Annotated in this window: 60 protein-coding genes and 4 pseudogenes (1 of these 64 running past the window's edge); 55 read left to right on the top strand and 9 right to left on the bottom strand. The window is 42.0% G+C overall.

Going from position 1 to position 54779, the window contains the following annotated elements; translation table 11 throughout:
- Positions 1-71 precede the first annotated feature (71 nt).
- Positions 72-512: pseudogene (locus ACIY19_RS05270) on the top strand (aminoglycoside phosphotransferase family protein); the annotation flags it as partial.
- Positions 513-635: 123 nt separating this feature from the next.
- Here ACIY19_RS05270 and ACIY19_RS05275 read toward each other — a convergent pair.
- Together ACIY19_RS05275 and ACIY19_RS05280 are read right to left on the bottom strand one after the other, a co-directional pair.
- A pseudogene (locus tag ACIY19_RS05275) lies at positions 636-920 on the bottom strand (transposase); the annotation flags it as partial.
- Positions 918-983, bottom strand: a pseudogene (locus ACIY19_RS05280) (XRE family transcriptional regulator); the annotation flags it as partial. The pseudogenes ACIY19_RS05280 and ACIY19_RS05275, both read right to left, overlap by 3 nt.
- A 144-nt stretch (positions 984-1127) precedes the next feature.
- Between ACIY19_RS05280 and ACIY19_RS05285 the strand changes: the two are divergent.
- The 3 genes from ACIY19_RS05285 (at position 1128) to ACIY19_RS05295 (ending at position 2137) form a co-directional block, all read left to right on the top strand.
- Positions 1128-1259 carry a hypothetical protein gene (locus tag ACIY19_RS05285; protein WP_004249786.1) on the top strand — a complete coding sequence of 44 codons (132 nt, stop codon included), beginning with the start codon at positions 1128-1130 and terminating at the stop codon, positions 1257-1259.
- 228 nt (positions 1260-1487) lie between these two features.
- A complete protein-coding gene (locus tag ACIY19_RS05290) occupies positions 1488-1910 on the top strand; it encodes an RNA polymerase sigma factor (RefSeq protein WP_000804879.1) in 423 nt (140 codons plus the stop codon).
- Positions 1907-2137 (top strand): helix-turn-helix domain-containing protein, encoded by a 231-nt coding sequence (locus ACIY19_RS05295; protein WP_000845143.1) that lies wholly within the window; start codon positions 1907-1909, stop codon positions 2135-2137. The genes ACIY19_RS05290 and ACIY19_RS05295 overlap by 4 nt, the downstream gene beginning before the upstream one ends.
- A 221-nt stretch (positions 2138-2358) precedes the next feature.
- Here the strand turns inward: ACIY19_RS05295 and ACIY19_RS05300 are convergent, their stop codons facing one another.
- Positions 2359-2610, bottom strand: coding sequence for a hypothetical protein (locus ACIY19_RS05300; protein WP_001845478.1), 252 nt, complete (start codon positions 2608-2610; stop codon positions 2359-2361).
- On the opposite strand from ACIY19_RS05300, the gene ACIY19_RS05305 reads away from it, so the two are divergent.
- The 10 genes from ACIY19_RS05305 (at position 2594) to ACIY19_RS05350 (ending at position 11568) form a co-directional block, all read left to right on the top strand.
- The gene (locus tag ACIY19_RS05305; RefSeq protein ID WP_000814511.1) at positions 2594-2797 is read left to right on the top strand and encodes an excisionase; all 204 of its coding nucleotides are present in this window, start codon (positions 2594-2596) and stop codon (positions 2795-2797) included. The genes ACIY19_RS05300 and ACIY19_RS05305 overlap by 17 nt on opposite strands.
- A gap of 81 nt (positions 2798-2878) precedes the next feature.
- Entirely contained in the window at positions 2879-4096 is a 1218-nt protein-coding gene (locus ACIY19_RS05310) for a tyrosine-type recombinase/integrase (RefSeq protein WP_409002872.1), read from the top strand.
- Positions 4097-4538: 442 nt separating this feature from the next.
- Positions 4539-4793, top strand: coding sequence for a hypothetical protein (locus ACIY19_RS05315; protein ID WP_409002873.1), 255 nt, complete (start codon positions 4539-4541; stop codon positions 4791-4793).
- A 163-nt stretch (positions 4794-4956) separates the two neighbouring features.
- Positions 4957-5649 (top strand): phosphoglycerate mutase, encoded by a 693-nt coding sequence (locus tag ACIY19_RS05320; protein ID WP_000240130.1) that lies wholly within the window; start codon positions 4957-4959, stop codon positions 5647-5649.
- 292 nt (positions 5650-5941) lie between these two features.
- Positions 5942-6211, top strand: a complete 270-nt coding sequence (gene rpsO, locus ACIY19_RS05325; protein WP_001018251.1) for a 30S ribosomal protein S15 — start codon at positions 5942-5944, stop codon at positions 6209-6211.
- Positions 6212-7216: 1005 nt separating this feature from the next.
- Positions 7217-7828 carry a CadD family cadmium resistance transporter gene (locus ACIY19_RS05330; RefSeq protein WP_045592399.1) on the top strand — a complete coding sequence of 204 codons (612 nt, stop codon included), beginning with the start codon at positions 7217-7219 and terminating at the stop codon, positions 7826-7828.
- 233 nt (positions 7829-8061) lie between these two features.
- Positions 8062-9108, top strand: coding sequence for an iron ABC transporter permease (locus ACIY19_RS05335; protein ID WP_045592397.1), 1047 nt, complete (start codon positions 8062-8064; stop codon positions 9106-9108).
- A 1-nt stretch (position 9109) separates the two neighbouring features.
- Complete coding sequence (locus tag ACIY19_RS05340; protein ID WP_045592395.1) at positions 9110-9865, top strand: ABC transporter ATP-binding protein; 756 nt, start codon at positions 9110-9112, stop codon at positions 9863-9865.
- A 19-nt stretch (positions 9866-9884) separates the two neighbouring features.
- Complete coding sequence (locus ACIY19_RS05345; protein WP_125441269.1) at positions 9885-10895, top strand: ABC transporter substrate-binding protein; 1011 nt, start codon at positions 9885-9887, stop codon at positions 10893-10895.
- Positions 10876-11568, top strand: a complete 693-nt coding sequence (locus ACIY19_RS05350) for an alpha/beta hydrolase-fold protein (protein ID WP_247924308.1) — start codon at positions 10876-10878, stop codon at positions 11566-11568. Before ACIY19_RS05345 ends, ACIY19_RS05350 begins: the two co-directional genes overlap by 20 nt.
- 42 nt (positions 11569-11610) lie before the next feature.
- On the opposite strand, the gene ACIY19_RS05355 is transcribed toward ACIY19_RS05350, so the two are convergent.
- Positions 11611-12360 carry a 1-acyl-sn-glycerol-3-phosphate acyltransferase gene (locus ACIY19_RS05355; protein ID WP_000500169.1) on the bottom strand — a complete coding sequence of 250 codons (750 nt, stop codon included), beginning with the start codon at positions 12358-12360 and terminating at the stop codon, positions 11611-11613.
- 132 nt (positions 12361-12492) lie between these two features.
- On the opposite strand from ACIY19_RS05355, the gene ACIY19_RS05360 reads away from it, so the two are divergent.
- From ACIY19_RS05360 to ACIY19_RS05385, 6 genes and pseudogenes are all read left to right on the top strand, one after another.
- Positions 12493-14829, top strand: coding sequence for a cation-translocating P-type ATPase (locus ACIY19_RS05360; RefSeq protein WP_409002874.1), 2337 nt, complete (start codon positions 12493-12495; stop codon positions 14827-14829).
- 207 nt (positions 14830-15036) lie between these two features.
- The gene (locus tag ACIY19_RS05365; RefSeq protein ID WP_316717068.1) at positions 15037-15714 is read left to right on the top strand and encodes a tRNA (adenine(22)-N(1))-methyltransferase TrmK; all 678 of its coding nucleotides are present in this window, start codon (positions 15037-15039) and stop codon (positions 15712-15714) included.
- Positions 15701-16498 carry a Nif3-like dinuclear metal center hexameric protein gene (locus ACIY19_RS05370; RefSeq protein ID WP_316717067.1) on the top strand — a complete coding sequence of 266 codons (798 nt, stop codon included), beginning with the start codon at positions 15701-15703 and terminating at the stop codon, positions 16496-16498. The genes ACIY19_RS05365 and ACIY19_RS05370 overlap by 14 nt, the downstream gene beginning before the upstream one ends.
- Before the next feature lie 16 nt (positions 16499-16514).
- Positions 16515-17618 (top strand): NAD(P)/FAD-dependent oxidoreductase, encoded by a 1104-nt coding sequence (locus ACIY19_RS05375; RefSeq protein WP_409002875.1) that lies wholly within the window; start codon positions 16515-16517, stop codon positions 17616-17618.
- Positions 17619-17826: 208 nt separating this feature from the next.
- Entirely contained in the window at positions 17827-18846 is a 1020-nt protein-coding gene (gene galE / locus ACIY19_RS05380) for a UDP-glucose 4-epimerase GalE (RefSeq protein WP_001156532.1), read from the top strand.
- Positions 18830-19814: pseudogene (locus ACIY19_RS05385) on the top strand (glycosyltransferase family 2 protein). The gene galE and the pseudogene ACIY19_RS05385 overlap by 17 nt, the downstream one beginning before the upstream one ends.
- Positions 19815-19889: 75 nt before the next feature.
- Here the strand turns inward: ACIY19_RS05385 and ACIY19_RS05390 are convergent.
- Entirely contained in the window at positions 19890-20093 is a 204-nt protein-coding gene (locus ACIY19_RS05390) for a ferredoxin (RefSeq protein ID WP_002874767.1), read from the bottom strand.
- Between the two features lie 45 nt (positions 20094-20138).
- Between ACIY19_RS05390 and ACIY19_RS05395 the strand changes: the two genes are divergently transcribed.
- The 9 genes from ACIY19_RS05395 to whiA all read left to right on the top strand — a co-directional run bounded on the left by ACIY19_RS05395 (position 20139) and on the right by whiA (position 27201).
- Entirely contained in the window at positions 20139-20648 is a 510-nt protein-coding gene (locus ACIY19_RS05395) for an SAG1386/EF1546 family surface-associated protein (RefSeq protein ID WP_409002876.1), read from the top strand.
- Between the two features lie 9 nt (positions 20649-20657).
- Entirely contained in the window at positions 20658-21332 is a 675-nt protein-coding gene (gene cmk, locus ACIY19_RS05400; protein WP_000849409.1) for a (d)CMP kinase, read from the top strand.
- 118 nt (positions 21333-21450) lie between these two features.
- Positions 21451-21957 (top strand): dihydrofolate reductase, encoded by a 507-nt coding sequence (locus ACIY19_RS05405; protein WP_409002877.1) that lies wholly within the window; start codon positions 21451-21453, stop codon positions 21955-21957.
- Between the two features lie 201 nt (positions 21958-22158).
- Complete coding sequence (gene clpX / locus ACIY19_RS05410) at positions 22159-23391, top strand: ATP-dependent Clp protease ATP-binding subunit ClpX (protein ID WP_409002878.1); 1233 nt, start codon at positions 22159-22161, stop codon at positions 23389-23391.
- 8 nt (positions 23392-23399) lie between these two features.
- Positions 23400-23987 carry a ribosome biogenesis GTP-binding protein YihA/YsxC gene (yihA, locus tag ACIY19_RS05415; protein ID WP_000405203.1) on the top strand — a complete coding sequence of 196 codons (588 nt, stop codon included), beginning with the start codon at positions 23400-23402 and terminating at the stop codon, positions 23985-23987.
- A gap of 9 nt (positions 23988-23996) precedes the next feature.
- On the top strand, positions 23997-24377 hold the full coding sequence (locus tag ACIY19_RS05420) for a RidA family protein (protein WP_001140420.1): 381 nt from the start codon (positions 23997-23999) through the stop codon (positions 24375-24377).
- 51 nt (positions 24378-24428) lie between these two features.
- Positions 24429-25319, top strand: coding sequence for an RNase adapter RapZ (gene rapZ, locus ACIY19_RS05425; RefSeq protein ID WP_000163039.1), 891 nt, complete (start codon positions 24429-24431; stop codon positions 25317-25319).
- Positions 25316-26293, top strand: a complete 978-nt coding sequence (locus ACIY19_RS05430; RefSeq protein WP_001231060.1) for a YvcK family protein — start codon at positions 25316-25318, stop codon at positions 26291-26293. Before rapZ ends, ACIY19_RS05430 begins: the two co-directional genes overlap by 4 nt.
- Positions 26290-27201: a DNA-binding protein WhiA gene (gene whiA, locus ACIY19_RS05435; protein WP_268702709.1), complete on the top strand. Its 912-nt coding sequence runs from the start codon at positions 26290-26292 to the stop codon at positions 27199-27201. The genes ACIY19_RS05430 and whiA overlap by 4 nt, the downstream gene beginning before the upstream one ends.
- Before the next feature lie 32 nt (positions 27202-27233).
- On the opposite strand, the gene ACIY19_RS05440 is transcribed toward whiA, so the two are convergent.
- Complete coding sequence (locus ACIY19_RS05440) at positions 27234-28202, bottom strand: NAD(P)/FAD-dependent oxidoreductase (protein WP_409002879.1); 969 nt, start codon at positions 28200-28202, stop codon at positions 27234-27236.
- A gap of 136 nt (positions 28203-28338) precedes the next feature.
- On the opposite strand from ACIY19_RS05440, the gene cdaA reads away from it, so the two are divergent.
- The 9 genes from cdaA (at position 28339) to ACIY19_RS05485 (ending at position 37126) form a co-directional block, all read left to right on the top strand.
- Positions 28339-29196, top strand: coding sequence for a diadenylate cyclase CdaA (gene cdaA, locus ACIY19_RS05445; protein WP_409002880.1), 858 nt, complete (start codon positions 28339-28341; stop codon positions 29194-29196).
- Positions 29183-29968: a YbbR-like domain-containing protein gene (locus ACIY19_RS05450; RefSeq protein ID WP_409002881.1), complete on the top strand. Its 786-nt coding sequence runs from the start codon at positions 29183-29185 to the stop codon at positions 29966-29968. Before cdaA ends, ACIY19_RS05450 begins: the two co-directional genes overlap by 14 nt.
- Positions 29969-29998: 30 nt before the next feature.
- Positions 29999-31351 (top strand): phosphoglucosamine mutase, encoded by a 1353-nt coding sequence (gene glmM / locus ACIY19_RS05455; protein ID WP_409002882.1) that lies wholly within the window; start codon positions 29999-30001, stop codon positions 31349-31351.
- A gap of 73 nt (positions 31352-31424) precedes the next feature.
- A complete protein-coding gene (locus tag ACIY19_RS05460; protein ID WP_001050092.1) occupies positions 31425-31799 on the top strand; it encodes a DUF1149 family protein in 375 nt (124 codons plus the stop codon).
- A gap of 2 nt (positions 31800-31801) precedes the next feature.
- On the top strand, positions 31802-32650 hold the full coding sequence (locus ACIY19_RS05465) for a DegV family protein (protein WP_409002883.1): 849 nt from the start codon (positions 31802-31804) through the stop codon (positions 32648-32650).
- A gap of 39 nt (positions 32651-32689) precedes the next feature.
- Positions 32690-33457: a 4-hydroxy-tetrahydrodipicolinate reductase gene (gene dapB / locus ACIY19_RS05470; RefSeq protein WP_409002884.1), complete on the top strand. Its 768-nt coding sequence runs from the start codon at positions 32690-32692 to the stop codon at positions 33455-33457.
- Entirely contained in the window at positions 33454-34653 is a 1200-nt protein-coding gene (locus ACIY19_RS05475) for a CCA tRNA nucleotidyltransferase (RefSeq protein ID WP_409002885.1), read from the top strand. Before dapB ends, ACIY19_RS05475 begins: the two co-directional genes overlap by 4 nt.
- Positions 34650-36518, top strand: coding sequence for an ABC-F family ATP-binding cassette domain-containing protein (locus ACIY19_RS05480; protein ID WP_409002886.1), 1869 nt, complete (start codon positions 34650-34652; stop codon positions 36516-36518). Before ACIY19_RS05475 ends, ACIY19_RS05480 begins: the two co-directional genes overlap by 4 nt.
- Positions 36515-37126, top strand: a complete 612-nt coding sequence (locus ACIY19_RS05485; protein ID WP_409002887.1) for a hypothetical protein — start codon at positions 36515-36517, stop codon at positions 37124-37126. Before ACIY19_RS05480 ends, ACIY19_RS05485 begins: the two co-directional genes overlap by 4 nt.
- Positions 37127-37177: 51 nt before the next feature.
- On the opposite strand, the gene ACIY19_RS05490 is transcribed toward ACIY19_RS05485, so the two are convergent.
- Positions 37178-38371, bottom strand: coding sequence for a cation diffusion facilitator family transporter (locus ACIY19_RS05490; protein ID WP_409002888.1), 1194 nt, complete (start codon positions 38369-38371; stop codon positions 37178-37180).
- Positions 38372-38677: 306 nt separating this feature from the next.
- Between ACIY19_RS05490 and ACIY19_RS05495 the strand changes: the two genes are divergently transcribed.
- The 5 genes from ACIY19_RS05495 to yaaA all read left to right on the top strand — a co-directional run bounded on the left by ACIY19_RS05495 (position 38678) and on the right by yaaA (position 44523).
- Positions 38678-41374 (top strand): cation-translocating P-type ATPase, encoded by a 2697-nt coding sequence (locus tag ACIY19_RS05495; RefSeq protein ID WP_409002889.1) that lies wholly within the window; start codon positions 38678-38680, stop codon positions 41372-41374.
- A 104-nt stretch (positions 41375-41478) separates the two neighbouring features.
- Positions 41479-41889, top strand: coding sequence for a peptide deformylase (locus ACIY19_RS05500; protein WP_409002890.1), 411 nt, complete (start codon positions 41479-41481; stop codon positions 41887-41889).
- Positions 41890-41900: 11 nt separating this feature from the next.
- On the top strand, positions 41901-43496 hold the full coding sequence (locus ACIY19_RS05505; protein WP_409002891.1) for a hypothetical protein: 1596 nt from the start codon (positions 41901-41903) through the stop codon (positions 43494-43496).
- Between the two features lie 96 nt (positions 43497-43592).
- Complete coding sequence (locus ACIY19_RS05510; protein WP_142358010.1) at positions 43593-43697, top strand: DUF3953 domain-containing protein; 105 nt, start codon at positions 43593-43595, stop codon at positions 43695-43697.
- A gap of 97 nt (positions 43698-43794) precedes the next feature.
- Positions 43795-44523, top strand: coding sequence for a peroxide stress protein YaaA (yaaA, locus tag ACIY19_RS05515; protein ID WP_409002892.1), 729 nt, complete (start codon positions 43795-43797; stop codon positions 44521-44523).
- 31 nt (positions 44524-44554) lie between these two features.
- On the opposite strand, the gene ACIY19_RS05520 is transcribed toward yaaA, so the two are convergent.
- Together ACIY19_RS05520 and ACIY19_RS05525 are read right to left on the bottom strand one after the other, a co-directional pair.
- Complete coding sequence (locus tag ACIY19_RS05520) at positions 44555-45103, bottom strand: NADPH-dependent FMN reductase (protein WP_409002893.1); 549 nt, start codon at positions 45101-45103, stop codon at positions 44555-44557.
- 91 nt (positions 45104-45194) lie between these two features.
- Positions 45195-45641, bottom strand: coding sequence for a MarR family winged helix-turn-helix transcriptional regulator (locus ACIY19_RS05525; RefSeq protein ID WP_000816325.1), 447 nt, complete (start codon positions 45639-45641; stop codon positions 45195-45197).
- Positions 45642-45759: 118 nt separating this feature from the next.
- Here ACIY19_RS05525 and ACIY19_RS05530 point away from each other — a divergent pair, with 118 nt between their 5' ends.
- From ACIY19_RS05530 to ACIY19_RS05585, 12 genes are all read left to right on the top strand, one after another.
- A complete protein-coding gene (locus ACIY19_RS05530; protein WP_409002894.1) occupies positions 45760-46236 on the top strand; it encodes a DUF5590 domain-containing protein in 477 nt (158 codons plus the stop codon).
- A gap of 9 nt (positions 46237-46245) precedes the next feature.
- Positions 46246-47424 (top strand): pyridoxal phosphate-dependent aminotransferase, encoded by a 1179-nt coding sequence (locus tag ACIY19_RS05535; RefSeq protein ID WP_409002895.1) that lies wholly within the window; start codon positions 46246-46248, stop codon positions 47422-47424.
- 152 nt (positions 47425-47576) lie between these two features.
- Positions 47577-48920, top strand: a complete 1344-nt coding sequence (gene asnS, locus ACIY19_RS05540; RefSeq protein WP_070696298.1) for an asparagine--tRNA ligase — start codon at positions 47577-47579, stop codon at positions 48918-48920.
- A 148-nt stretch (positions 48921-49068) separates the two neighbouring features.
- Positions 49069-49359, top strand: coding sequence for a 30S ribosomal protein S6 (rpsF, locus tag ACIY19_RS05545; RefSeq protein WP_001151782.1), 291 nt, complete (start codon positions 49069-49071; stop codon positions 49357-49359).
- Positions 49360-49370: 11 nt separating this feature from the next.
- Entirely contained in the window at positions 49371-49841 is a 471-nt protein-coding gene (ssbA, locus tag ACIY19_RS05550) for a single-stranded DNA-binding protein SsbA (protein ID WP_409002896.1), read from the top strand.
- A 31-nt stretch (positions 49842-49872) separates the two neighbouring features.
- Complete coding sequence (rpsR, locus tag ACIY19_RS05555; protein WP_000068664.1) at positions 49873-50112, top strand: 30S ribosomal protein S18; 240 nt, start codon at positions 49873-49875, stop codon at positions 50110-50112.
- A gap of 230 nt (positions 50113-50342) precedes the next feature.
- Positions 50343-50852, top strand: coding sequence for a GNAT family N-acetyltransferase (locus tag ACIY19_RS05560; RefSeq protein ID WP_409002898.1), 510 nt, complete (start codon positions 50343-50345; stop codon positions 50850-50852).
- Between the two features lie 81 nt (positions 50853-50933).
- Positions 50934-52334 carry a bifunctional Cof-type HAD-IIB family hydrolase/peptidylprolyl isomerase gene (locus tag ACIY19_RS05565; RefSeq protein WP_409002899.1) on the top strand — a complete coding sequence of 467 codons (1401 nt, stop codon included), beginning with the start codon at positions 50934-50936 and terminating at the stop codon, positions 52332-52334.
- Position 52335: 1 nt separating this feature from the next.
- Entirely contained in the window at positions 52336-52695 is a 360-nt protein-coding gene (locus ACIY19_RS05570; RefSeq protein ID WP_000689620.1) for a S1 RNA-binding domain-containing protein, read from the top strand.
- Between the two features lie 53 nt (positions 52696-52748).
- Entirely contained in the window at positions 52749-53498 is a 750-nt protein-coding gene (locus ACIY19_RS05575) for a tRNA1(Val) (adenine(37)-N6)-methyltransferase (protein WP_000657018.1), read from the top strand.
- Positions 53488-53772 carry a GIY-YIG nuclease family protein gene (locus ACIY19_RS05580; RefSeq protein ID WP_000349631.1) on the top strand — a complete coding sequence of 95 codons (285 nt, stop codon included), beginning with the start codon at positions 53488-53490 and terminating at the stop codon, positions 53770-53772. Before ACIY19_RS05575 ends, ACIY19_RS05580 begins: the two co-directional genes overlap by 11 nt.
- Positions 53773-53857: 85 nt before the next feature.
- Positions 53858-54779, top strand: partial view of a manganese-dependent inorganic pyrophosphatase gene (locus ACIY19_RS05585; protein WP_409002900.1) — the 5' portion only. Its footprint extends 14 nt past the window's final position; only the first 922 of its 936 coding nucleotides appear in the window; the start codon lies at positions 53858-53860; its stop codon lies beyond the right edge, outside the window.

The following is a 54779-nucleotide window of genomic DNA, read 5'->3' on the forward strand; positions in this document are numbered from 1 at the left end:
AGAAAATACATCAATTTTGATAAGTAGAAATGGTAAAAACATTGTATAGCATTTTACACAGGAGTCTGGACTTGACTCGTGAAACTATTTATAATGATTTAACTGATATAGAAAAAGATTATATAGAAAGTTTTATGGAAAGACTAAATGCAACAACAGTTTTTGAGGGTAAAAAGTGTTTATGCCATAATGATTTTAGTTGTAATCATCTATTGTTAGATGGCAATAATAGATTAACTGGAATAATTGATTTTGGAGATTCTGGAATTATAGATGAATATTGTGATTTTATATACTTACTTGAAGATAGTGAAGAAGAAATAGGAACAAATTTTGGAGAAGATATATTAAGAATGTATGGAAATATAGATATTGAGAAAGCAAAAGAATATCAAGATATAGTTGAAGAATATTATCCTATTGAAACTATTGTTTATGGAATTAAAAATATTAAACAGGAATTTATCGAAAATGGTAGAAAAGAAATTTATAAAAGGACTTATAAAGATTGATTATATAATATATGAAAAGCTATTATAAAAGACATTAGTATTAAATAGTTTAAAAAAATGAAAAATAGAAGTGAGTCAAGTCCAGACTCCTGTGTAAAATGCTATACAATGTTTTTACCATTTCTACTTATCAAAATTGATGTATTTTCTTGAAGAATAAATCCATTCATCATGTAGGTCCATAAGAACGGCTCCAATTAAGCGATTGGCTGATGTTTGATTGGGGAAGATGCGAATAATCTTTTCTCTTCTGCGTACTTCTTGATTCAGTCGTTCAATTAGATTGGTACTCTTTAGTCGATTGTGGGAATTTCCTTGTACGGTATATTGAAAGGCGTCTTCGAATCCATCATCCAATGATGCGCAAGCTTTTGAATATTTTGGTTGATCGATATAATCATGAATCAATCGAGCTTCTTTAATGGCTAAACCAAAGGCTCTAAAATCATATTTATCTTCTTTTTTACGCATAGTAGACCACCTCTATACATTTTATTGTTCCTACTGAATTAGAAACAGGTATAGAAAAACATGTTATATAGTTTATAGGTTCATATTTAATAAAAAGCACTACTAAACGCCAATAAAAAAAACCGTTATATGGTAGTGCTATTTATGCTGTTAAAATATTGTATCTTACTTCCAAATGGCGGTTTGTTGGAGGTCAAAGTCGCCATGAAGTATATCACATACAATCAAGTTCCCCACATTGAGTATTTATCAAAAAAAGTCGTCTATCTGCAATAGATAAGTACGTCCACCAATGTGGTTTTATAAATCATATAGATAGAAAAATAAAAGCATGTAAACAGAGAAATCAATCTGTTTGTGTGCTTTTTTGGTTATTCAGAACTTTTTTACAAAGTTTATTCATCAGTAATGCAACAAATCCCCCTTTCACATTGGGACTAAGAGTGAAAGGAGATAAAAGAGCAAGGCTCACTTCCTTTCCTAGACAGAAAGGGGGTGAGAAACATGAAACCATCTTCTTTTCAAGAAACCATAGAAAATCAGTTTGACTATATCTGCAAACAAGTTATTGAAGATGAACGAAAAGATTACTTCAAACATCTAGACAGACTATCAGCAAAAGAAGTCTCGTTTTCTGATATAGATAACTACCTTGTCAACTCTTTTTCTACTGTTGATACGTACGTCACTGATTTCCAACTATTTAAATTATTTGGATTAAGAATCAATGTTGAAAGTGATTTATTAAGTGAAGCCCTGCGTCATCTTTCAGAGAAAAAACGGAACATTATTTTACTTCATTACTTTATGGATATGAGTGATGTGGAGATTGCGGAGTTACTAAATTTGAATCGTTCGACTGTTTATCGTCATCGAATAAGTGGACTAGCCATGATTAAAGAATTCATGAAGGAGTGTAAAGAATGAAAACAGCCTATCCAAGGGTCCCCTTCCCCCTCATTGTAAAGGCGACAGATGGCGACGTGGAAGCAATTAATCAGATTGTTAAACATTATCGAGGGTATACCTCAAAACGTTCATTACGTCGCATGACAGACGAATATGGAAATTCTCATATGGTTATTGATGAAACCCTACGTGGCAGAATGGAAACGAAACTCATCTCTAAGATTTTATCGTTCGAAATTAAATAGTCCCATTTTTTCGTGGAAGCGTGCTAAACCATTCCACGCTTCCCGAACAGGGAGGTTTGTTATTCCACCAAAGCATATTGAGCTTTCAATGTGTTTTGATAGGCTAACGAGCCATTGTTCTTTGAAAACTGAATAAAAGTAATCGAATACGTTTCGATAAGAAAAGAGCCAACGGAACTAACCGCCATGACCTATCTTATAAAGATAGCGAGCGATTCATGTTAGTGATCCGAGAAGCAATCTTTAGCAGGATTGCCTGCAACGACATTCTTATCGTGATAATGATACTCCCATACAGTCAATAGTCCGAGCGTGATAAAACCGTCGCAGGCAATGAGTATGGCTACATGAGAACCATGCAGGGGTGGAACTCCCGTGAGCTTTGCTAAAGCTGTTCGATTGCTGGTAAAACAACTTTTATGAAATCCAAATAAGTGATTTGGAAAGGAGGATTTTATGAAGCAGACTGACATTCCTATTTGGGAACGTTATACCCTAACCATTGAAGAAGCGTCAAAATATTTTCGTATTGGCGAAAACAAGCTACGACGCTTGGCAGAGGAAAATAAAAATGCAAATTGGCTGATTATGAATGGCAATCGTATTCAGATTAAACGAAAACAATTTGAAAAAATTATAGATACATTGGACGCAATCTAGCGTCGCCAAAGGGTCTTGTATATGATAAAATAGTATTAAGTCGTATCAAGGCTCTTTCCATAAAGGAAAGGAGCAAATGCCATGTCAGAAAAAAGACGTGACAATAAAGGTCGAATCTTAAAGACTGGAGAGAGCCAACGAAAAGACGGAAGATACTTATACAAATATATAGATTCATTTGGAGAACCGCAATTTGTTTACTCGTGGAAACTTGTGGCTACAGACCTAGTACCAGCAGGAAAGCGTGATTGTATCTCACTTAGAGAGAAAATCGCAGAGTTACAGAAAGACATTCATGATGGTATTGATGTTGTAGGAAAGAAAATGACACTCTGCCAGCTTTACGCAAAACAGAACGCTCAAAGACCAAAGGTTAGAAAAAATACTGAAACTGGACGCAAATATCTTATGGATATTTTGAAGAAAGACAAGTTAGGTGCAAGAAGTATTGACAGTATTAAGCCATCAGACGCTAAAGAATGGGCTATTAGAATGAGTGAAAATGGTTATGCTTATCAAACCATCAATAACTACAAACGTTCTTTAAAGGCTTCATTCTATATTGCTATACAAGATGATTGTGTTCGGAAGAATCCATTTGACTTTCAACTGAAAGCAGTTCTTGATGATGATACTGTCCCTAAGACCGTACTAACAGAAGAACAGGAAGAAAAACTGTTAGCCTTTGCAAAAGCTGATAAAACCTACAGCAAAAATTATGATGAAATTCTGATACTCTTAAAAACAGGTCTTCGTATTTCAGAGTTTGGTGGTTTGACACTTCCAGATTTAGATTTTGAGAATCGTCTTGTCAATATAGACCATCAGCTATTGAGAGATACTGAAATTGGGTACTACATTGAAACACCAAAGACCAAAAGTGGCGAACGTCAAGTTCCTATGGTTGAAGAAGCCTATCAAGCATTTAAGCGAGTGTTAGCGAATCGAAAGAATGATAAGCGTGTTGAGATTGATGGATATAGTGATTTCCTCTTTCTTAATAGAAAGAACTATCCAAAAGTGGCAAGTGATTACAACGGCATGATGAAAGGTCTTGTTAAGAAATACAATAAGTATAACGAGGATAAATTGCCACACATCACTCCACATAGTTTGCGACATACATTCTGTACCAACTATGCAAATGCAGGAATGAATCCAAAGGCATTACAGTACATTATGGGACATGCTAATATAGCCATGACGCTGAACTATTACGCACATGCAACATTCGATTCTGCAATGGCAGAAATGAAACGCTTGAATAAAGAGAAGCAACAGGAGCGTCTTGTTGCTTAGTAGTACAAATGAATTTACTACTTATTTACCACTTCTGACAGCTAAGACATGAGGAAATATGCAAAGAAACGTGAAGTATCTTCCTACAGTAAAAATACTCGAAAGCACATAGAATAAGGCTTTACGAGCATTTAAGAAAATATAAAAAGATAATTAGAAATTTATACTTTGTTTATAAGAAAACATGATGTAATACAACTTGAAAAAATAAAAAGAGAATATTATGAAATAATCTTTCATTGCATCGTATTTAAAAGCTTCCATTACTTTAGAGGGAGTCTTTATAAAAACTTCTAACCCTAATACTATTTTAAAAGTTATTCCACTGGGTTCTCAAAATAAAACCATTCCTGTTGATCATGTTGCAAGTGTAGATAGTTCATTTCGTCTTGATTTCAAATCATTTGCTTGGGGTATCATTTTCGCTCTTATCGGCCTTTCAATGATGCAAAATTCATTTATCGGGGGATTGATATTAGTGGCTTATGGTGTATTAACAGTGCTAAGTGCTTTTCAAACTCTACTAGTTTTGCATCTTACTTCTGGTGGAACACATGTTGTCAGTGTGGTAGTATTTGAAAAAGCTAATCTTGAAAATTGCAAAGAAACAATTGAAGGTCTAATTCATAATCGTTACAATGATACTAATGTAACTAAGAATACTGATCGTTTAATTGATGCTTTAAATAACAAATAATTGCAATCGTTTCTTGATTGAATATCGCGAATTAATAATAACTAGATGAGAGGACACTGTTCTCTCTTTTTAGTTGATTTTAACTAGCTTTTTTGTGAAAAATTGTGTAAAATAGAATAGATAAACGAGGGAAACCTCGAAAAATAAAAGGAGAATCCATCTAATGGTAAAATTGGTTTTTGCTCGCCACGGTGAGTCTGAATGGAACAAAGCTAACCTTTTCACTGGTTGGGCTGATGTTGATTTGTCTGAAAAAGGTACACAACAAGCGATTGACGCTGGTAAATTGATCAAAGAAGCTGGTATCGAATTTGACCAAGCTTACACTTCAGTATTGAAACGTGCGATCAAAACAACAAACTTGGCTCTTGAAGCTTCTGACCAATTGTGGGTTCCAGTTGAAAAATCATGGCGCTTGAACGAACGTCACTACGGTGGTTTGACTGGTAAAAACAAAGCTGAAGCTGCTGAGCAATTTGGTGATGAGCAAGTTCACATCTGGCGTCGTTCATACGATGTATTGCCTCCAAACATGGATCGTGATGATGAGCATTCAGCTCACACTGACCGTCGTTACGCTTCACTTGACGACTCAGTTATCCCAGATGCTGAAAACTTGAAAGTGACTTTGGAACGTGCCCTTCCATTCTGGGAAGACAAAATCGCTCCAGCTCTTAAAGATGGTAAAAACGTATTCGTAGGAGCTCACGGTAACTCAATCCGTGCCCTTGTAAAACACATCAAACGCTTGTCAGATGACGAAATCATGGACGTGGAAATCCCTAACTTCCCACCATTGGTATTCGAATTTGACGAAAAATTGAACGTAGTTTCTGAATACTACCTTGGAAAATAATCTATAAACAGAAAGCCTAGGGTTCCTAGGCTTTTTTGTTTTTTGCTTCTAGTTCTCAACTAGTTGAAAAAGCCTTATAATGATAGTAAAGAGTGACTTGATTGTAAGAAAGGTAGATATGCTCGAAGCTCTGAAATCAGTAGAGTAATTCATGGTTTTAAACAGTAAATCAGTTGACAAAGTCCCTGCTTCTTGGTAGAATAAGAACTGTCGTAAAGACAAATAACTTCTTCTTGGTTACAGGCATGCCAACCTGTCACTCGGATGAAGCCAAATAAAAAGGAGAAACATCATGGCAATCTCAAAAGAGAAAAAAAATGAAATCATCGCACAATATGCACGTCACGAAGGTGATACAGGTTCAGTAGAGGTTCAAGTTGCTGTCCTTACTTGGGAAATCAACCACCTTAACGAACACATCAAACAACACAAAAAAGACCACGCTACTTACCGTGGATTGATGAAGAAAATCGGTCGCCGTCGTAACTTGCTTGCATACTTGCGTAAAAACGACGTTAACCGTTACCGTGAGTTGATCAACTCTCTAGGACTTCGTCGCTAATTCAAGATACAAAGGCCGTCAAAAACACAAAGCAAAAATAGGAAAATTGACGAAGAAACTTCAGTTTCTAGGAGATTTTATCTTTTTTGCCAAGTGCTTAGGCCGTGTTCAATTGAGCATATCTTGATAATAAAGCTACTCTAAATTGGGTAGCTTTGTTGCGTTGTCACCTTACCTCGATATACTCAAGTATAATCTTCGGTTACGGTTCCTAGCACTGTAAGGTAAAATAAACCAGATCATCTCCCTTCGGGGAGATTTTTTGTTTCACTAACATTTTTGTACAATCTTCGGCTTGCCGCTTAGTCTATAAACGTTTTATCCAGCAAGAATCATGATGCTAAGGGCGTTAAAAATCAGTATGAAAATAGGGAAAGGACACAGTGTTCGATGAACACAAGGAGTTTTATCTTTTTCACTAGGATTTTAGCCCAAGCTCAAATCAGCTCTCTGATATTCAGAGGGCTTTTTTATTGAGTTTTATCGGTCACAATTTTGGAGACTACAAAAACTTCGTAATTGATAAAGATAAATTTGCACGTGTTTTATCGGTCACAATTTTGGAGACTACAAAAACTAAACGCAATTTCCAATTAATCATGTTTATGTTTTATCGGTCACAATTTTGGAGACTACAAAAACCTGCGGCTCCGTCTCTTCAACTTAACCTCGGTTTTATCGGTCACAATTTTGGAGACTACAAAAACCTCAAATAGTATCAGCTAATGACACCATGAAGGTGCGCAGTTACTCGGCTTTTCAAGCCGAGTAACTGTCTGCAAGCCCCCTCGGAGAGCCCACACTTTACGAAGTAAAGTATAGTATGTTATACTTTACATGGAAGTAGTCACCGAATTCCAGTTAGAAATTACTTTGTAACTACGTTTTGAGGAGGAGTAAAATGCTTTCCTACGTTCGACATTACCCACTAGCGATAGCTAAATTAATGTGTCTGTGCTCTCCTAAAATCTGCTGATTTATTACTAACTAATACAGGAGGTTTTTATGGGACAGACAATCATATCTGCTATTGGTGTTTATATTTCCACCAGTATCGATTATTTAATTATTTTAATTATTTTATTTGCACAGCTATCACAGAAAAAACAGAAATGGCATATTTATGCGGGGCAATATCTAGGAACAGGCTTACTTGTAGGGGCGAGTTTAGTTGCTGCTTATGTCGTTAATTTCATGCCTGAAGAATGGATGGTTGGATTGCTTGGTTTAATCCCTATCTATTTAGGGATTCGCTTTGCAATTGTTGGAGAAGGTGAGGAAGAAGAGGAAGAAATTATTGAAAGATTAGAACAAAGCAAGGCAAATCAACTGTTTTGGACAGTTACATTGCTGACAATTGCGTCTGGCGGAGATAATTTAGGTATCTATATACCTTATTTTGCTTCGTTAGATTGGTCACAGACCCTCGTGGCGTTGCTTGTGTTTGTAATCGGCATAATTATCTTTTGCGAGATTAGTCGGATGTTATCCTCTATTCCGTTAATATTCGAGACAATTGAAAAATACGAGCGAATCATTGTGCCCATAGTATTCATTCTACTTGGACTATACATCATGTATGAAAATGGCACGATAGAGACTTTTCTGATCGTGTAGATTTTTTTGTTTCACTAGGATTTTAGCCCGGGCTCAAATCAGCTCTCTAATTTTAGAGGGCTTTTTATGTTGTCACTTTACCTCGATATACCCAAGTATAATCTTCGGTTACGATTATTAGCACTGTAAGACCAACTATATTTATTTTTCTCATCTTGTTCCATTGTTGAAAATATGGTATACTTTTTATGAGAATTTTCTAAATTTTTAAGATTCTATCAAAGGAGGTTTGCATGCTTTCCAAATTTTCTGGAAGCCGACGGGACCTGCAATTTGTGTTACTTTTAGGTATTTTGCTAGCTACTTTAGGGATTTCGCTCTTTCTAGCAGTTTCAATGGGATCCGTTGCGATTGATCTAGGAGATACCTATCGGATTATTTTGAGCAGGTTGGGTTTTCCTCTTGAGATAGGAGAGGTTTCCAAGTCCACTCTTGCCATTGTATGGAACATGAGATTCCCCCGAGTATTGTTAGGTCTGATAGTAGGGGCTGGTCTTTCTATGTGTGGTAGCGTGATGCAGTCTACAGTGAACAATCCCATCGCAGAGCCCTATGTCTTAGGAATTTCTGCGGGTGCAACTCTAGGGGCAACTTTGAGCATCATTCTTGGTTTAAAATTGGTGATTAGCCTTGGAGCTTTCCTTGGAGCTATTTTGGCAACAATCGCTGTCCTTATCATTGCCTCTATGCAGGGAAGGATGACGACTTCTAGTCTGATCTTATCAGGAACGGTGGTCAATGCTCTCTTTCTGGCATTTTCCAACTTTATTATCTCAGTTGGCGCTAATGCGGACAGTGTGATGACCATTAAGTTTTGGACTATGGGCTCGCTTGCAGGGACTACTTGGTCTGACTTAGTCCTGCCAACTATAGTAGTAGGATTAGCCTTTCTATTTTTCGCTACTCAGTATCGTGTTTTTAATGCGATGATGATGGGAGATGAGGCTGCTTTAACTTTGGGAATTCCCTTACGCTTCTATTGGTATCTTTACGTGACCGTGGTGGCTGTGCTGACGGCTGTCTTGGTGGCTACTTGTGGGATTATTGGATTTGTTGGACTGATTACTCCTCACTTAGCTCGAGGGTTAGTAGGAACGAATTACAAGAGGCTTTTTCCTGTTGCGACCTTGCTGGGTGCCCTCTTTGTCATCTGGGCAGATGTACTCTCCCGTATCATCATTCCAAACGCTGAGTTGCCGATTGGTATTTTCACAGCCTTAGTAGGTGCTCCCTTCTTTATCTACATTGTTGGAGGTAGGCGAAGGGAGGTGAGGGCCTGATATGGACTTGATTTGTCAGGATGTCCACTTTGGACTGGGAGAGAAAAAAATCCTCAAAGGAGTTTCTCTTAAGGTTGAGGGGCATCAATTTCACACGATACTAGGACCAAATGGAAGTGGGAAAACCAGCCTGCTTAAACTCCTCTATCGTCAGGAAAAGGCGGAAAAAGGTTTGATAAGCCTAGATGGAAAGCCACTGGAGCATAGGTCACTCAAAGAAACAGCCAAGCAAATGGCAGTTGTTACCCAGTTTAATCAATTGCAGTTTGATTGTACAGTTGAGGAAATCGTCTTGCTGGGAAGAACTCCCCACCTCTCTTTTTTACAGAAGGAAAAGGAAAGAGATTATGCCCTCGTTCAAGATGCTCTCGTCAAGGTGGATATGCTCGAGAAGAAAACTCGTCTCTATTCGTCTCTGTCAGGTGGAGAAAAGCAGCGAGTCTTATTAGCCCGCGCCTTGGCGCAAGAACCGACTCTCTTGCTTCTGGACGAACCAACCAATCACCTGGATATCAAGTATCAACTAGACTTGTTGGCCATTGTGAAGAATCTCAAGGTCAATGTTTTAGCTGTTCTGCATGATATTCAACTTGCTTGTCGCTATTCGGATTATCTCTATCTGATGAAAGAGGGAGAAATCCTTTACCAAGGGACTCCAAAGGAGACCATCACCCCTGAGTCATTGCAAACTGTATACGGAGTTCAAAGTCAGGTTACTTGGACCGAGGATCAGCAAGCGATGATTCACTATTTATAAGAAAGAAAAGGAAAACAAAATGAAAAAAACACTAAGCATTTTACTCGTAACAGTAGCTACCCTAACTATGGCAGCTTGTGGTAACACTACTACAGAAAAAACTACCACACAGTCTAGCACAGAAACAAGTCAAAAGGCCAGCACAGAGACGACTTATCCACTAACGGTCAAAACCTATGACGTTAAAGGGAATGAAGTCGAACAAGTTTTTGACAAGGCACCTGAAAAAGTTATCACCAACAATCTTTCAACCACTGAAATCTTATTGGAGTTAGGCTTGAAGGATAAAATTGCTGGCATGCTCAACCCGGACAATGCTGTGACGGACAAATACAAGGACGCGATTGCGACGATTCCTCAAATTGGCGATAAAAAAACAGTCTCACAAGAAACAGTCCTTTCTTATGAGCCAGACGCTGTGATGGGTCGAAACATGATGTTTTCTGAAAAATCCTTGGGAACAGTTAGCACTTGGAATGAAAACAAAATCCCAGTCTATACGCAAAAAGCTTCTCTCTCAACGATTCAGCAAGATTTGGGAAATATTGTAGAAGACGTTAAAAATCTTGGAATGATTTTCAATGTTCAGGACAAGGCTAATGAATACGCAGCCCAATTACAAGCTAAAATTGACGCTGTTAAGAAAGCAAACCCAGCAAGCCAAGGTGAAAAGAAAAAGGCTTTGATTATGGTTGCTTATAACGACGAAACCTTCGGCGCTTACAAGTCTGCTTTGCAAGAGAGCCTTCTAAATCAACTTGGTTATACTAACGTTGCAACGGGAACATCAGGCTTGACCTTGGAAAATCTCGTGTCAATGGATCCGGAGTTGATTATCTATGTAACTAGTGACCGCAACAAAAAATTGGATGCCAACGCAGTAGAGTTGATGAAGGCAAATGAAGTTTTGGAAAATGTTCCTGCTATTAAGAATCAAAAAATCATGACCATTTCTTACGATGAGTTGATGGACTATGGTCCAGCAGTGATTGATTCCCTTGAGAAAATCAATGACTTTATCAATAAATAATGAGTTTGATTGGGAAGGGATCCAAGTCAAAGTCAGTCTTCCTTCGACCTATGACCCTAATCAAACCTATCCAGCTATTCTCTTGAATGATGGAAACTTGGATTTTCTATCTTCCCTTTCAGAATCTGTAATTTTAGTTGGTTTGACCTCTAAAAATCGCCTAGACGATTACACTCCATGGAAGGCAGCTGCTCTGAGAGATGGGGCTCCAGATTTTGGCGGTCAGGCAAATACCTATCATGGTCATTTATTTGGAGATCTTTTAGACAAGTTGCAGTCACTTTATCGTCTGGACAAAAATCGCCTTGCTTATGGAGGTTACTCACTAGGTGGTCTGGCAGCAGTATACAGTCTTTTCAGCTTTGACAAGGTCTCCTGTATCTTCTCTATCTGCGGTTCCTTTTGGTTTCCTGATTTTACGACTTATTGCAAGGATGAAAGGGTGAAAAATTTGGACTGTTTGCTGTATTTACAGAATGGTCAAACAGAAGGAGCCCATCATACCAATCGCTTGGCTCAAGCTCCAGCCTATGCTGAGCAGATCCATACCAGCCTTCAGCAACGCTATCCAACTGGTCAATTTGTCTTTGATCCTTATGGGCATCATGAGCAAGTTGCTGAGCGATTTCTAGCCTTTTCCAACTGGTTGTCCCAAAAATGGAAAATCGAATAAAAGAAATATCCCTTGGCAAAAGCCAAGGGATAATTGTATTTTTTAACCAAGAGCCTCTCTCTTCTTATCTGGATTCCAGATAAAGCTTGCAATGAAGGTAAAGATAATCGTTAGGATACCAACAACCACAGCAAGGATGAGGGCTGGGATGCGGACAAACCACCAGAGTGGGTTTGGTTTTTTATCATTGTGCCATTGCTTGGTTTCTTCGTCTAAACGTTGGAATTCAGCTTGGATGCGGTCTGCAACCATTTCAATCCCTTCATCATTCATTTTCTTGATATCTGAGATATCGATAGGATTTCCAAAGTTCATATCTACACGTTCACGGCTGACTAAGCCTTTCAAGGTCATAGGACCTGTGTAGGTAACCGGCATGATACGGACTTTGGCCATCTTGGCAATCAGGGCTACGCCACCCTTGACATCGTTTGAGTGGCGACTACCACTGGGAAACATGATAAGGGAACGGTCACTTTTTTTGAGGACATTGATAGGGTATTTGATAGCAGAAGCGCTAGGATTTTCCCGGTCGATAGGAAAGGCCCCACACATACGGATCCACCAGCCAAATATGCGGTTGTTAAATAGCTCTTTTTTGGCCATAAAGATGAACTGTTTTGGTTTGGTCGCAAAGGCCATGTATACTGGATCCCACCAGGTACGATGAGGTGCGACCAAGATATAGTTTTCATCTTTACTAGGGATTTTATCAGTATTGTGGTAGTGAGCATTGCCATTGATGGACCACAAGATCAGCATGACTAGTCCACGCAAATAAGTATAAAACATGAGAACTCCTTCGATTGTATTGCTTTTATTATTATACCTTATCAAAAGACTACTGGCAAACTTTTTCAGTTATCAGCCAACAGTTTTAGATGGGATTAGAATTCTTTTAAAAAAAATGATATGATAGAATTTATGGATAAAAATAAGATTATGGGATTAACCCAAAGAGAAGTCAAGGAAAGACAGGCTCAAGGTTTGGTCAATGACTTTACCGCTTCAGCCAGTACCAGTACTTGGCAAATCATCAAACGAAATGTTTTTACACTTTTTAACGCATTAAACTTTGTTATTGCCCTAGCGCTTGCCTTTGTACAGGCTTGGAGCAATCTGGTTTTCTTTGCCGTTATCTGCTTTAACGCTTTTTCTGGGATTGTGACTGAGCTACGGGCCAAACATATGGTGGACAAGCTCAATCTCATGACCAAGGAAAAGGTCAAAACCATCCGTGAGGGTCAAGAAGTCGCTCTCAATCCAGAAGAGTTGGTTCTAGGAGATGTCATTCGTTTGTCTGCTGGGGAGCAGATTCCTAGTGATACTCTGGTTCTGGAAGGATTTGCGGAAGTCAATGAAGCCATGTTGACGGGTGAGAGTGATTTGGTGCAAAAAGAAGTGGATGCCTTGCTTTTATCAGGGAGTTTCCTAGCCAGTGGCGCAGTTTTGGCTCAAGTTCACCATGTCGGGGCAGACAACTATGCTTCCAAACTCATGCTGGAAGCTAAGACAGTGAAACCGATCAACTCCCGTATCATGAAATCGCTAGACAAGCTAGCTGGTTTTACTGGGAAGATTATCATTCCCTTTGGTCTAGCTCTCCTGCTAGAGGCCTTTATTTTAAAAGGCTTGCCCCTCAAGTCATCCGTTGTAAATTCGTCAACAGCCCTTTTGGGTATGCTGCCCAAGGGAATCGCCCTTTTGACCATAACTTCGCTCTTGACTGCGGTGATCAAGCTGGGCTTGAAAAAGGTCTTGGTGCAGGAGATGTACTCTGTCGAGACCTTGGCGCGCGTGGATATGCTCTGTCTGGACAAGACGGGGACCATCACCCAAGGAAAGATGCAAGTGGAGGCTTTTCTTCCTCTGACGGAAACTTATGGTGAAGAGGCTATTGCCAGCATTCTGACCAGTTATATGGCCCATAGTGAGGATAAAAATCCAACAGCCCAGGCTATTCGCAAGCGTTTCCAAGGACAGGTTGCCTATCCTATGCTTTCGAATCTTCCTTTCTCAAGCGACCGCAAGTGGGGGGCTATGGAGTTAGAAGGGCTAGGAACGGTTTTCTTAGGTGCGCCTGAGATGTTGCTGGACTCTGAAGTCCCTGAAGCTAGAGAGGCCTTGGAGCGAGGTTCTCGTGTCTTGGTCTTGGCTCTCAGTCACGAAAAACTAGCCCACTACAAGCCACAAAAACCATCTGATATTCAAGCCTTGGCACTGCTGGAGATCTTGGACCCGATTCGAGAAGGAGCCGCTGAGACGCTGGACTATCTCCGTTCTCAGGAAGTGGGCCTCAAGATTATCTCTGGTGACAATCCAGTCACTGTTTCCAGCATTGCCCAGAAGGCTGGATTTGCAGACTATGACAGCTATGTAGATTGCTCGAAAATTACGGATGAGGAATTGATTGCCATGGCTGAAGAGACAGCTATTTTCGGACGTGTTTCCCCTCATCAAAAGAAACTCATCATCCAAACGCTGAAAAAAGCGGGTCATACAACGGCTATGACAGGGGACGGAGTCAATGATATTCTGGCCCTTCGTGAGGCGGATTGTTCTATCGTGATGGCTGAGGGAGATCCTGCGACGCGTCAGATTGCCAATCTGGTTCTCTTGAACTCAGACTTTAATGATGTTCCTGAGATTCTCTTTGAAGGTCGTCGTGTGGTCAATAACATTGCCCATATTGCACCGATTTTCTTGATAAAGACCATCTATTCCTTCTTGCTCGCAGTCATCTGTATCGCCAGTGCTCTTCTGGGACGGTCTGAATGGATCTTGATTTTCCCTTTCATTCCGATTCAGATTACCATGGTCGACCAGTTCGTGGAAGGTTTCCCGCCATTCGTTCTGACCTTTGAGCGAAATATCAAACCTGTTGAGCCAAATTTCCTCAGAAGATCCATGCTTCGTGCCCTACCAAGTGCCCTTATGGTCGTCTTCAGTGTTCTTTTTGTCAAAATCTTTGGGGCTAGCCAAGGTTGGTCAGAGTTAGAAATCTCAACCCTACTCTATTATCTCCTTGGGTCTATCGGTTTCTTATCCGTATTTAGAGCCTGCATGCCATTTACCCTCTGGCGTGTCCTCTTGATTGTTTGGTCAGTAGGAGGCTTCCTAGCTACAGCTCTCTTCCCAATGATTCAAAAGTTGCTTGAAATTTCGACACTTACAGGACAAACATTCCCTGTTTACCTTGTCATGATGGCTGTCTTTACTGTGATATTTATCTTAACCAGTCGTTATCAAGCTAGAAAATAAAGAAAGACTGCAATCTGTGGATTGCGGTCTTTTTAGGTGCAAGATTGCTAGCTGATACTCAATGAAAATCAAAGAGCAAACTAGGAAACTAGCCGCAGGCTGTACTTGAGTACGGCAAGGCGACGTTGACGCGGTTTGAATTTGATTTTTGAAGAGTATGAAATGTGGTATAATAAGAGGTAACAGAGTTTTGGAAAGTGAGAGAAGATGATTTCAAAGAGATTAGAATTGGTGGCGTCCTTTGTACCACAGGGAGCTATTTTACTAGATGTGGGAAGTGACCATGCTTATCTACCTATTGACTTGGTTGAAAGAGGAAAAATCAAAAGTGCCATTGCAGGTGAGGTTGTGGAAGGCCCCTATCAGTCTGCGGTTAAAAATGTTGAGGCTCACGGTCTAAAGGAGAAAATCCAAGTCCGTTTAGCCAATGGCTTGGCAGCCTTTGAAGAGACTGACCAAGTGTCAGTCATCACCATTGCTGGCATGGGAGGTCGTTTGATTGCTACCATATTGGAAGAAGGCTTGGACAAGTTAGTTAATGTAGAGCGTTTGATTCTCCAGCCAAATAATCGTGAAGACGACTTGCGCATCTGGTTACAAGAGCACGGATTTCAGATTGTAGCTGAAAGCATCTTAGAAGAAGCTGGCAAGTTTTACGAGATTTTGGTGGTGGAAGCGGGACAAATGAAGTTATCAGCCAGTGACCTTCGCTTTGGTCCTTTCTTGTCCAAAGAGATCAGTCCAGTCTTTGTTCAAAAATGGCAAAAAGAAGCTACTAAGCTAGAGTTTGCTCTTAGTCAAATCCCAGAAAAAAATCTGGAGGAACGTCAAGTTCTAGCTCATAAGATTCAAGCCATCAAGGAGGTGCTCCATGTTAGCAAGTGAAGTGATTAAACGTTATGAAGCCTTTTGTCCGCAAGAATTTTCTATGGAGGGAGACAGTCGTGGTCTGCAAATCGGGACTCTAGACAAGGATATCCAAAGGATCATGGTTGCCCTTGATATTCGTGAAGACACGGTGGCAGAGGCTATTGAAAAGGGTGTGGATTTGATTATCGCCAAGCACGCGCCGATTTTTCGTCCCATCAAAGACTTGGTTGCTAGCCGTCCGCAAAATCAGATTTACATTGATCTCATCAAGCATGACATCGCAGTTTATGTCAGCCATACTAATATTGATATCGTTGATAATGGCCTCAATGACTGGTTCTGCCAGATGCTAGGTATCAAGGAGACGACTTATCTTCAGGAAACAGGCCCAGAACGTGGGATTGGGCGTATTGGTGACATTCAACCACAGACTTTTGGAGCATTTGCTCAGCATGTCAAGCAAGTCTTTGGTCTTGATAGTCTTCGCATGGTGCATTATCAAGAGAGTGATTTGCTGAAAGAAATTTCAAGAGTAGCCATCTGTGGTGGTAGTGGTCAGTCTTTCTATCCTGATGCTTTGGAAAAAGGAGCTGATGTCTATATCACTGGGGATATCTATTACCATACTGCCCAAGACATGCTGTCTGATGGCTTGTTGGGGCTGGACCCGGGACATTATATCGAAGTGCTTTTTGTGGAAAAAATCGCTGACCTCCTTAATCAATGGAAGGCAGAAAATAGCTGGACTATTGATATCTTGCCTAGTCAGGCATCGACTAATCCTTTCCACCATATCTAGTTAGAAGGTGAAGACAATGAAAAGAGTAGCCATAATCGGAGCAGGGATTGTGGGGGCAACAGCTGCCTACTACCTCTCGAAAGAAAGTGACCTAGAGGTGACCGTTTTTGACCATGGAAAGGGGCAAGCAACCAAGGCTGCAGCGGGAATTATCAGTCCTTGGTTTTCAAAACGCCGTAATAAAGCCTGGTATAAGATGGCGCGCTTGGGAGCTGACTTTTACGTGGATTTGTTGGCTGATTTAGAAAAGTCAGGACAGGAAATCGACTTTTACCAGCGTTCGGGAGTTTTTCTCTTGAAAAAGGATGAATCTAAGTTAGAAGAACTCTATGAACTAGCACTCCAGCGTAGGGAAGAATCTCCCTTGATAGGTCAATTAGCCATTTTAGACCAAGCGTCTGCAAATGAATTATTCCCTGGCTTGCAGGGATTCGACCGCTTGCTCTATGCTTCTGGCGGAGCGAGAGTAGATGGCCAACTCTTGGTGACTCGTCTGCTAGAAGCCAGTCAAGTCAAGCTGGTCAAAGAAAAAGTGAGTCTGACACCTTTAGCAACTGGCTATCAGATTGGCGAAGAGGTGTTTGATCAGCTTATTCTAGCGACGGGAGCTTGGTTGGGGGACATTTTGGAACCTTTAGGATATGAGGTAGATGTTCGTCCCCAAAAGGGGCAACTCCGAGATTATCAGCTCTCCGAAGACCTAGCATCTTACCCTGTTGTCATGCCAGAGGGGGAGTGGGATTTGATCCCTTTTGCAGGTGGGAAATTGTCCTTAGGCGCTACTCATGAAAATGATATGGGATTTGACTTGACGGTGGATGAAACCTTGCTTCAACAAATGGAGGAGGCAGCCTTACCTCACTATCGAGCATTGGCAGAAGCGAAATCATCAGGTGAGCGTGTAGGAATTCGCGCCTATACCAGTGATTTCTCCCCTTTCTTTGGACAGGTGCCAGGCTTAGCGGGTGTTTATGTGGCTAGTGGTCTAGGTTCATCAGGTCTCACAACGGGTCCGATCATCGGGTATCATCTAGCTCAACTGGTCCAAGACAAGGAGTTGACCTTGGCCCCAGTAAACTATCCAATTGCAAACTATGTCAAACGAGTAAAAAGCGAATAATACTCAATGAAAATCAAAGAACAAACTAGGAAGCTAGCCGAAGGCTGTACTTGAGTACGGTAAGGCGACGCTGACGTGGTTTGAATTTGATTTTCGAAGAGTATAAGCATTTTACTAAAATTTTAGCAGGTGGTTTAGGATGTCAAATGACATTCCCTATCAAAAATGATAAAATAAGAAAAAATAATCCGAGAATCGAGGAAGAAAGATGCAAGAAAAGATTTTGGTAACTGGTGGTGCTGGATTTATCGGAACCCACACTGTTATTGAGTTGATCCAAGCAGGTCATCAAGTCGTTGTGGTGGATAATCTTGTCAATAGCAATCGTAAAAGTTTAGAAGTTGTTGAAAGAATCACAGGAGTCGAGATTCCTTTTTATGAGGCAGATATCCGTGACACAGATACCCTCAGAGATATTTTCAAGCAGGAAGAGCCGACTGGTGTCATTCACTTTGCTGGTTTGAAGGCTGTTGGCGAATCAACACGCATCCCTCTTGCCTACTATGACAACAATATCGCTGGAACTGTCAGCCTTCTAAAAGCCATGGAAGAAAATAACTGTAAGAACATCATCTTCAGTTCTTCTGCGACAGTTTACGGAGACCCTCATACAGTTCCAATCTTAGAAGATTTTCCGCTTTCAGTGACCAACCCGTACGGTCGTACCAAGCTCATGCTAGAGGAAATTTTGACCGATATCTACAAGGCAGACTCAGAATGGAACGTGGTATTACTTCGTTACTTTAACCCAATCGGAGCGCATGAAAGTGGAGACTTGGGAGAAAATCCTAACGGAATTCCAAACAATCTCTTGCCTTATGTTTCACAAGTAGCAGTTGGCAAACTAGAGCAAGTGCAAGTATTTGGAGATGATTACGATACAGAAGATGGAACTGGTGTTCGTGACTATATCCATGTTGTAGACCTAGCCAAAGGTCACGTTGCAGCTTTGAAAAAACTTCAAAAAGGTTCAGGTCTAAACATTTATAACCTTGGGACTGGTAAAGGTTACTCAGTTCTTGAAATTATCCAAAATATGGAAAAAGCAGTGGGACGTCCTATTCCTTACCGCATCGTAGAACGCCGCCCAGGTGATATCGCTGCCTGCTACTCAGACCCAGCAAAAGCCAAAGCAGAGCTCGGATGGGAAGCAGAACTCGACATCACCCAAATGTGTGAAGACGCGTGGCGTTGGCAAAGCAAGCATCCAAATGGATTTGAAGACTAAGATGATGATTTCAATCATTGTCCCATGTCTAAACGAAGAGGAAGTACTTCCTCTTTTTTATCAGTCTGTGGAAGCTCTGCTTCCTGACTTGGGAGCAGAAGTCGAATATGTCTTTGTAGACGATGGCTCAAACGATGGAACCTTGGAGCTTTTGAAGGCCTATCGGGAGCAAAATCCTGCGGTCCGTTATGTCTCATTCTCACGAAATTTTGGGAAAGAGGCAGCCTTATACGCAGGCTTGCAGCATGCAACTGGAGACTTGGTGGTCGTGATGGATGCAGACCTTCAGGATCCTCCTAGTATGCTACTTGAGATGAAAGCCTTACTAGACCAAAATGCAGACATAGACTGTGTTGGGACACGGAGAACTAGTCGGGAGGGAGAACCCTTTTTCCGTAGTCTCTGTGCGAACCTCTTTTACCGCCTCATGCAAAAAATCAGCCCAGTAGCCTTGCCCTCAGGTGTCCGTGATTTTCGCATGATGAGAAGGTCTGTGGTAGATGCTATTTTAACACTGACCGAATCCAATCGTTTTTCTAAGGGACTCTTTGCCTGGGTGGGTTTTAAAACGCACTATCTTGATTATCCAAACGTTGAACGACAGGCTGGCAAGACCAGTTGGAGTTTTAGACAACTCTTTTTCTACTCGATTGAAGGAATTCTTAACTTTTCAGATTTTCCCTTGAGTATAGCCTTTGTAGCGGGACTCCTATCTTGTTTTATTTCTTTTATGATGACTGTTTTTGTGGTGTTTCGGACCCTTATCTTGGGAAATCCGACATCTGGCTGGACCTCTCTGATGGCTGTCATTCTCTTTCTTGGAGGGATTCAACTCCTGACCATTGGAATTCTAGGCAAGTATATCAGTAAGATTTATCTAGAGACCAAAAAAAGACCACTCTATCTCGTCAAAGAAAAAAGTGACCTTTCTATTATTGAAGGAAAAAAATAACCAAAAAAGACTATAATTTTACCTAGAAATATGCTAAACTAGTAAGTGTGGGAAAAATGAGAAAAAATCAATAACATTCATTCCCTGCTTCCTACGATGGATCTTTTAGGAGTGCACGTGTAGGACAATTTTTGATGGCCTCCAGAACATCGCTGGTCTCAGCGATTTCTCTTTGCAATTCAACTGGATCATCGTAAAATCGAACGATTCCATTATCATGGTAATCAAAGAGTTCAGAATAGGTTTGGCAAAGCCCGCAGGCGATGCACCGTTCGGGTATAAGTGTGACTTTCATATTTATATTGTAATAAGAAAATGTAAAAAAAACAAGGAGTAAGGTATGGAAAAAGAACCATGGCAAGAAGATATTTACGAAAACAATGAGGAAGAAACAAGATCAGAGCGTCGACACCGGAAACAAAAAGGGAAAGGCGTTGTTGCGAATCGTGTCTTAACGGTTCTAGCTAGCTTCTTCTTTGTAATTGTTGTAGCGATGGTAGTTGTATTGATTTACCTATCAACCGGTGGAAGCAATCGTACATCATCTTTGAAGGACTTCTATGATGCATCGTCTCCTTCTACAAGTTCAAGTTCTAAAGTGGAAGAATCATCATCTTCAAGTAGCAAGGTAGAGGAAACAACTTCTTCTGAATCAACACCTTCACAGAGCAGTTCGGAAGAACATACTACAGAGGGTGAAGGAACACTTACAGTACAGCCTGGAGAGGGAGAAGCAGCTCTTGCTCAACGTGCAGGGATTTCCATTGCCCAGCTAGAAGCCCTAAATCCTTCTCACATGTCATCTGGATCTTGGTTTGCCAACCCAGGTGATGTGATTAAGACAAGATAGGAGTCGGTCATGAAGACAATTCAAATTGCTATCGATGGTCCAGCTTCGAGTGGTAAGAGTACGGTCGCAAAGATTGTCGCTAAAGATTTTGGTTACACTTATCTCGATACAGGTGCTATGTACCGTGCTGCGACTTATATAGCGCTCAAGCACCAGTTGGATGCAGGAAATGTAGACCAACTTCTTGAGCTTCTTAACCAACACCCCATTAGTTTTGGTCGTTCAGAAACAGGTGAGCAACTTGTTTTTGTAGGGGATGTTGAGATTACGCATCCGATTCGTGAAAATGAAGTGACCAACAAGGTTTCAAGCATTGCTGCCATTCCTGAAGTGCGTGAGAAACTGGTTTCGCTCCAGCAAGAGATTGCTCAGCAAGGTGGTATCGTCATGGATGGGCGTGATATCGGGACAGTTGTTTTACCACAAGCTGAACTCAAGATTTTCCTAGTGGCTTCTGTTGAAGAAAGAGCAGAGCGTCGTTACAAGGAAAATATTGCCAAAGGCATTGAGACAGATTTGGAAACGTTGAAAGAAGAGATTGCTGCGCGTGACTACAAGGACAGTCATCGTGAAACCTCACCTCTCAAACAGGCTGAGGATGCAGTTTACCTTGACACAACTGGACTAAGTATCCAAGAAGTGGTTGAAAAAATCGAATCAGAAGCAAAAAAATATATGTCCTAAGGGCGAGAGGAGCAGGCTGAATGAAGCCTGCTCCTTTTCTCTCTTTTGCGCGCGTTTCAAAACAGCCTTTTTGGGAGAATTTTGATAAAATAGTAGTATCAATAAAAAGGACGGAAGCATGACAAAGAAAATCATAGCCATTTGGGCCCAAGATGAAAAAGGTGTGATTGGGAAGGAAGATCGTCTCCCTTGGCATTTGCCAGCAGAGTTAAAACATTTTAAAGAAACAACCTTGAATCATGCCATTTTAATGGGCCGTGTAACCTTTGATGGAATGGGACGTCGTCTGCTTCCAAAACGGCAAACCCTGATTTTAACGCGAAATAGCGAAGAAGTCATAGATGGGGCGCTCGTATTTCAAGATGTGGAGTCTGTTTTAGCGTGGTATCAGAGTCAGGAAAAAAATCTCTATATCCTTGGTGGCAAGCAGATTTTTCAGGCTTTTGAGCCTTATTTAGATGAAATCATCGTGACGCAGATTCATGCTCAGGTGGAGGGAGATACCTATTTTCCTGAGGAGTTTGACTTGTCTCGTTTTGAGACAGTAGCAAGCAAATCTTACACCCGAGATGAGAAAAACGACTATGATTTTACCATCGAATACCGAGATAGAAAGGAAGTCTAATGGAGCGCAGTATATTTGGATTTTTTACAGCTTTTTTGTGTGTGATCTGTATTTTGACTGGAGCACAGGCTTTTCGTAAGAAGCGCTATGGACTGTCTGCCTTACTCTGGTTAAATGCTTTTACCAATCTGGTAAACAGTGTCCACGCTTTTTATATGACCTTATTTTAGATAGAATGATAAATTAGAATGGAAGGAAATCATGCCTACAAATAGGAAAAATGATATGATGGTTTATTGCTCATTTTGTGGCAAAAGCCAAGAAGAAGTAAAGAAAATAATCGCTGGGAACAACGCCTTTATCTGTAATGAATGTGTGGAGTTGGCCCAGGAAATCATTCGGGAGGAGTTGGCCCAGGAAGTTTTGGCAGACTTGTCTGAAGTACCAAAACCAATCGAACTCCTCAATATCCTAAATCACTATGTGATTGGTCAAGATCGTGCCAAACGTGCCTTGGCAGTGGCTGTATACAATCACTACAAACGCATTAATTTCCACGATACGCGTGAAGAGTCTGAAGATGTGGATTTGCAGAAGTCAAATATCTTGATGATTGGCCCAACTGGTTCTGGGAAAACCTTCTTGGCTCAGACTTTGGCTAAGAGCTTGAATGTGCCTTTTGCTATTGCAGATGCGACAGCTCTGACTGAGGCTGGGTATGTGGGTGAGGACGTGGAAAATATCCTCCTCAAACTCTTGCAGGCCGCTGACTTTAACATCGAACGTGCAGAGCGTGGAATTATCTACGTGGATGAAATTGACAAGATTGCCAAGAAGAGCGAGAACGTGTCTATCACACGTGACGTTTCGGGTGAAGGAGTGCAACAAGCCCTTCTCAAGATTATCGAGGGAACTGTCGCTAGCGTGCCACCTCAAGGAGGACGCAAACATCCACAACAAGAGATGATTCAGGTGGATACCAAGAACATCCTCTTCATCGTGGGTGGTGCCTTTGATGGCATCGAAGAAATCGTTAAACAACGTTTAGGTGAAAAAGTTATCGGTTTCGGCCAAAATAACAAGGCAATTGACGAAAACAGCTCCTACATGCAAGAAATCATCGCAGAAGACATTCAAAAATTTGGGATTATCCCTGAGTTGATTGGGCGCTTGCCTGTCTTTGCTGCTCTTGAGCAATTGACGGTCGATGATTTGGTTCGCATCTTGAAGGAGCCAAGAAATGCCTTGGTCAAACAATACCAAACCTTGCTTTCTTATGATGATGTTGAGTTGGAATTTGACGATGAAGCCCTTCAAGAAATTGCCAATAAGGCTATCGAACGCAAAACTGGTGCGCGTGGTCTTCGCTCAATCATTGAAGAAACCATGCTAGATGTTATGTTTGAAGTACCGAGTCAGGAAAATGTGAAATTGGTCCGCATCACAAAAGAAGCTGTCGATGGAACGGAAAAACCCATCCTAGAAACAGCCTAGAGGTGACTATGGAAATCAATACACACAATGCTGAAATCCTGCTCAGTGCGGCAAACAAGTCCCACTATCCGCAGGATGAACTGCCAGAGATTGCCCTTGCAGGGCGTTCAAATGTCGGCAAGTCTAGCTTTATCAACACCATGTTGAACCGCAAAAATCTTGCTCGTACATCAGGAAAACCTGGGAAGACCCAGTTACTCAACTTCTTCAACATTGATGACAAGATGCGTTTTGTGGATGTACCAGGTTATGGCTATGCCCGCGTTTCTAAAAAGGAACGTGAAAAATGGGGGCGCATGATTGAGGAGTATTTGACCACTCGGGAAAATCTCCGTGCTGTGGTCAGTCTGGTGGATCTCCGTCACGACCCGTCAGCAGATGATGTGCAGATGTACGAATTTCTCAAGTATTATGAGATTCCGGTTATCATCGTTGCGACTAAGGCAGATAAGATTCCTCGTGGTAAGTGGAACAAGCATGAATCAGCAATCAAAAAGAAATTAAACTTTGACCCAAGTGACGACTTCATCCTCTTTTCATCTGTTAGCAAGGCAGGGATGGATCAGGCTTGGGACGCAATATTAGAAAAATTGTGAGGGAAAGAAATGGCAAAAACAATTCATACAGACAAAGCTCCAAAAGCAATCGGACCTTATGTTCAAGGGAAAATCGTTGGCAATCTTTTGTTTGCTAGCGGTCAAGTTCCCCTATCTCCTGAAACTGGAGAAATTGTAGGAGAAACGATCCAAGAACAGACCGAACAAGTCTTGAAAAATATCGGTGCTATTTTGGCAGAAGCGGGAACAGACTTTGACCATGTTGTCAAAACAACTTGCTTCTTGAGCGATATGAATGACTTTGTTCCTTTTAACGAGGTTTACCAGACTGCCTTTAAAGAGGAATTTCCAGCTCGTTCAGCTGTAGAGGTTGCACGTCTTCCTCGTGATGTAAAAGTCGAAATTGAAGTGATCGCAGAGATTGGATAAGCTAGTTGAAGTTTGGCTCTGCCAAACTTTTTTTGATATAAGGAGAGATAGATGACAAAGAAACAACTTCACCTGGTAATTGTGACAGGGATGAGTGGCGCAGGGAAAACGGTAGCCATTCAGTCCTTCGAGGATTTGGGATATTTCACTATTGACAATATGCCACCAGCCCTCTTGCCAAAGTTTTTGCAGTTGGTAGAGACCAAGGATGATGACCATAAGTTAGCCCTAGTAGTCGATATGCGGAGCCGTTCCTTCTTTTCAGAGATTCAGGCAGTTTTGGATGAATTGGAAAACCAAGATGATTTGGATTTCAAAATTCTCTTTTTAGACGCCGCAGATAAGGAATTGGTGGCACGCTATAAGGAAACTAGAAGAAGTCACCCTCTAGCTGCTGATGGTCGGATTTTAGATGGCATCAAGCTGGAACGTGAACTCTTAGCACCTTTGAAAAATATGAGTCAAAATGTGGTGGATACGACAGAACTCACTCCGCGTGAACTGCGTAAAACCATTGCTGAGCAATTTTCAGACCAAGAACAAGCCCAGTCTTTCCGTATCGAGGTCATGTCTTTTGGATTCAAGTATGGTATCCCAATCGATGCAGACTTGGTCTTTGATGTCCGTTTCTTGCCAAATCCATACTACCTTCCGGAACTCCGCAATCAGACAGGTGAGGATCAAGCAGTTTATGACTATGTGATGAATCATGAAGAGTCTGAAAGTTTCTATCAGCACTTACTCGCCTTGATTGAACCCATTTTGCCAAGTTACAAAAAAGAAGGCAAGTCTGTTTTAACCATTGCAGTAGGATGTACAGGTGGACAACACCGTAGTGTGGCCTTTGCCAAGCGCATAGCTGAGGACCTTGCTAAAAATTGGCCTGTCAATGAAAGCCATCGTGATAAAGACAGAAGAAAGGAAACGGTAAACCGTTCATGAGAAAACCAAAGATAACGGTAATTGGTGGAGGAACAGGTATCCCCGTCATTTTGAAAAGCTTGCGAGAAAAGGATGTTGATATCGCAGCCATCGTAACGGTAGCTGATGATGGTGGCTCTTCTGGTGAACTAAGAAAGAATATCCAACAGCTGACACCACCAGGCGATCTTCGCAATGTTCTGGTAGCCATGTCGGATATGCCTAAGTTTTATGAGAAGGTTTTTCAGTACCGTTTCTCAGAAGAGGCTGGAGCTTTTGCGGGTCATCCTCTAGGAAATATCATTATAGCAGGGCTTTCTGAAATGCAAGGGTCCACTTATAATGCCATGCAGCTGCTAAGTCTCTTTTTCCACACAACAGGAAAAATTTACCCATCGAGCGATCAGCCTCTGACACTGCATGCAGTCTTTAAAGACGGTTCTGAGGTGGCAGGTGAGAGCCACATTGCAGACCATCCAGGTATGATCGACCATGTCTATGTGACCAATACCTTGGATGATGAAACACCCCAAGCCAGCCGTCGAGTAGTCAATACCATTCTCGAGAGTGACATGATCGTCTTGGGGCCTGGTTCCCTCTTTACATCGATTTTGCCGAATATTGTTATTGAGGAGATTGGACAGGCTCTCTTGGAGACTAAGGCTGAGATCGCCTATGTCTGCAATATCATGACCCAGCGTGGGGAAACAGAGTACTTTTCAGACAGTGACCACGTGGAAGTCCTCCATCGACACTTAGGTCGGCCTTTTATCGATACGGTCTTGGTCAATATCGAAAAGGTTCCTAGAGAATACATGGATACCAACCGTTTTGATGAGTATTTGGTTCAGGTAGAGCATGATTTTGCTGGTCTTTGCAAGCAGGTTCCTCGTGTGATTTCATCCAACTTCCTTCGTTTGGAAAATGGAGGAGCCTTCCATGATGGCGATTTGATTGTAGACGAATTGATGCGCATTATACAGGTGAGAAAATGAGTTTTACAGTTGCAGTAAAAGAAGAAATTCTTGGCCAGCACCATCTCAGCCGTCATGAATTGTCTGCCATCATCAAGATGTCTGGCAGTATCGGTCTCTCTACTTCAGGCCTGACCTTGTCCGTCGTGACCGAAAATGCCAAGTTAGCTCGTCATCTTTATGAGTCTTTTCTCCATTTTTATGACATCAAGTCAGAAATTCATCACCATCAGAGAAGCAATCTTCGCAAGAATCGTGTCTACACGGTCTATACCGATGAGAGGGTGCAGGAGCTTTTGGCTGATTTGCGGCTTGCGGATTCCTTCTTTGGTTTGGAGACGGGTATTGATCCCGATATCTTAGCAGATGAAGAAGCTGGTCGTGCTTACTTATGTGGGGCCTTTCTGGCAAATGGTAGCATCCGAGATCCGGAGTCTGGTAAGTATCAGTTGGAGATTAGTTCCGTTTATCTGGACCATGCCCAAGGATTGGCCTCTCTCCTCCAGCAGTTTTTGCTGGACGCTAAGGTTATTGAGCGAAAGAAAGGTGCAGTTACCTATCTCCAGCGGGCAGAAGACATTATGGATTTCTTGATTGTGATTGGGGCCATGCAGGCGCGTGATAATTTTGAGCGCGTCAAGATTTTGCGTGAAACTCGTAACGATCTCAATCGGGCTAATAATGTCGAGACAGCTAATATCGCTCGAACGGTTTCTGCTAGTATGAAGACCATTAATAATATCAGTAAAATCAAAGATAGAATGGGTTTGGAAAATTTACCCGTGGATTTGCAGGAGGTAGCGCAGTTGCGGATTCAGCATCCAGACTACTCTATCCAGCAGTTGGCAGATAGCCTGAGCAATCCCCTAACCAAAAGTGGTGTCAACCACAGACTGAGAAAAATAAACAAGATTGCAGATGAATTATAAAACCACGGATTAGTTAATCCGTGGTTCTTTTTTTATAAACTGGTTGAGTGTTTGGGTTGTACTTTTTGCTCAGGGTCGATGTAGTTGATAGCATTGTTGACGGCAGTTGGTGCTTCACCCAGTCCTGTCGCAATCAAGTCAATCTTTCCTTCATAGTAGCAGCAGTCTCCGATAGCGTAAATACCAGCTTGGCTGGATTCTTGCTTACTATTGACGATAATCTTGTGTCGGTTGAGCTCCAGACCCCAGTTTTTAAGATTTCCGACAGAAGACTTGAAGCCGTAGTTGACAAAGAGGTGGTCTAAGTCAATTGTTTCGGCTTCATCAGATTTGACTTTTGTGATTTCCAGTTTATCAAGTGTTTTTCCATCTCCAAGGAGTTGGCTAGGAACGAATGGTGTCTTGATAGTCACAGATGATTCTTGCAGGGCTTGGACACTGTGTTCCAAAGCGCGGAAGTTATCTCGACGGTGAACGAGAGTAGTTGGGGCAATTTTTTCAAAAGCCAATGCCCAGTCAACTGCTGAGTCCCCTCCACCAAGGATGGTCACTTTCTTACCAGCGTATTGCTGGATGTTGGAAACGTGGTAGTGGATATTTTCATAGTCTTCAACGTTCTCCAATTCGAGCGGACGTGGTTTAAAGGCACCGCCCCCCATAGCAATGATGACGGTTTTAGTCAGATGACTTCCCTTGTTGGTTGTAATGCTAAATCCTTCATCTTGTTTCTCGATCTCAAGAACCGTTTCGTTGAGGTGAACAGGTGTGTCAAAGCCATTTAGCTGCTCAAGCAAACGATTGGTCAATTCCTCTCCGGTTAGATTTGGGAAACCTGGCACATCAAGGATTTGCTTTTCAGGATAGAGGATGGCAGGCTGACCACCGAGTTGGGGAAGAGAGTCGATGATTTGGACTTTGGCTTGGCGTAGGTGGGCGTAAAAGGCAGCAAAGAGGCCGACAGGACCGCCCCCTACAATGGTAATATCATAGAGTTGAGACATGATTTCTCCTTCGTTTTTTCTAGTCAGTTTATTGTATCATAATTTTGCTTAATTTAAAATGAAGTAGGATGGGGAAAAAATGAGCAGAAAATGGTATAATGATGAGTAAAGTGTTTTGACAGGGAGGAGGCCAAGGATGAATTTTCAACAATTATCCAATTTACAATACTGGACGAGTTTGTTTTCAAGTCCTTGGAGTATAGTCACCAATCTGATTGATATTCTCATTGTGACTTATATTTTATATCATTTTACTAAAGCTATTGCAGGCACCAAGATTATGATATTGGTCCGTGGGGTCTTAGTTTTTATTCTAGCCCAGATTCTTTCCAATATGATTGGTTTAACGACTATTTCCTGGTTGATCAATCAGATCATCACCTACGGGGTGATTGCAGCGGTGGTTATCTTTTCACCAGAGATTCGGACTGGTTTGGAGCGATTGGGCCGGGCTACTGATTTCTTCTCCAATGCCCCTATTAGTGCGGAAGAGCAGATGGTTCGTTCATTTGTGAAATCAGTTGAATACATGAGTCCTCGTAAGATTGGGGCGCTTGTAGTGGTTCAGCGAGTAAGAACCTTGCAGGAATACATCTCGACAGGGATCCCTTTAGATGCTAAAATTTCGGCTGAATTGCTTATCAATATTTTCATTCCCAATACTCCCTTGCATGATGGTGCTGTCATTATCAAGGAAGATCGGATTGCCGTAACTTCGGCCTACCTACCCCTGACTGAAAATACAGGGATTTCCAAAGAGTTTGGGACACGTCACAGGGCGGCGATTGGTTTGTCAGAAGTATCGGATGCTCTTACCTTTGTGGTTTCTGAGGAAACAGGTGGGATCTCAATCACCTATAATGGAGTCTTTAAACATGATTTGACCTTGGAAGAGTTTGAAGCTGAATTGAGAAGAATCTTACTTCCAGCATCAGAGGAAAAACACGGTCTGAAAGAGCGTTTGTTAGGAGGATTGAAATATGAGAAAAAATAGTCTTTATATTATCTCTTCCTTCTTTTTCGCCTGCATCCTCTTTATCTATGCGACTTCAACAAACTATCAGAATAGCAACAGTGCCAGACAGGCGCGGACGGAAACCTATACCAATACGGTCCTTAATGTCCCAATCGATATTCAGTATGACAGTGATCAGTATTTTATCAGTGGTTTTACATCTGAAGTGACGGTCTTTCTAACAGGGTCAAACAGAGTTGCTTTGGCGAGTGAGATGCAGGAAAGTACCCGCAAATTTAAGGTGACAGCTGATCTTTCTGATGCCAGTGTAGGGACCATCGAAGTTCCTCTAACCATTGAAAATCTGCCTAGCGGTTTGACAGCTGTTGCGACACCGCAAAAGATAACAGTCAAGGTCGGTAAAAAAGCAAAACGTGACAATGTCATTGTTGTGCCGGAGATTGACCCTAGCCAGATTGATTCTCGTGTGAAAATTGATACAGTCACTGTGTCAGATGAAAAAGTAACGGTTATTAGTGACGAGGAGACTCTCTCTAGAGTAGATCGTGTCATTGCCATCTTACCGACTAGTGAACGGATAACAGGTAACTACTCGGCCTCTGTTCCACTACAAGCAGTTGATAAAAATGGAAATGTCTTACCAAGCGTCATTATGCCATTTGACACTACAATGAAAATTACAACCAAAACAGTATCGTCTAGCTCGAGTTCTTCGTCAACGGGCTCTTCAACCAGCAGTTCGTCTTCAACGAGTTCAGAAACGAAACCAGACTCGTCTAAACAGGACTAAATAAAATAGTAGAAAAGGATGATAAATAAAATGGGTAAATATTTTGGGACCGATGGAGTCCGTGGAGAAGCAAACGTAGAATTGACGCCAGAATTGGCCTTTAAACTGGGACGTTTTGGTGGTTATGTTCTTAGCCAACATGAAACGGAAGCCCCTAAAGTCTTTGTAGGACGTGATACACGTATCTCAGGAGAAATGCTAGAATCTGCCTTGGTGGCAGGTCTTCTATCAGTAGGGATTCACGTCTACAAACTCGGTGTCCTTGCAACACCAGCAGTAGCTTATTTGGTTAAAACTGAGGGAGCTAGTGCGGGTGTCATGATTTCCGCAAGTCACAACCCAGCCCTTGATAATGGAATTAAATTCTTTGGTGGGGATGGCTTCAAACTTGATGATGAAAAAGAAGCAGAAATCGAAGCCTTGCTAGATGCTACAGAAGACACCCTTCCTCGTCCAAGTGCCGAAGGATTGGGAACTTTGGTAGATTATCCAGAAGGCTTGCGTAAGTATGAAGGTTACCTTGTTTCAACTGGAACGCCTCTTGAAGGAATGAAAGTGGCCTTGGACACAGCAAACGGTGCAGCGTCTACAAGTGCTCGTCAAATCTTTGCAGACCTTGGGGCTCAAATAACTGTTATCGGTGAGACACCAGATGGTCTTAATATCAACTTGAATGTGGGTTCTACACATCCAGAAGCTCTTCAAGAAGTGGTCAAAGAAAGCCAGTCAGCTATCGGTTTGGCCTTTGACGGAGATAGTGACCGTTTGATTGCTGTTGATGAAAATGGCGACATCGTCGATGGTGATAAGATCATGTACATCATCGGAAAATACCTTTCTGAAAAAGGCCAGTTGGCTCAAAACACCATCGTGACAACGGTTATGTCTAACCTTGGCTTCCATAAGGCCTTGGAGAGTGCTGGTATTAACAAGGCAGTGACTGCTGTTGGAGACCGCTATGTCGTTGAAGAAATGAGAAAATCAGGCTACAACCTTGGTGGTGAGCAATCAGGCCACGTTATCTTGATGGATTACAATACAACTGGTGATGGTCAATTATCAGCTGTTCAATTGACTAAGATCATGAAAGAAACAGGCAAGAGATTGTCTCAACTGGCATCAGAAGTGACGATTTATCCACAAAAACTGGTCAATATCCGAGTGGAAAATGCCATGAAAGAAAAAGCCATGGAAGTACCAGCCATTAAAACTATCATCGAAAAGATGGAAGAAGAAATGGCAGGAAACGGTCGTATCCTTGTCCGCCCAAGTGGAACAGAACCCCTCTTGCGTGTCATGGCAGAAGCCCCAACAACAGAAGAAGTTAACTACTACGTAGATACGATTGCTGCTGTTGTTAAAGATGAAATTGGAATTGACTAAAGCCTAGAAAACTAGATGAAATGATAAAAATGTGGTACAATTGCATAGTAAATTGTAGCAATGGGAGAGAAAAATGAATCTTAAACGAGAACAAGAATTTGTTAGCCAGTATCACTTTGATGCTCGTAACTTTGAATGGGAAAATGAAAATGGAGCTCCTGAAACCAAGGTAGACGTGAACTTTCAGTTGCTCCAACATGACCAAGAAAATCAAGTGACTTCTTTAGTCGTTATCTTGAGTTTCATGATTGTCTTTGACAAATTTGTCATCAGCGGAACAATTTCCCAAGTTAACCATGTGGAAGGTCGCATTGTCAACGAACCAAGCGAATTTAACCAAGAAGAAGTCGAAACCTTGGCACGTCCATGTTTGAACATGCTCAATCGTTTGACGTATGAAGTAACAGAAATCGCCTTGGATCTTCCAGGGATCAATTTGGAGTTTTAGTCATGAAATTAGCTGTCATTACAGATTCTTCAGCCTATTTAGAGGAGAAGACGCTGCAAAGAGAGAATCTTTTTATCTTGGATATTCCTGTCAATATTGATGGAGAGGAGTATGTTGAAGGTGTCAATCTGACTGCTGAGGAATTTTATCAAAAAATGGCTCAGTCTGTAGAATTGCCTAAAACTAGTCAACCAAGTATTGCCAAATTGGATGAGATTCTTAGTTCTTTGAAAGATGAGGGTTATACCCATGTCTTGGGACTATTTCTTTCGTCAGGAATTTCAGGTTTTTATCAGAACATCCAATACATGTTGGAAGAGTATGATGGCTTGACCATTGCCTTTCCAGATACCCATATCACAAGTTCCCCTCTAGGATTTATGGTAGAGAGTGCCTTTGAATGGGCAGAACAAGGCGATGATTTTGCCCAGATTCAGGAGAAGTTGGCTATCCAAATTGCTGATAATTCAGCCTTTATCATAGTAGATGATCTCGACCACTTGGTTAAAGGAGGACGTTTGTCAAATGGGGCAGCTATCTTAGGGAATCTCCTCAGTATCAAGCCTATCCTCTATTTTAATGACCAAGGAGTGATTGAAGTTTACGAAAAAGTTCGTACAGAAAAAAAAGCAATTAAACGTTTGGTGGAAATCATAAAGGAGTTGACAAAAGATGGGGACTACCGTATAACAGTCATTCATGGGAACGCTCCTCAAAAGGCAGCGGATTTACGTCAGCTTTTGATGGAGAGTGGTGTGACTGCTGAAATTCCAATTGAAACCTTTGGTAGTGTCATTGGGACCCACCTTGGAGAAGGTAGTATCGCCTTGAGCTATACACCAATCGTCTAAATTGTTCTTGCAGGCTTTGTATCTTAGACAGGAGTAGAGATGAGTATTCGAGTAATTATTGCCGGTTTTAAGGGAAAGATGGGCCAAGCTGCTTGTCAGATGGTCTTGGCTGATCCAGACTTGGACTTGGTCGCAGTTTTGGATCCTTTTGAGTCTGAGTCAGAATGGCAGGGGATTCCTGTCTTCAATGATAAGGCTGACTTGGCTAGTGTTGAGGCGGATGTCTGGGTGGATTTTACTACACCAGCCGTTGCCTACGAAAATACACGCTTTGCTCTTGAAAATGGCTTTGCTCCAGTAGTTGGAACAACAGGCTTTACTAGTGAAGAAATTGCTGATCTAAAAGCATTTTCCCGTGAACAAGATTTGGGTGGTTTGATTGCCCCTAATTTTGCCTTGGGCGCTGTCTTGCTTATGCAATTTGCGGCGCAGGCTGCCAAATATTTCCCCAATGTGGAGATTATCGAGCTCCATCATGACAAGAAAAAAGATTCTCCGAGCGGAACAGCTATTAAAACGGCTGAGCTGATGGCGGAAGTGCGAGAGTCTATCCAACAAGGTGCGCCTGATGAGGAAGAATTGATTGCAGGTGCCCGTGGTGCTGACTTTGATGGCATGCGCATCCACTCAGTCCGTCTACCAGGCTTGGTAGCCCATCAGGAAGTCATCTTTGGAAATCAGGGAGAAGGATTGACCCTCCGTCATGACTCCTATGATCGCAGCTCCTTCATGACAGGGGTGAATTTGGGAATCAAAGAAGTTGTCAAGCGTCATGAGCTTGTCTATGGATTAGAACACTTATTATGAGATTAACACAAATGCCTTCTGAATTTCAGAAGGCTTTACCAGTATTAGAAAAAATTAAAGAAGCAGGTTTTGAAGCCTATTTTGTTGGGGGCTCTGTTCGAGATGCCCTCCTCCATCGTCCCATCCATGATGTGGATATTGCGACCTCTTCCTATCCAGAGGAGACCAAGCGGATATTCTCCCGCACAGCCGATATTGGAATCGAGCACGGAACTGTTTTAGTTTTAGATGGGGACGAGGAATATGAAGTGACGACCTTTCGGACCGAAGATGTCTATGTGGACTACCGTAGACCCAGTGCGGTTTCCTTTGTGCGTTCGCTAGAAGAAGACCTCAAGCGCCGTGATTTCACAGTCAATGCCTTCGCTTTGGATGAGACAGGTGAAATCATTGACTTGTTCCATGGTTTAGAAGATTTGGAAAACCAAGTCTTGCGAGCAGTTGGAGTGGCTAGTGAGCGTTTCAACGAAGATGCTTTGCGGATTATGCGTGGTTTCCGTTTTCAGGCCAGTCTCGGTTTTAAACTTGAGTCAGAAACTTTTGAGGCGATGAAGACTTTGACGCCGCTTTTGGAGAAAATTTCTGTAGAGCGCACCTTCGTTGAGTTTGATAAACTCTTGCTGGCACCTTTTTGGCGAGTTGGTCTGGCTTCCATGATTGAAAGTCAAGCTTATGACTATCTTCCAGATATGGCAGGAAGCCAAGACAAGCTCAACGGACTGTTTGATTTAGAGGCTGATCTCACTTTTGAATCCTCTGAACAAGCCTGGGCGGCTCTATTGTGGGCTTTGGAGATTAAAGATGCACAGCCATTTTTGAAAGCTTGGAAAACCTCACGCCAGTTTGCTAAGCAGGTTCAGGATTTGCTGACTATTTTGACTTTGCGAGAAGAAGGAGAGCTGAGCAAGCGCGATTGTTACCGCTTTGACTTGGATTCCCTTCTACAAGCTGAAAGTCTTCGTCAGGCCCAAGGAAAGGAAGTCAACCCACAAGCCATCAAAGAAACTTACCATAGTTTGACCATTCATGACAAGAAAGAAATTCAGATTAACGGTGGAATTTTGATTAAGGAATATGGTTACCAGCCAGGACCAGACTTGGGAGAGATTTTAACAGAGATTGAGTTTGCCATTGTCGATGGAGAATTGGAAAATGATCGTCAAGCAATCCATGCTTACCTGAGGGAGAAAAAATGAGTGATTTTATCGTTGAAAAACTAAGCAAATCCGTTGGTGACAAGACCGTTTTTAAGGATATTTCTTTTATCATCCATGACTTGGACAGAATCGGTCTGATAGGTGTCAATGGGACTGGTAAGACCACCCTTTTAGACGTCCTTTCTGGCGTTTCTGGCTTTGATGGGGATGTCAGTCCTTTTTCAGCTAAGAATGACTACAAGATTGGCTACTTGACACAGGATCCTGATTTTGATGATAGCAAGACGGTCTTGGATACGGTTCTCTCCAGCGACCTCAAGGAAATCCAGTTGATTCGTGAGTATGAGTTAATCATGCTCAACTACAGCGAGGACAAGCAGGGTCGTTTGGAACGGGTCATGGCAGAGATGGATTCTCTCCAAGCCTGGGAAATTGAAAGCCAGGTCAAGACGGTCCTCAGCAAGCTGGGTATTCAGGACTTGTCGACTCCAGTTGGTGAATTGTCAGGCGGTCTGAGAAGACGGGTTCAGTTGGCGCAAGTTCTCCTAGGAAACCACGACCTCTTGCTTCTGGACGAGCCAACCAACCACCTGGACATTGCGACCATTGAGTGGCTGACTCTTTTTTTGAAAAATTCCAAGAAGACCGTTCTCTTTATCACACATGATCGTTATTTCCTAGATGCACTATCAACGCGGATTTTCGAGTTGGACCGAGCAGGCTTGACCGAGTATCAGGGAAATTACCAGGACTATGTTCGCCTCAAGGCTGAGCAAGATGAGCGTGACGCAGCTCTTCTCCACAAGAAAGAACAACTCTACAAACAAGAACTGGCCTGGATGCGCAGACAACCGCAGGCGCGTGCGACCAAGCAACAAGCTCGTATCAATCGTTTCCACGACTTGAAAAAAGAAGTTTCAGGTGGCGTTGCTGAAACAGACTTAACCATGAACTTTGAAACCAGTCGGATTGGGAAGAAAGTCATCGAGTTTCAGGAGGTTTCCTTTGCCTATGAAAACAAGCCCATTTTGCAAGATTTTAATCTCTTGGTACAAGCCAAAGACCGTATCGGAATCGTTGGGGACAACGGTGTCGGGAAGTCAACTCTTCTCAACCTCATCGCAGGAAGTCTTGAGCCGACTAAAGGTCAAGTTATCATCGGTGAGACGGTTCGCATTGCCTATTTCTCTCAACAAATTGAAGGTTTAGACGAGAGCAAGCGCGTTATCAATTACCTGCAGGAAGTAGCAGAAGAGGTTAAGACTAGTGGTGGTTCTACAACTTCCATCGCTGAGTTGCTGGAGCAATTCCTCTTCCCACGTTCGATGCATGGAACCTTGATTGAGAAATTGTCTGGTGGCGAGAAAAAACGCCTCTATCTCCTCAAACTGCTCTTGGAAAAACCAAATGTACTTCTCTTGGATGAGCCGACAAATGATCTGGACATTGCGACCTTGACAGTCTTGGAGAATTTCTTGCAGGGCTTTGCTGGGCCTGTTTTAACAGTTAGCCACGATCGCTATTTCCTTGATAAGGTAGCGACCAAGATTCTCGCTTTTGAGGATGGCAAGATTCGTCCTTTCTTTGGTCATTACACCGACTACCTTGATGAAAAAGCTTTTGAAACTGATATGGCCAATCAAGTGCAAAAGGCAGAAAAGGAGAAAGTGGTCAAGGTTCGTGAAGACAAGAAACGCATGACCTACCAAGAAAAGCAGGAGTGGGCAAGCATTGAAGGCGATATTGAAGCCTTGGAAAATCGTATTGCTGCTATTGAAGAAGAAATGCAGGCAAATGGCTCTGACTTTGGTAAGCTGGCTACTCTCCAAAAAGAACTGGATGAGAAAAACGAAGCACTCCTTGAAAAATACGAACGTTATGAATATTTAAGTGAGTTGGCATGATGGAAGAAAAAGTCATTAAACGTAGTCCCAAGAAAATCATTTGGAATGCCTTGTTTGGCTTGACTTCAGTGCTTTTTTTCTTACTACCTCTCTCTTATCTCCATTTGTACTCGCAAAAGGGAACCAGACTTCATACGATAAGTCTGTTATTAATACTGCTTGTCCTCTTTTGTGCTGGAGTAGTTGTTTATCAGACATACAGGCTGTTAAGTTCCGATAAGGAATATTTGAGCTGTACTGTCGAGGGGTTTTACTACAAACCAAACCCAAAGAAACCCAGTCGTTTCTATGCTTGGACAGATGTAGAAGAGTTTTCCTTTTCTCGGATTCGAGGGAAGTACAGGGATTCCTATCGGATTGAAGTCTATTTTAAAAACAAGGAAAATGTGAAATCCCAATCCTTTCTAGCTCTGCTGAAGAGAAGGATTCTCCCTTTTCATTCGTCAGCAGATTTGATCATCCCGATCTTTCTATTAGATGTAGGTCTTCCTGAAAGGATCTATGAGACCATGAAGTACTATGAAAGAGAATGGCGTATCGAGCAAAATCGTCAAGCAAGAAAACAGACAAAACAAGCTTCGAAAAGCAAATCTTTCAAACAGCTATAATCCAGTTTAGCTTAAAAAATCAATCAAAAAAGCCCTATCCACTGGATAGGGTTACTCTTTGTCTTCTTTTTTTGTTTCCTGGTGGAAGATATTTTGCCAAGTTTCATGGCGACGCCAGATACTGGTGTGGACGATACCATCTAACTCATAGCAAATGAGCTTGGTTTTTTGACTAATGGAAGTAATTTGAATATCCTTGATTGTAGTAGGTAGTTCTTTTGCAACTTTATAAGCGCCCTTGTCCATCTGCTCTCCATCTTGACGGATATAGAGAAAGTCCTCAGCAAGGAGTTCTTCTAGCTGATTCCCTTGGTCAATCAATTGCTCGCGCATGAGTAGTTTTTTATAGACATTGTCCAAAATTTCGTCTTCAGGTATAGGAGCAGGTTCGATGTGGATATCGGTATCAAAGACTCCAAAACGTTCTTCCAGCATGGATTCGACCTGGTCTGCAATTTCGTGACTTTCATAGACTGATAGATCGGGATTCATCTCCAGTGTGATATCGAGGTAGATATTGCTACCGTACGTGCGACCTCTTTGGGACTTGACCTTACTAATCTTTGGAATTTCCATTATAGCCTTTTGGTAGTCCTCTAGCAGACGGTCGTCAAAACCATCTGAAAGACTGAAGGAAGACTCGATAAAGATATCGTAAGCTGTCTTTAAGATGAAGAAAGTGATAATGATAGCGACTAATTTATCCACGATTGGATAATTGAAACTGCTGGCTAGGATAGCAATGGAGGTTCCAAGTGAGGTGACAGCATCGGAAAGATTGTCCTTAGCAGCTGCCTTGAGAGCCTTGGATTTGGATTTCTTACTGAGGCGTGTGTTATAGAGATAAACAGCAAACATGACCGCTGCTGAAATGATTCCTAGAATCGCTCCCAAAGGATCAATAGGTGTTTGTTCCCGACTGAGAATTTTCTGAATGGTGTCCCGAAGCACATCAAAACCAACATAGAACATGATGATGGAAGTAATCAAGCTAGCCAAATCTTCAATCTTCCAGTGACCAAAGCGATGGTCACGGTCTGCAGGTTGGCGAGCCATCCGAATCCCAATCAAGAGAGCAACATTTCCGATAATATCGGATACGTTGTTAAAACCATCCGCCACCAAACTGGAGGAATGCAGGAGGTGGCCAGTTGCCAATTTTGCTGCAGACAAGAGGAGGTAGGTTGAAATACTGATAATGGCTCCACGTTCTGCCAATTTGAGATTTGACATGGATTGGTTCATCGGGCTTCCTTTCTAGTCATATAGTATTCTTACATTATACTGGTTTTCAAAGGAAAATTCAAATTTAGTCTTGTTTCATCGGATTTAAACCCTTGAAAACTTTTCAAATTTTGATATAATAGTACTACTCAAGGGAGTAGCTGGCAGAAACCTGTGATAGTGTCGTCATTCCGAATTGTATACTGAAAAGTATGTTTTCCGGCACTATCTTAAACAGCGAGACTTGTTATGATTAACAGGTCTCTTTTTGTTTGTCATAAAACTAAAAGAGAACTTGTTTTGCACACAATGTCAAGGAGGAGACACATGTCAAAAGAACAAAAACGCCAAGCGTTTTATACTCAAAGTCCTGAAGAGGTCTTGAAGTCGGTTGAAGCAACTGAGCAAGGTCTTTCGTCAAGCGAAGCACAGAAACGCCTAGCTGAATATGGACGCAATGAACTGGAAGAGGGTGAGAAAAAATCTCTCCTAGTCAAGTTTATCGAGCAATTTAAGGATTTGATGATTATCATCCTAGTTGCTGCGGCTATCTTGTCAGTCGTAACTTCTGGTGGGGAAGATATCGCAGATGCCATTATCATCCTAGCCGTGGTTATCATCAACGCTGCCTTTGGTGTTTACCAAGAAGGAAAAGCAGAAGAAGCTATCGAAGCCCTCAAGTCTATGTCTAGTCCAGCTGCCCGCGTTCTTCGTGATGGGCATATGGCTGAGATTGATTCTAAAGAATTGGTACCTGGAGATATCGTTGCCCTTGAAGCAGGTGATGTGGTACCAGCAGACTTACGTTTATTAGAAGCTAACTCCCTTAAAATTGAAGAAGCTGCTTTGACAGGTGAGTCTGTTCCAGTCGAAAAAGACTTGTCAGTCGAGCTTGCGACAGCTGCTGGTATTGGTGACCGTGTCAATATGGCCTTCCAAAACTCAAACGTGACCTATGGTCGTGGGATGGGTGTTGTTGTCAATACAGGTATGTACACGGAAGTTGGTCACATCGCTGGCATGCTTCAAGATGCGGATGAGACGGATACACCCCTTAAACAAAACTTGAATAACCTTTCTAAGGTCTTGACCTATGCAATTTTGGTTATTGCTCTTGTTACTTTTGTAGTGGGTGTCTTCATTCAAGGGAAAAGTCCACTTGGTGAGTTGTTGACTTCTGTTGCCCTTGCCGTTGCAGCCATTCCAGAAGGACTTCCTGCTATCGTTACCATCGTTCTTTCCCTTGGTACTCAAGTTTTAGCCAAACGACATTCCATCGTTCGTAAGTTGCCAGCAGTAGAAACACTTGGTTCAACAGAAATCATCGCATCTGATAAAACTGGTACGCTGACCATGAACAAGATGACAGTCGAAAAAGTCTTCTACGATGCAGTCCTACATGACTCAGCTGATGACATTGAGCTAGGTCTTGAAATGCCCCTACTTCGTTCAGTTGTCTTGGCCAATGATACGAAAATCGATGTGGAAGGCAATCTGATTGGTGATCCAACCGAAACAGCCTTTATCCAATACGCCTTGGACAAGGGTTACGATGTTAAAGGATTTTTAGACAAATATCCACGTGTGGCTGAGTTACCATTTGACTCTGACCGTAAGCTCATGTCAACGGTTCACCCATTGCCAGATGGTCGTTTCCTTGTAGCAGTCAAAGGTGCGCCAGACCAACTTTTGAAACGTTGTGTTCTTCGTGATAAGGCTGGGGATATTGCTCCGATTGACGAGAAGGTTACAAACCTCATTCATACAAACAACTCTGAAATGGCTCACCAAGCCTTGCGTGTCCTTGCAGGTGCTTATAAGATTATCGATAGTATTCCAGAAAACCTCACTTCTGAAGAGCTTGAAAATGATTTAATCTTTACTGGTTTGATTGGGATGATTGACCCTGAGCGTGCCGAAGCAGCAGAAGCAGTTCGTGTCGCTAAGGAAGCAGGAATCCGTCCAATCATGATTACGGGTGACCATCAAGATACTGCAGAAGCTATTGCCAAACGTTTGGGAATTATTGATGCAAATGATACAGAAGGCCACGTTTTAACTGGTGCTGAGCTCAACGAACTGTCAGATGAAGACTTTGAAAAAGTAGTTGGTCAATACTCTGTTTATGCCCGTGTGTCTCCAGAACACAAGGTTCGTATCGTCAAGGCTTGGCAAAAACAAGGTAAGGTTGTTGCTATGACAGGTGACGGTGTTAATGATGCGCCAGCTCTGAAAACAGCCGATATCGGTATCGGTATGGGAATCACTGGTACAGAGGTTTCTAAGGGGGCTTCTGACATGATTCTTGCAGATGATAACTTTGCGACTATTATCGTCGCAGTTGAAGAAGGACGTAAGGTCTTCTCAAACATTCAAAAGACTATTCAGTACTTACTTTCTGCCAATACTGCTGAAGTATTAACTATCTTCTTATCAACCTTGTTTGGTTGGGACGTCTTGCAGCCAGTTCATCTTTTGTGGATCAACTTGGTAACAGATACCTTCCCAGCTATCGCTCTTGGTGTTGAACCTGCTGAGCCTGGTGTCATGAATCATAAACCACGTGGACGAAAGGCAAGCTTCTTCTCAGGTGGTGTTTTGAGTTCTATCATCTATCAAGGTGTACTCCAAGCAGCTATTGTTATGAGTGTTTATGGACTTGCAATTGCTTACCCAGTTCATGTGGGTGACAATCATGCCATTCATGCGGATGCCCTTACTATGGCCTTTGCAACACTCGGTTTGATCCAGCTCTTCCATGCCTACAATGTCAAGTCTGTTTACCAATCCATCTTGACAGTTGGCCCATTCAAGTCTAAGACCTTTAACTGGTCTATCTTGGTATCCTTCATTCTTCTGATGGCAACAATTGTCGTAGAACCGCTTGAAGGAATCTTCCACGTAACCAAACTAGACTTGTCACAATGGGTCATTGTTCTAGCTGGAAGCTTCTCAATGATACTTATCGTAGAAATCGTTAAGTTTGTTCAACGTAAACTTGGTCTTGATAAGAACGCTATTTAAAAAGAAAGTCATCTTCGGATGGCTTTTTTTGCATTTGAGGGAAAGGACTAGAAGTTGCCCTCTTTTGTGCTATAATAAAGTAAAGTTGTAAGGAGCGTAAGAGAATGGAAAAGAAAATTGTCCGAGATGTCTTATTCTTGTCGCAGGTCTCGAAACCTGCAAGTCAGGAAGACCTTTATCTGGCTAAGGATTTGCAGGATACCCTGCTGGCTAATCGCGAGACCTGTGTCGGTCTGGCGGCTAATATGATTGGGGAGCAGAAGCGCGTGATTATCTTTAATCTTGGCCTAGTCCCCATGGTCATGTTTAACCCCATTCTCCTTTCCTATAAAGGACCTTACGAGACAGAGGAAGGTTGTTTGTCTTTGACTGGGGTTCGAACGACGACTCGTTATGAAACGATTACGGTTTCCTATCGCGATAGCAAGTGGCAGGAACAGACCATTACACTGACAGGTTTTCCAGCTCAGATCTGCCAACATGAACTGGATCATTTGAAAGGACGAATTATTTAGGAGGAACTCAGATGAAACGCATACTATTTGAACTTGTTTTTATCGCAACGACTTGGTATATCTTTTTGCCGCCCATCAATCTGACTAGTTGGGAATTCATCTTCTTTCTCTGTGGGCATCTGGTGGTGATGGGGATTTTGTTTAGTTTCCGCAAGGATACCAATCTCCTCAAAACTGTTCATGTACGTCATGGCAAGGCTGCCAAAGATCTCAATCTAGAAGGATTCCTTTTTACCAAACTTAGTAGAGGATTGTTTCTGACTGCAGGTATCATCTTTGCCCTTGCTGGTCTGGTAAGCCTGGTAACCTCTAGCTTTTTCCAAGCCAAAAATTATGCTAATGTGGTGTCTATCACAGAAAAAGACTTTAAAGATTTTCCTAAGAGTGATACCAGTAAGGTTCCAATCCTAGATCGGAGCACTGCAGAGAAGATTGGAGACCGTTATCTAGGCTCTCTGACGGATAAGGTCTCCCAGTACGTAGCAGCAGATACTTATACCCAGCTGACGGTTGATGGCAAACCTTATCGAGTGACTCCTTTGGAGTATGCCGACCCGATCAAATGGTTTAATAATCAGTCCAAGGGAATTGGCGAGTACATCAAGGTTGATATGGTGACAGGAAATGCGGAATTGGTGGATTTAAAAACGCCCATGAAGTATTCAGACTCTGAGTATTTTAACCGAGACGTCAAACGCCATCTTCGGATTAAGTACCCAACCAAGATTTTTAAAACGCCCTCCTTTGAGGTGGATGATGAAGGCAATCCCTTCTATGTAGCAACCGTTTATCAAAAACAGTTTGGTCTAGGAGTACCTCGTCCTTCGTCTGTTATTATCTTAGACGCCACCAATGGAGAAACCAAGGAATACAGCTTGGATGAAGTCCCAGAATGGGTGGATCGTGTCTATCCAGCAGAAGAAACCATCCAGCAAATCAACTACAACGGTAAGTATAAAGACGGCTTCTGGAATGCCTTGATTTCTAAGAAAAATGTTACCCAAACAACAGAGGGCTATAACTATCTTTCTATTGGAAATGACATTTATCTCTACACGGGGGTGACTTCAGCAAATGCTGACGAAAGTAATTTAGGTTTTATCCTTGAAAACATGCGTACAGGTGAAATCACCAAGTACAATCTAGCATCAGCAACCGAAGAATCTGCCCGTGCTTCCGCAGAAGGAGCCGTGCAAGAGAAAGCCTACAAGGCTACCTTCCCTATCCTTGTCAATCTCAACGACAAACCGCTCTATATCATGGGCTTGAAGGATAATGCAGGCTTGGTAAAGGAGTATGCATTGGTCGATGCCGTGGAGTACCAAAACGTCATCGTAGCAACTACGGTAGATGAACTCCTCAGCAAGTATGCCAATAAAAACGACCTCGAGCTAGATAATGAAACGGTAGAAAACATCAAGGGAGTGATTTCAGACCTTAAATCAGCTGTCATCAAGGGTGATACCGTCTACTTCTTTAAAGTTGATGGCAAGATTTATAAGGTCAAGGCTTCAGTATCAGACGACCTTCCTTACCTCGAAAATGGCCAATCCTTTGAAGGTCAAGTTGGAAAAGATAATTATCTCAAGACTTTTAAAGTACAATAATACTCTTCGAAAATCAAATTCAAACTACGTCAGCGTCGCCTTGCCGTACTCAAGTACTGCCTGCGGCTAGCTTCCTAGTTTGCTCTTTGATTTTCATTGAGTATAAAAATAGGTTTTCTCAGTTCAAGGAGAAAAAAAGATAAATTCTTATCTATCTTAACAAGCTTAGCTGGCACAGCCCTTGTTCTCGTGGCTATCTGATTAGGATGACCAAAATAAACAGAGAAACCTCGGTATGAACCGAGGTTTTTAAGATGAAATTCTTGGTCGTGGTTGAAAAATATGCTACACTAACAATATGAAAATTTTAATCCCAACAGCAAAAGAAATGAACACAGACCATCCTTGTATCGAAGCGCTCCCCTTGAGGGAAGAAAGTCAGGTAGTCCTTGACTCACTGGCGCACTACTCAGCTAGTGAATTAGAGACTTTTTATAAGGTATCTGCCGAGAAAGCAGAAGAAGAGTACGCTCATATTCAAGCTCTAAAAGATTACAGGGCTAAAAACTATCCAGCCTTGAAACTTTTCGATGGTCTCATGTATCGTCACATCAAACGAGATGGGTTAACCGAGGCTGAACAAACCTATCTTGAAAATCATGTTCTGATTACCTCGGCTTTATACGGTGTTGTCCCCGCCTTGTCGCCCATGGCTCCTCACCGTTTGGATTTCTTGATGAAGTTAAAAGTTGCTGGTAAGACTTTAAAGAGTCATTGGAAGTCAGCCTATGATGAGGCGCTTCAGGATGAGGACTTGATATTCTCACTCCTATCATCAGAGTTTGAAACCGTATTTTCGAAGGAAATCAGAGAAAAGATGGTGACCTTCAAATTTATGGAGGACAAGGCAGGTCAGCTGAAAATCCACTCAACTATTTCAAAAAAAGCCCGTGGCGCCTTTTTGACCGCCTTGATAGAAGGGCAAGTCCAAACAGTTGACCAAGCTCGCCAGCTCAGTTTTGCAGGTTTTGACTACCGACCTGATTTATCAAGTGATTTAGAACTCGTCTTTGTGAAACAAGCATAAAACCAGCTCATTCGAGCTGGTTTTTGCTAGATTAGTTGATGGCTACAAGAAGGTCGTCCGCTTGTTTTGCAAGTGATGAAGCAGTTGCTTCTTCTAACACCAATTTTCCGTCTGCCCAAGCAGAGTCATTGACACGAGCAGCTGTAAAATCACCAACGACTTGTGTACGGATAAATGGCAAGAGGTCTTTGTAAATAGCAAAGAGTTGATCGTGACCAGCATTGGCTACAGATGAGACAGTAACAAACTTGTCTTGGAGGGCAGAAGCACCACGTGTATCAGACAAGTCAAGGGCGCGAGAGAGCCAGTCAAGCAAGTTTTTCACTGTTCCAGGGATAGAGAAGTTGTAGACTGGAGAGAAGATCCAGATAGCATCCGCAGCAAGGACTGCTTCACGAGCAGCAGCTACAGCTGGATGAGTTGGAACTTCCAAATCTTGGCTGAAGAGAGGAACAGCTGAGTAATCAAGATAGCTAACTTCTGCTTTTCCAGCAAGTGCTTTTTCAGCTTCGAGGGCCATTTGGTGGTTGAAAGAACCTTGGCGAAGTGAACCGACGATAAATAGTACTTTTTTAGACATGATGTGTCTCCTTTAGTTTAAAATTCAAAGAGCGAGCCCTTTTGTTACCATCTATGTTACAACAAATGATACTAATTAGCAATAATTTTGCTCACAAATTTTTAAATTTTTTTAAAATGCGGATTAAATCTTCCTTTTCGCCATCTTCCAAGATGCTGAGTGCTTCTACGATCGAATCGATATGGTCAGGAAGAACCTCTTCGATTTTTCTGCGTCCTGCAGGTGTTAATTTCAGGAAAAAAGAGCGACGATCCTTGGAGTCGCAAGTTCTAGAAATCCACCCATCTCGAACCATATTTCGAATGACAACAGTCATGTTTCCAGAAGTGGCCAACATTTTTTCAATCAAATCCTGAATGCGTAGTTCCCCCTTGCTATAGAGGGTTTCCAAAACTGAAAATTGAGTGGGTGTTAGCCCGTGTTCTTTAGCGGCTTTGGCTTCATATGGTTTAAAGGTTCGTAGGGCTTTATTGAGGACGATAGCTGTTTTTAAGTCTAGTTGATTATCGGAAATTTTCTTTTTCAAATATTGTTTCATAAGGTTATTTTATCAATAATGAGAGAGAAAAACAAGAACTTACATTTTATAGGAAAAGAATCTTAGAATGTTCCTGTCTTCACTTGTAATAAAGAAGGAGAGATGGTAAAATAGACGAGTGAAACTAAGACAGAAAAAAGCAAAAAACAAGCTACTTTTACAGTATGGAATCGGCATTGCTCTGGTAGTACTAGTCATGACCACTTCCTTCCTTTATCTGATATCACTCAGCATGAAACCCTATCAAGATGCTAGAGTTGAGGGAGAAAAACTAGCCAAGCAGTATGCAGAATTGGAACAGGCAGATCAGGTTGATTTCTATAATGGACTAGAAGGTTATTACAGCGTTTTAGGACATAATAAAAAGCAAGAGGCCATTGCAGTACTGATTGAAAAGAATGACCATAAGATTTATGTTTATCAGCTTGATAAGGGGATTTCTCAAGACAAGGCAGCGACGATTTCGAGGGAAAAAGGAGCTAGCGACATTGACAAAGTCACCTTTGGTCGCTATCAGGACAAGCCGATTTGGGAAGTTAAGTCAGGAAACCAGTACTATCTAGTTGACTTTGAAACAGGAGCAGTGATCCAATAAGGAGGGCATATGAAACTATCCAAACGTGTACTAGAGATGGAAGAAAGCGTCACTCTAGCCAGTGATGCAAGAGCCAAAGCATTAAAAGCTCAGGGAAAAGATGTTCTTTTCTTAACCTTGGGACAGCCTGATTTTCATACTCCTGAAAACATTCAGGATGCAGCGATAGAAGCGATTCGAGATGGACGAGCTTCCTTTTATACAGTTGCTTCAGGCCTACCAGAGTTAAAAGCGGCGGTTAATACCTATTTTGAACGCTACTATGGGTATTCCGTAGCGGCTAACGAGGTTACCTTTGCCACAGGTGCTAAGTTCTCTCTCTATACCTTTTTTATGGCCGTGGTCAATCCAGGTGATGAGGTCATCATCCCTACACCATACTGGGTTAGTTATGGAGACCAAGTCAAGATGGCAGAAGGTGTGCCAGTTTTTGTCCAGGCCAAGGAAGACAATTACTTTAAAGTAACAGTAGAGCAGCTAGAAGCAGCCCGAACAGATAAGACCAAGGTCTTGGTTCTCAATTCGCCATCGAATCCGACTGGTATGATTTACTCTCGTGAGGAACTCAGGGCTATCGGAAATTGGGCTGTTGCGCATGATGTCCTTATCCTAGCAGATGATATTTATGGACGTCTGGTTTATAACGGGAACGAATTTGTTCCAATTTCTAGTCTGTCAGAAGCCATTCGCAAGCAAACCATTGTGATTAACGGTGTATCTAAGGCCTATGCCATGACTGGTTGGCGGGTAGGTTATGCTGTGGGAAATCCTGAAATTATCGCTGCTATGAGCAAACTAACAGGACAAACAACTTCCAATCTGACTGCCGTATCGCAATATGCTACCATTGAAGCCCTAACTGGACCGCAAGACTCTGTTGAAACCATGCGCCAGGCTTTTGAGGAACGTTTGAACACTATTTACCCTCTCTTGTGCCAAGTACCAGGATTTGAAGTTGTCAAGCCCCAAGGTGCCTTCTATCTCTTCCCAAATGTCAAAAAAGCGATGGAGATGAAGGGTTATACCGATGTGACAGAGTTTACAACGGCTATTCTCGAAGAAGTCGGCCTTGCCTTGATTACAGGAGCTGGATTTGGAGCACCAGAAAATGTTCGTCTCAGCTATGCCACAGACTTGGACACATTAAAAGAAGCTATTCGTCGTTTGCACCAGTTTATGGAAAAATAAAACTTAGAATCTTCGCCTTTTTAGCGAAGATTTTTTGTAACGAAAATCTCGCGATTTTTCTCTAGTAGAACCTAGCTATCACAGTCCATTTATGGTAAAATAGTGGGTAATGATGTCTTCGGACAAGTTAAACGAAAAAAGGAAGATAGATTATGACAAAACGTGTAACAATTATCGATGTAAAAGACTACGTTGGTCAAGAAGTGACCATCGGAGCCTGGGTTGCCAACAAATCTGGAAAAGGGAAAATTGCCTTCTTGCAATTGCGTGATGGGACAGCCTTCTTCCAAGGAGTTGCCTTTAAACCAAACTTTATTGAAAAGTTCGGTGAGGAAGTGGGACTTGAGAAGTTTGATGTCATCAAACGATTGAGCCAAGAAACTTCTGTTTATGTGACAGGAATTGTCAAAGAAGACGAACGTTCTAAGTTTGGCTATGAGTTGGATATTACAGATATCGAAGTGATCGGTGAATCTCAAGACTACCCAATCACACCAAAAGAACACGGAACAGACTTCTTGATGGACAACCGTCACTTGTGGCTCCGCTCTCGTAAGCAAGTGGCGGTGATGCAAATCCGTAACGCTATCATCTATGCAACTTATGAGTTTTTCGACAAGAACGGCTTCATGAAATTTGATAGCCCAATTCTTTCAGGAAACGCGGCTGAAGATTCAACAGAACTCTTTGAAACAGATTACTTCGGAACGCCAGCCTACTTGAGTCAATCAGGTCAGCTTTACCTAGAAGCAGGAGCTATGGCTCTTGGCCGTGTCTTTGACTTTGGTCCAGTATTCCGTGCTGAAAAATCAAAAACGCGCCGTCACTTGACTGAGTTTTGGATGATGGATGCGGAGTACTCATACTTGACACACGATGAGTCACTTGACTTGCAAGAAGCTTATGTTAAAGCTCTTCTTCAAGGCGTTTTGGATCGTGCGCCTCAAGCCTTGGAAACCTTGGAACGTGATACAGAGCTTTTGAAACGCTACATTGCAGAGCCTTTCAAACGTATCACTTACGATCAAGCCATTGACCTTTTGCAAGAGCATGAAAATGATGAAGATGCTGACTACGAGCATCTTGAGCATGGCGATGACTTTGGTTCACCACACGAAACATGGATTTCAAACCACTTTGGTGTGCCAACATTTGTTATGAACTACCCAGCAGCTATCAAGGCCTTCTACATGAAACCAGTTCCTGGAAATCCAGAGCGCGTACTTTGTGCAGACTTGCTTGCACCAGAAGGTTACGGAGAAATCATCGGTGGTTCTATGCGTGAGGAAGACTACGATGCCCTTGTCGCTAAAATGGAAGAACTTGGCATGGATCGTACAGAGTATGAATTTTACCTTGACCTTCGTAAATATGGTACAGTACCACACGGAGGATTTGGTATCGGTATTGAACGTATGGTAACTTTCGCAGCAGGTACAAAACATATCCGTGAAGCCATTCCATTCCCACGTATGTTGCACCGTATCAAACCATAAATTAGTAAAAAGAAGATAATTTCATCTTCTTTTTTCACTTTTATCTTGCTATCTATCAGTTTTTCTAGTATAATAGTTTATTGTGAGCAAACCTCACTTACCCCTTGCAAAGACTAGGGGTCATTAGACCAAAAGGAGGAACATATCAATGGCTAAATACGAAATTCTTTATATCATTCGTCCAAACATTGAAGAAGAAGCGAAAAACGCTTTGGTAGCACGTTTTGACTCTATCTTGACTGACAACGGTGCAACTGTTGTTGAATCAAAATCATGGGAAAAACGTCGTCTTGCATACGAAATCCAAGATTTCCGTGAAGGACTTTACCACATCGTTAACGTTGAAGCAAACGACGACGCAGCTCTTAAAGAGTTTGACCGTCTTTCAAAAATCAACGCTGACATTCTTCGTCACATGATCGTCAAACTTGACGCGTAAGAAGGTAAATTATGATTAACAATGTTGTACTTGTAGGGCGTATGACACGTGACGCTGAGTTGCGTTATACCCCATCAAATGTAGCAGTTGCGACTTTTACTCTTGCAGTAAACCGTACATTCAAGAGTCAAAATGGCGAACGTGAGGCTGATTTCATCAATGTCGTTATGTGGCGCCAACAGGCTGAAAATCTTGCTAACTGGGCTAAAAAAGGCTCTCTTATCGGGATCACAGGTCGTATCCAGACTCGTAGTTACGATAACCAGCAAGGACAACGTGTCTACGTAACAGAAGTCGTGGCTGAGAATTTCCAAATGTTGGAAAGCCGCGGAGTGCGCGAAGGACATTCAGGTGGAGCTTATTCTGCACCAACTGCTGGTCGATCAGCACCTGCAAACCCAGTACCAGACTTTTCACGTTCTGAGAATCCATTTGGAGCAACCAATCCATTGGACATTTCAGATGATGATTTACCATTCTAATGGACAATTAATACTATAAAGGAGAAAAAACATGGCTCAACAACGTCGTGGCGGATTCAAACGCCGTAAAAAAGTTGATTACATCGCAGCAAACAAAATTGAATATGTTGATTACAAAGATACTGAGCTTCTTAGCCGTTTCGTTTCAGAACGTGGGAAAATCCTTCCTCGTCGTGTAACTGGAACTTCAGCTAAAAACCAACGTAAAGTAACAACAGCTATCAAACGCGCTCGCGTAATGGCTTTGATGCCTTTCGTAAACGAAGATTAAAAAAGAGGTCCGGGGGACCTCTTTTTCAGACCCCAACGGGTCTTTTTTTCATGAGCCTTGAAATGAGAGAGCGAGTTGGGTCCAGTGGCCCTTTTTTTCAGACTTTTCCAGGACTCTGTTAGAATGGAGTCCCTTTTGACCTAGTAAGATTCTTTTGTCTTACTAGGTTTTTTCTTTTAATCTCTATTATCGTGCTATAATAGTGGAAGAAGGCTTTTAAGGAGTACCTTATGGAAACAACGTGTCTGATTAGAAAAATGCAAACATCTGATGTTAAAGAACTATCCCAAGGTTTTACCAATCAAGGTTGGCCGGGTAGAGAAGAAATTTTGGCAAGGTATTTTCTTGAGCAAGAATGTGGTGAGAGAGAAGTCTTAGTTGCAGAGGTTGGGGGTGCTTTAGCGGGTTATGTCACAATTTTGCCTTGCGCTAAGCAGGGGCCTTTTGCAGAAATCTATCCAGAACTATCAGATTTCAATGTCTTTGAACCTTTTCAAAATCAAGGTATTGGAAACCTCTTGCTGGAAGAAGCGGAAAAACGAGTTAAGCTCATATCGGATAAGGTTACCCTTGGTGTTGGGCTCCATTCAGGGTATGGACCTGCCCAGAGATTGTACATCAAACGAGGTTATATTCCAGATGGGACGGGTGTTTGGTATCGAAATCAGCCCTTGGAAATGAATGCAACTATTCAAAATAATGATGATTTAGTTCTGTACCTATCCAAGAAGTTCGAATAAGAGATAGCGAATTTTTTTGAAGATAGGGGATTTCTCTACTTTATGGTATAATGGAAAGAGTGATAAAAAAGAGGTAGAGAGATGGATGCAAAATTAAAATACAAGGCAAAGAAGATTAGAATTGTCTTTTTTGACATTGATGATACCTTGCGTACGTCAAAGACGGGCTTTATTCCAGCTACAATTCCCACTGTTTTTAAGCAGTTGCGAGAGAAAGGGATTTTAACAGGTATCGCCTCTGGGCGAGGTATTTTCGGTGTTGTTCCAGAGATTCTAGAGCTCAAACCGGACTTTTTTGTAACCCTAAATGGGGCTTATATAGAAGATAAAAAAGGCCAGGTCATTTATCAGCATCAGATTGACAAGTCAGATGTTGAGGAGTACATTTCTTGGACGAAGGACGAGGGAATTGAGTACGGCCTGGTTGGTAGTCATGACGCCAAACTCTCCACGCGAACAGAACTGATCAGTGAGGCGATTGATCCGATTTATCCAAACTTGGATGTGGATCCTAACTTCCATGAAAAAGCAGATATTTACCAGATGTGGACCTTTGAGGATAAAGGGGATGACTTGCACCTACCAGATAGTCTCTCAGGTAAACTTCGAATGGTGCGTTGGCATGAACATTCATCAGATATCGTGCCGATTTCAGGATCCAAAGCAACTGGTGTAGCCAAGGTGGTGGAACATCTAGGCTTTAAACCAGAGAATGTCATGGTCTTTGGGGACGGTCTTAACGATTTAGAACTCTTTGATTATGCAGGTATTAGTGTTGCTATGGGAGTTTCCCACGAAAAGATCAAAGAAAAAGCAGATTATATTACAAAAACAGTAGAAGAAGATGGCATTTTTGATGCCTTAGAAGGATTTGGTATGGTAGAAAAAGAATTGCATTTCCCACAAGTAGACATTGAAGCAGTAGAAGGTCCGCTTGCGACCATTAAAACAAATCACGGAGACTTGCGTATCAAGCTCTTCCCTGAACATGCTCCCAAAACAGTAGCCAACTTTGTTGCTCTGTCAAAAGACGGTTACTATGATGGTGTGATTTTCCACCGTATTATTAAGGACTTTATGATCCAAGGTGGAGATCCAACTGGTACTGGTATGGGTGGTGAGTCAATCTACGGCGACTCTTTTGAAGATGAATTTTCAGAAGAACTCTACAATATCCGTGGTGCCCTTTCTATGGCCAATGCGGGTCCAAATACCAATGGCAGCCAGTTCTTTATCGTTCAAAACCAACATTTGCCGTACTCTAAAAAAGAGATTGCGCGTGGTGGCTGGCCTGAACCAATCGCTGAGATTTATGCAGAACAAGGTGGAACTCCTCACCTTGACCGTCGCCATACTGTTTTTGGGCAATTGGTGGACGCAGAATCGTTTGCGGTCTTGGATGCCATTGCAGCTGTTGAGACTGGTGCAATGGACAAACCAGTTGAAGATGTAGTAATTGAAACGATTGAAATTGAGGACTAGAATGAAAATTGGTGATAAGCTAACTGGGCGTATTACAGGAATTCAGCCCTATGGTGCCTTTGTTGAGTTAGAGACAGGGGTGACAGGGCTGATTCACATCTCGGAGATTCGGACGGGATTTATTGAAAATATCTATGACATTTTAAAAATTGGTGATGAAGTCCAAGTTCAGGTGGTGGATTTTGACGAATACACTGGGAAGGCTAGTCTTTCTATCCGTACCTTGGAAGAGGAAAAACATCAATTGCCAAGACGGAGACGTTTTTCAAATGATCGGATCAAGCACGGTTTTGCACCACTTGGGCGAATGATGCCTGTTTGGACGCGTGAGGCACTAGAGTATTTAAAGAAGAAGCCATAAATACGATTATTTAAATCGTTTGTAATATTAACATCATTTGTTATAATAAAAGTATGAAAGAAGAACAATTATTAAAACCAGGAGAGCGAATCAATCAGCTCTTTTCGACAGATATCAAAATCATCCAAAATAGAGAGGTGTTTAGCTATTCGGTGGATAGTGTTCTTTTATCACGCTTTCCTCGCTTCCCTAAACGGGGTTTAATTGTGGACTTTTGTGCTGGAAATGGTGCAGTGGGACTTTTTGCTAGTTCACGTACTCAGGCGCGGATAATATCTGTAGAGATTCAGGAGCGCTTGGCGGATATGGCAGAGCGTTCGGTTCAGTTGAATGGCTTGGAAGAGCAGATGCAGGTCATCTGTGATGATTTGAAAAATATGCCTGCCCACATTCAGGGAAGTAAGGTGGATATGATTTTGTGCAATCCGCCTTATTTTAAGGTGGATCCGCATTCCAATCTGAACGAGAGTGAACATTACCTTCTGGCCAGACACGAAATTACGACTAACCTAAAAGAAATTTGCCGTAGTGCTCAGAGTATTCTCAAGTCTAATGGCCGTTTGGCCATGGTTCATCGTCCAGATCGGCTCTTGGATATCTTAGACATGCTTCAACGCCATAATTTAGCACCCAAGCGCCTGCAATTTGTCTATCCTAAACGTGAGAAGGAGGCTAATATGCTCTTAATCGAAGCTATCAAGGATGGATCGACCAGTGGCTTTAAGGTCTTGCCACCACTCATCGTTCACAATGATGATGGTTCTTATACACCAGAAATTCAAGAGATTTACTATGGATCATAAGGCCTATATGTATGTGGTGGAGTGTCGCGACGGTTCTTACTATACGGGCTATACAACGGATGTGAAGAGGCGCCTTGCCGTTCATAATAGTGGTAAGGGAGCCAAGTATACCCGAGCTCGCTTGCCAGTCAAACTCATCTATGTAGAGGGTTTTGCCAGTAAGGAAGAAGCCATGTCTGCCGAGGCTCTCCTCAAACGAAAGAAACGTCCTCAGAAAGAACGATTTTTATCTGAAAATCAAGAGAAAAATCTAGTCAACCATATTGATGTCTAAGGAGGAGTCTTTTGGCTCCTCTTACTTTTGTCAAAAGAGGAAAAAAGTGCTACAATAAGATGAATAAATTTAAAGAGGTATTATCATGTCTAAGATTCTAGTATTTGGTCACCAAAATCCAGACTCAGATGCCATCGGGTCATCTGTAGCCTTTGCTTATCTTGCAAAAGAGGCTTATGGATTGGACACAGAAGCAGTAGCACTTGGAACTCCTAATGAAGAAACAGCTTTCGTTTTGAACTATTTTGGTGTAGAAGCACCACGAGTCATCACATCTGCTAAAGCAGAAGGTGCAGAACAAGTCATCTTGACTGACCACAATGAATTCCAACAATCAGTATCAGATATCGCTGAAGTAGAAGTTTACGGTGTTGTGGATCACCACCGTGTGGCTAATTTTGAAACTGCCAGCCCACTTTACATGCGCTTGGAACCAGTTGGATCAGCTTCATCTATCGTTTACCGCATGTTCAAAGAACATGGTGTGGCAGTTCCTAAAGAAATCGCAGGTTTGATGCTTTCAGGTTTGATTTCAGATACCCTTCTTTTGAAATCTCCAACAACACACCCATCTGATAAAGTCATTGCTCCTGAATTGGCAGAATTAGCAGATGTCAACTTGGAAGAGTACGGTTTGGCTATGCTGAAAGCTGGTACAAACTTGGCTAGTAAATCTGCTGAAGAATTGATTGACATCGATGCTAAGACTTTTGAACTCAACGGAAATAAGGTTCGTGTTGCTCAGGTTAACACAGTTGATATTGCTGAAGTCTTGGAACGCCAAGCTGAAATCGAAGCAGCTATGCAAGCTGCCAATACTGCAAATGGCTACTCTGATTTTGTCTTGATGATTACAGATATCGTCAACTCAAATTCAGAAATCCTTGCTCTTGGATCAAATATGGACAAGGTGGAAGCAGCCTTCAACTTCAAACTTGAAAATAACCACGCTTTCCTTCCAGGTGCTGTTTCACGTAAGAAACAAGTGGTGCCTCAGTTGACTGAAA

The organism is Streptococcus sp. ST14 (assembly GCF_046098195.1).
In the GTDB taxonomy this organism is placed as follows: Bacteria; Bacillota; Bacilli; order Lactobacillales; family Streptococcaceae; genus Streptococcus.

What these genes read in the sequence shown, in the direction of transcription:
- ACIY19_RS05285 (WP_004249786.1), top strand. Translation starts at nt 1,128, where the DNA reads ATGCTGTTAAAATATTGTATCTTACTTCCAAATGGCGGTTTGTTGGAG.
- ACIY19_RS05290 (WP_000804879.1), top strand. Translation starts at nt 1,488, where the DNA reads ATGAAACCATCTTCTTTTCAAGAAACCATAGAAAATCAGTTTGACTAT.
- ACIY19_RS05295 (WP_000845143.1), top strand. Translation starts at nt 1,907, where the DNA reads ATGAAAACAGCCTATCCAAGGGTCCCCTTCCCCCTCATTGTAAAGGCG.
- ACIY19_RS05305 (WP_000814511.1), top strand. Translation starts at nt 2,594, where the DNA reads ATGAAGCAGACTGACATTCCTATTTGGGAACGTTATACCCTAACCATT.
- ACIY19_RS05300 (WP_001845478.1), bottom strand. Translation starts at nt 2,610, where the DNA reads ATGTCAGTCTGCTTCATAAAATCCTCCTTTCCAAATCACTTATTTGGA.
- ACIY19_RS05310 (WP_409002872.1), top strand. Translation starts at nt 2,879, where the DNA reads ATGTCAGAAAAAAGACGTGACAATAAAGGTCGAATCTTAAAGACTGGA.
- ACIY19_RS05315 (WP_409002873.1), top strand. Translation starts at nt 4,539, where the DNA reads ATGATGCAAAATTCATTTATCGGGGGATTGATATTAGTGGCTTATGGT.
- ACIY19_RS05320 (WP_000240130.1), top strand. Translation starts at nt 4,957, where the DNA reads ATGGTAAAATTGGTTTTTGCTCGCCACGGTGAGTCTGAATGGAACAAA.
- rpsO (WP_001018251.1), top strand. Translation starts at nt 5,942, where the DNA reads ATGGCAATCTCAAAAGAGAAAAAAAATGAAATCATCGCACAATATGCA.
- ACIY19_RS05330 (WP_045592399.1), top strand. Translation starts at nt 7,217, where the DNA reads ATGGGACAGACAATCATATCTGCTATTGGTGTTTATATTTCCACCAGT.
- ACIY19_RS05335 (WP_045592397.1), top strand. Translation starts at nt 8,062, where the DNA reads ATGCTTTCCAAATTTTCTGGAAGCCGACGGGACCTGCAATTTGTGTTA.
- ACIY19_RS05340 (WP_045592395.1), top strand. Translation starts at nt 9,110, where the DNA reads ATGGACTTGATTTGTCAGGATGTCCACTTTGGACTGGGAGAGAAAAAA.
- ACIY19_RS05345 (WP_125441269.1), top strand. Translation starts at nt 9,885, where the DNA reads ATGAAAAAAACACTAAGCATTTTACTCGTAACAGTAGCTACCCTAACT.
- ACIY19_RS05350 (WP_247924308.1), top strand. Translation starts at nt 10,876, where the DNA reads ATGACTTTATCAATAAATAATGAGTTTGATTGGGAAGGGATCCAAGTC.
- ACIY19_RS05355 (WP_000500169.1), bottom strand. Translation starts at nt 12,360, where the DNA reads ATGTTTTATACTTATTTGCGTGGACTAGTCATGCTGATCTTGTGGTCC.
- ACIY19_RS05360 (WP_409002874.1), top strand. Translation starts at nt 12,493, where the DNA reads ATGGATAAAAATAAGATTATGGGATTAACCCAAAGAGAAGTCAAGGAA.
- ACIY19_RS05365 (WP_316717068.1), top strand. Translation starts at nt 15,037, where the DNA reads ATGATTTCAAAGAGATTAGAATTGGTGGCGTCCTTTGTACCACAGGGA.
- ACIY19_RS05370 (WP_316717067.1), top strand. Translation starts at nt 15,701, where the DNA reads ATGTTAGCAAGTGAAGTGATTAAACGTTATGAAGCCTTTTGTCCGCAA.
- ACIY19_RS05375 (WP_409002875.1), top strand. Translation starts at nt 16,515, where the DNA reads ATGAAAAGAGTAGCCATAATCGGAGCAGGGATTGTGGGGGCAACAGCT.
- galE (WP_001156532.1), top strand. Translation starts at nt 17,827, where the DNA reads ATGCAAGAAAAGATTTTGGTAACTGGTGGTGCTGGATTTATCGGAACC.
- ACIY19_RS05390 (WP_002874767.1), bottom strand. Translation starts at nt 20,093, where the DNA reads ATGAAAGTCACACTTATACCCGAACGGTGCATCGCCTGCGGGCTTTGC.
- ACIY19_RS05395 (WP_409002876.1), top strand. Translation starts at nt 20,139, where the DNA reads ATGGAAAAAGAACCATGGCAAGAAGATATTTACGAAAACAATGAGGAA.
- cmk (WP_000849409.1), top strand. Translation starts at nt 20,658, where the DNA reads ATGAAGACAATTCAAATTGCTATCGATGGTCCAGCTTCGAGTGGTAAG.
- ACIY19_RS05405 (WP_409002877.1), top strand. Translation starts at nt 21,451, where the DNA reads ATGACAAAGAAAATCATAGCCATTTGGGCCCAAGATGAAAAAGGTGTG.
- clpX (WP_409002878.1), top strand. Translation starts at nt 22,159, where the DNA reads ATGCCTACAAATAGGAAAAATGATATGATGGTTTATTGCTCATTTTGT.
- yihA (WP_000405203.1), top strand. Translation starts at nt 23,400, where the DNA reads ATGGAAATCAATACACACAATGCTGAAATCCTGCTCAGTGCGGCAAAC.
- ACIY19_RS05420 (WP_001140420.1), top strand. Translation starts at nt 23,997, where the DNA reads ATGGCAAAAACAATTCATACAGACAAAGCTCCAAAAGCAATCGGACCT.
- rapZ (WP_000163039.1), top strand. Translation starts at nt 24,429, where the DNA reads ATGACAAAGAAACAACTTCACCTGGTAATTGTGACAGGGATGAGTGGC.
- ACIY19_RS05430 (WP_001231060.1), top strand. Translation starts at nt 25,316, where the DNA reads ATGAGAAAACCAAAGATAACGGTAATTGGTGGAGGAACAGGTATCCCC.
- whiA (WP_268702709.1), top strand. Translation starts at nt 26,290, where the DNA reads ATGAGTTTTACAGTTGCAGTAAAAGAAGAAATTCTTGGCCAGCACCAT.
- ACIY19_RS05440 (WP_409002879.1), bottom strand. Translation starts at nt 28,202, where the DNA reads ATGTCTCAACTCTATGATATTACCATTGTAGGGGGCGGTCCTGTCGGC.
- cdaA (WP_409002880.1), top strand. Translation starts at nt 28,339, where the DNA reads ATGAATTTTCAACAATTATCCAATTTACAATACTGGACGAGTTTGTTT.
- ACIY19_RS05450 (WP_409002881.1), top strand. Translation starts at nt 29,183, where the DNA reads ATGAGAAAAAATAGTCTTTATATTATCTCTTCCTTCTTTTTCGCCTGC.
- glmM (WP_409002882.1), top strand. Translation starts at nt 29,999, where the DNA reads ATGGGTAAATATTTTGGGACCGATGGAGTCCGTGGAGAAGCAAACGTA.
- ACIY19_RS05460 (WP_001050092.1), top strand. Translation starts at nt 31,425, where the DNA reads ATGAATCTTAAACGAGAACAAGAATTTGTTAGCCAGTATCACTTTGAT.
- ACIY19_RS05465 (WP_409002883.1), top strand. Translation starts at nt 31,802, where the DNA reads ATGAAATTAGCTGTCATTACAGATTCTTCAGCCTATTTAGAGGAGAAG.
- dapB (WP_409002884.1), top strand. Translation starts at nt 32,690, where the DNA reads ATGAGTATTCGAGTAATTATTGCCGGTTTTAAGGGAAAGATGGGCCAA.
- ACIY19_RS05475 (WP_409002885.1), top strand. Translation starts at nt 33,454, where the DNA reads ATGAGATTAACACAAATGCCTTCTGAATTTCAGAAGGCTTTACCAGTA.
- ACIY19_RS05480 (WP_409002886.1), top strand. Translation starts at nt 34,650, where the DNA reads ATGAGTGATTTTATCGTTGAAAAACTAAGCAAATCCGTTGGTGACAAG.
- ACIY19_RS05485 (WP_409002887.1), top strand. Translation starts at nt 36,515, where the DNA reads ATGATGGAAGAAAAAGTCATTAAACGTAGTCCCAAGAAAATCATTTGG.
- ACIY19_RS05490 (WP_409002888.1), bottom strand. Translation starts at nt 38,371, where the DNA reads ATGAACCAATCCATGTCAAATCTCAAATTGGCAGAACGTGGAGCCATT.
- ACIY19_RS05495 (WP_409002889.1), top strand. Translation starts at nt 38,678, where the DNA reads ATGTCAAAAGAACAAAAACGCCAAGCGTTTTATACTCAAAGTCCTGAA.
- ACIY19_RS05500 (WP_409002890.1), top strand. Translation starts at nt 41,479, where the DNA reads ATGGAAAAGAAAATTGTCCGAGATGTCTTATTCTTGTCGCAGGTCTCG.
- ACIY19_RS05505 (WP_409002891.1), top strand. Translation starts at nt 41,901, where the DNA reads ATGAAACGCATACTATTTGAACTTGTTTTTATCGCAACGACTTGGTAT.
- yaaA (WP_409002892.1), top strand. Translation starts at nt 43,795, where the DNA reads ATGAAAATTTTAATCCCAACAGCAAAAGAAATGAACACAGACCATCCT.
- ACIY19_RS05520 (WP_409002893.1), bottom strand. Translation starts at nt 45,103, where the DNA reads ATGTCTAAAAAAGTACTATTTATCGTCGGTTCACTTCGCCAAGGTTCT.
- ACIY19_RS05525 (WP_000816325.1), bottom strand. Translation starts at nt 45,641, where the DNA reads ATGAAACAATATTTGAAAAAGAAAATTTCCGATAATCAACTAGACTTA.
- ACIY19_RS05535 (WP_409002895.1), top strand. Translation starts at nt 46,246, where the DNA reads ATGAAACTATCCAAACGTGTACTAGAGATGGAAGAAAGCGTCACTCTA.
- asnS (WP_070696298.1), top strand. Translation starts at nt 47,577, where the DNA reads ATGACAAAACGTGTAACAATTATCGATGTAAAAGACTACGTTGGTCAA.
- rpsF (WP_001151782.1), top strand. Translation starts at nt 49,069, where the DNA reads ATGGCTAAATACGAAATTCTTTATATCATTCGTCCAAACATTGAAGAA.
- ssbA (WP_409002896.1), top strand. Translation starts at nt 49,371, where the DNA reads ATGATTAACAATGTTGTACTTGTAGGGCGTATGACACGTGACGCTGAG.
- rpsR (WP_000068664.1), top strand. Translation starts at nt 49,873, where the DNA reads ATGGCTCAACAACGTCGTGGCGGATTCAAACGCCGTAAAAAAGTTGAT.
- ACIY19_RS05560 (WP_409002898.1), top strand. Translation starts at nt 50,343, where the DNA reads ATGGAAACAACGTGTCTGATTAGAAAAATGCAAACATCTGATGTTAAA.
- ACIY19_RS05565 (WP_409002899.1), top strand. Translation starts at nt 50,934, where the DNA reads ATGGATGCAAAATTAAAATACAAGGCAAAGAAGATTAGAATTGTCTTT.
- ACIY19_RS05570 (WP_000689620.1), top strand. Translation starts at nt 52,336, where the DNA reads ATGAAAATTGGTGATAAGCTAACTGGGCGTATTACAGGAATTCAGCCC.
- ACIY19_RS05575 (WP_000657018.1), top strand. Translation starts at nt 52,749, where the DNA reads ATGAAAGAAGAACAATTATTAAAACCAGGAGAGCGAATCAATCAGCTC.
- ACIY19_RS05580 (WP_000349631.1), top strand. Translation starts at nt 53,488, where the DNA reads ATGGATCATAAGGCCTATATGTATGTGGTGGAGTGTCGCGACGGTTCT.